The following is a 56,134-nucleotide window of genomic DNA, read 5'->3' as shown; positions in this document are numbered from 1 at the left end:
TGTTGGGTAGGTTTCTCGGTGACGGTCGACATGGTGTGGTTGAAGGGTGGTGCCTGTATAAGAAACGCGGAGAGAGCCGACTCGAGCTGCCGCGATACTAGCATTGTTCGCAGCAGCAGGGGGGTAAGGCAAACCGTGAGTGTACCGCGCCGGCGGTCCGTGTTAAACCGCACTTACTGGCGAAAATATGCCGATTGCGACAAGTGACACCCCCAGCGGGCCGGCTCGTCTCCGAGCCCGGACACACATGCCACTCGTCGAGCGAACCGGGTCCGAGGACGAGCCGGCTCGCTGCTCGCTAGCGGAGCTCCGGCGGCGGTTCGTACAGCTTGGTCAGGTCGATGCCGCCGCGCTGCTCCTCTTCCATCAGCGACATTCGCTTCTCCAGTTGCTCTAACCGGCGTGCCATTTGCGGCAATAGGTCCTCTTTCGGGTCCCGCACTGTGGGGCGGGGTACTTCCGGGTAGCCGAGTTGCCGATGCAGTGAGGCGAACAGGTACAACGGATCCTTGCGGCGATTGGCCAATGCGATGCGGCCCTCGCGGTCGCCAAACAGCGGCTCGGGGCCAGGCTCGACCTCACGGCCGCTCCGCCGGGCACGCTCGGCCGCGTGGGCGCTTTGCACGTACAGCAGGTCGGCGATGTCCACCATGCCCACCTGGCGGCGAATGGTGAGGATCCAGTCGCGCCACCGCTGGTCATACGCGGGATCGTCGGCCACAGCGGCCAGCCCGAAGTCGTAGCCAAGACGATTGCGGCACAGCACCTCGAACTGGTAGAGGAACAGCCCCTGGTGGGTGGGCTCGGCTCCTTCGAATCGTCCCGCGCGGTACAGCGCTTCCTGCGCCAGGATGGCAAGCCCTACGCGCAGATCGAACCGCCCGCGCTCCTTCTCCGCCTCGCTGACAACGAAGCTCTGGAACGGCGTGAAGTAGTGCGTCAGCTTCTGCATGGCCGTGCAGAAGGCCCCCAGGTGGCGTAGCTCCGAAAGCATGAAGTCGATGGCCATCGGCAGCTTGGTCGTGGCGAGCGTCTCCTCGCGAACCGCCGCCAGCACGTCCTGGGCCGGTACGTTCGCGGCTATCCGCTCGCCCAGGGCACTGAAAAAATGCGCCTGCTCGATGTACTCCTCGGGGCCCAGCGGGGCGATGGGATTGTGCGTTTCGGGCATCTGCGTCATGGCCGGCAGTCGGTGCGGGAGTGGTAGAAGGGCCTGTGGCGGCCTATCATCGTATTAGTAGAGCGCCCGCAGGACGTGGCCGCAAGCACTGTCGTTCTATTCGCTCTCGAGCTTCCATTTTACTCCAACCACCTGCAAAAAGTGCCCAGTAAGTTTGCCACCATCGACGAGGCGGTCCAGGCCATTGGCCGGGGCGAAATCATTATCGTTGTCGACGACGAAGACCGTGAGAACGAAGGCGACTTCATCTGCGCCGCGGAAAAAGTCACCCCCGAGCTGGTGAACTTCATGATCACCCATGGCCGCGGGCAGCTCTGCATGCCGATCCTGCCGGAAGTGAGCGAGCGGCTCGATCTGCCACCGATCGTGGAGGACAACACCGCGCCGCTTGGCACCGCCTATACGATTCCGGTGGACCATCGATCGGCCAAGACCGGCATCACCGCCGCCGAGCGAGCGAATACCATTCTGGAGATCTGCAACCCCAAGAGCGTGCCTTCGGATTTTGTGCGCCCGGGACACCTGGCTCCCTTGGTGGCCAAGGAAGGTGGAGTGCTTCGCCGCGCGGGCCACACCGAAGCGGCCGTGGATCTCGCACGGATGGCCGACCTCACCCCGGCCGGTGTGTTGTGCGAGATCTTGAACGAATCGGGCGATCGAGCCAACCGCGACGAGCTCTCCAAGCTGGCCGAAGAGCACAACCTGCCGATCATCTCCATCGAAGACCTGATCGCTCACCGCCGGGTCCGCGAGAAGCTGGTTTATCGCAAAGCCGAAGCGAAGCTGCCCACCCGTTATGGCGATGGCCACGTCATCGCCTACGGCGTGTCTTACGAGCACCAGGAACCCGTGGTCTACGTGATTGGCGACATCAAGAGCGCGGAAGCTCCATTGGTGCGGTTGCACTCGTCGTGCTTTACTGGCGACTTGCTCGAATCGCTCCGCTGCGACTGTGGCGATCAACTACACATGGCGCTCGACATGATCGCCAGCGAAGGGTGCGGCGTGCTGGTTTACTTGCCACAGGAAGGTCGCGGCATTGGTCTGGTCGAAAAAGTAAAAGCCTACGCCCTGCAAGACGAAGGCATGGACACCGTCGAGGCCAACGTGGCGCTTGGATTCAAGGCCGATCCCCGCGACTATGGCGTCGGCATCCAGCTGCTCAAAGACTTGGGCTTGCGCAAGATCCGCCTGCTCACGAACAACCCCAAAAAGACCGACGCGTTCATCTATGGGGGCTTCGACCTGGAAGTGGTCGACCAGATTCCCATCGTCCCGCCCATCACCAAGCACAACGAGCGGTACATGGCGACCAAGCGGGACAAGATGGGGCATCAGTTGCCGAACTGAGTGTTTGGCAACGCTTACAAATGAGAACTCCGTTTGATCAACGCGCTCGGAGCGCGGAGCAAACGGCTACTATCGCCATGCTGCATTTTCATACGAATGTCTTCGCGCGACCGCTGGAGTTGGCTTCCGGACCTGCGGTCGAGCTGCGCGGCAAGCAATTCGCAACCTTTGCCTCTCCAGGTGGCGGGCCGCCGGTGTTTGAGCAGCCTCTCCCGGCGACGTTCGAGGAGATTCAGCAGCGGCTTATGCAGATCCCGCGGATGGATATCGAGCCGGATGGCTACTTCCTGGTGGCCGGCGGAGAGCAAGAAGGCCGGCGGTGGCAGATCGACGGGCATCTGTTCGAGTACGACGGCCGGATGTACCGCGTCGAGATGCACGGCAGTTGCAGCCATGAGCTGCTCGGCGACATGCTCGACTGTTTTGGCACGCGCGACGTGGTGTACCAACTCGTGCACGAAGGCGTGACGCTCTCGGCGGTCGACTTCAAGCACTTCGCCGAATTGCCGCCGGACTAGCGCTCTTGCCAGTCGACGCCTGAGATCTCCGCCAAGGCCAGCATCAGGGAGTGGGTTCCATCCTTGGCGTGACCTTGCGCGGCCGTGGCGCGGTACAGTTGCTCGACCAACGCAACGCCAGGGAGCGCCAGATTCATGCGACGCGACTCTTCCAGGATGATCCGCAGGTCTTTGAGAAAGTGCTCGACATAGAAGCCCGGTTCGAAGTTGCCGGCGATGATCCGCGGGCCGAGGTTCGATAGCGACCAGCTTCCCGCGGCGCCGGAGGCCACCGATTCGAGCACCGTTTCGAGATCGAGACCTGCGCGGTACGCGTACAGCAGCGCTTCGCACACACCAATCATGCTGGCGGCCACCAGCGTTTGGTTCACCATCTTGGTGTGCTGCCCCGCACCCGGTCCGCCCTGGTGGACGTAAGTCTTGCCCATCAGCGACCATAGTGGCTCGAGCGCCGCAACGGTTTCCACGTCGCCGCCGATCATGATCGACAGCGCGGCGTTCCGCGCTCCGACGTCGCCTCCGGAGACTGGTGCGTCGACGCTCGTGACACCTTGTTTGGCGGCTTGCTCGGCGATCTCCACCGCGAGCGACGGTTCGCTGGTGGTCATATCTACCAGCACGCCGCCCGACTGCGAGCCAGCGAGTGCACCATTCTCGCCCAGGATCACACTCCGCACGTCATTGGGCATGCCGACGATGCTGAACACCACGTCGGATTGCTCGGCCACCGCACGTGGCGAGTCGGCCCACTTCGCTCCACGGCCGACCAGGTCGTCCGCTTTGCTCTTGGTGCGATTGAAAACCGTGCAAGCGTAACCGGCATCCAGCAGATGCCCACACATGCTACGGCCCATGACGCCAGTGCCGATCCAACCGATACGAGTTTGTTCTGGAGTGATATTCAAGGTGTTCCCCTTAGTAAGCTTGCTTTGCTCGCCATGCTAATGAATGGTCACTCCATCGCCAAGGCGGCGGCCAGCACGCTCCAGACGTAGTTGGCGACGGTCGGCTCTTGCGACGCCCGCGGCCCGGCGACGTTTAAGCGTCGGGCGTTGTGCTCGGTGATGAATGTGTTGAGCTTCTCGGCGTCCTGGCGGATGGCTTCGGCGGTGCCGGGGCGTGCGTGGGCGTCGCGGGCGAGGTGCAACAGCGGCTTGTCTCGCTCTTGGGCCAGGCGAATCGTAAGCCCAGTGCCGCCGCTGGCCTCTTGGGCGATGGTAAACACCACGGTGGCATCCGTGTCTTCCACGTTCTGGCGGGTTCGCACGTGGTAGCTCCGCGAACTGGTTTCGCGAAGTTGGTATCGCTCGTCGATCGCGCCGTCTTCGGCGCGGCGGCCACGGGGACACCAGCCCTCGTGTGGCAGAAAGTGCTCGATGGCAAAGTCGAGCGCAGCACGATCGGCGCCCGTCTGCCCCCCGGACACCAGCGTGACGACCGACAATGGCGACTCCCGTTCACTCACTGTCGCAAATCGCCTGGAACGCCATTGGGAAACTCCTCTGCAATCACCCGCTGAATGTACTGTACGCGGTTGGCCGGCTTGGGGTGGGTGCTGAGCATTTCGGGCGGGCCGCCACCCGGGCTTGCTTCGTCTAGTACATGCATCACCTCAATCATCGCGCGCGGATCGTAGTCAGCGAGGTACAGCAGTCGCACGCCCCACTTGTCCGATTCCAGTTCGTCCTCGCGGCCGTACTTCATCTGGACCATCTGCGCGACGGACTGCGCCATGCGAACGCTATTGGCGTCGCCCCCGGCGGTGCCGGCAGCGGTGGCTAGCCCGCTGAATAGCCTCTGCTGGGCCATTCGCTTGTTGCCGTGACGCTCGATCACGTGTCCTATCTCATGTCCCAGGACGCCAGCCAGTTGTCCGTCGGATCCAAGCCGGCGGTAGAGTGCCTCGGTGATGAACACCTGGCCGCCGGGCAGGGCGAAAGCGTTCACGGTTCGCCGGTCGGCAAGTAAGTGAAAGTCGAAGTTGTAGGGATTCACGAACTCTTCGCCGGTTGATTTGCGTTCCTGATCGATATACCGTTGCAAGCCAGCGAGAAGTTGGGCGCCAATGTCGTTCACGTGCGCCCGCGCACCGCGATCGGGGCTCAGCCCGCCATGCTGCTGCGCCATCTGTGGCACCGCCTGCAGCCCGAGGGCCTCTTCGTCCTTCTCCTCCGGCATAGCGACGCGTTCGACTTCGCCGGTAATCTGGTTGCGATCGCCAGGGTTGCCGTAGTACGAGATGAGTGCGAAGATCGCCAGCCCCAGCGCGATCAAGAGTCGCATCTTCAGACCATTGTTGCCGCGACTGCGACTGGGGGAGGCCTCCTGTCTTTGCCGGCCGACGCCAAACGGGTCGCGGCCGCTGCGGCTGCGATACGAACCTCGACGCTGCGGCCGAGTTGGAAACGGAAGACGTAGCCGCGCCATGATGGGACCCTCGCCGACGAGCAAATCCGCGGGCGAGTGCTCCGCGGTTTGCACAGTGTAGCACGGGCCGAGAGAATGGGCAAAAGGTTGCGCGAGCGGCCTAGTACTCCACGGTTTCCTTGCCATCGCGCGTGATCATTTTCGGCAGGTTGGCTCTGTCTCGCTCGTTGTCCAAACTCAGCACGCGGGCCGAGCCATCGCAGAATGCGACGAGCACCTCCTGCATCCCCGCCGCCTGAAGCTGCTGTAAAGCTTTCGCCAGATCAACTTCCCAATCGGCAGGCTTGGTCCACGGAACCGCTTGCTCCGGTGGAACCTGGACAATCATCAGCGTGTTCGACGTGCCGTCGGTCATGTCGCGGAGTTCGATGCCAGGTACCAGGTAGATGTCCTGACCAGCGTATTTGTCGGTCTTCTCCACCGCTTTTCCATCTGCGGGTGGAAAGGCACTTTGCGGATGGACCGGAACCACGTAAGTAGTCTTCCCCGCGGCAGCCAGTTCGGGATGCGAATCGTCTTTGTACACGCCCGGCATCTGATCGAGGAGCGTCAAGTTGTGCGGGCTGTCCCACGGTTCGTCGCAATGGAATTGTTCGTACAAGTTGCTGTTTTCAAGATAGGGAAGCAACGCGACGCGCCATGACAGCAGCGGCTTTCCTCGCTTGTCGACGATCGCCGTGGCTGCCGGAAAATGATCGTGGCTCGACTCGAAGTTGAACATCGCCAAAGCCATTTGCTTAAGGTTGTTCAGTCGGGTGCTTCGTCGCGCAGCCTCGCGAGCCGCATGGATCGGCGGCAGAATCACGGCGGCCGTTAGTTCCACGATCTCCGGATCGTCGTGCGAAGCGGTGATCTCGAGCACTGAACCGTTTCGAGTGGGGGTCAGTACACTGGCTGCCCGCTCGACGATCTGCACCGCGGGCCAGCCGGAGTTGCTGGCTTCGTTCTCCTTCACCTTGCGCGCGGCGAGGTTCCAGGCCGCTTGGATCGTCTTCTCCAACGTCTCGGCCGTGTGCTCGCTGGTGGTGTCGGCTGTGACGTGCAGCTTCCACTCAGGTGGACAGGTCACTCGCACTGCAACGTGATTCATCTCGTCGGCCAGCATCTCGCCGGTGATCTTGTTAAATGGCTTGGGCAACGTGGGCCACAGCTCTCGGATCACCCGTCGCGGTTCTTCGCCAGGGGCGACGACCAGGGCAAGTGCCGGCGAGTGCTCTTCTGCGGCTTGATTGGCATCATTGAGTAGCGCGGCAAGCTGCCCGGCCGCCGCGACGGGGCCTGATCGCTCTCGTCCAGCATAACGCTCGACGGTCGGCTTCTGGCCAACCAGCACCAGCGACTCTTGCTGCGAGACGGCCAGATCGGGCCCGCCCGGCATCATGGCCCGCAGGCCTTCGAGCAGCTGGCGAACACGTTGGCCCTGGTCGGGCGATTCGGTCGTGATGGCCACAATGGGTCCGGCCTTGGGATTCAAGTCGCCCGCACCAAGTACTACCACCACTTCTCTTGCGCCGGCCGAACGAAAGCTCTCGATGAACCCAAGTGTCATGGCGAACGCCGGCGAGCCGGTTATCGCATTGCCTTCCTCGCCCAACCGCTTGGCAAGTTCCTGCTGGACGCCGGTTACCCAGCGACCATCCAGCTCCACGGCCGCAGCAACCAGCAGGTCGTCGCCCGCCAATTGTTCCACGGCCGCCTTCACTCGTTCGTTGGCGAAGGAGTGTTGGCACACGACGACACTGAAGACGATCAGCGCGCACTTCAAAGCATGATGACGTAACATTTTCAGTTTCCTTCCGCCTCGGGAGTATCTTGTTCGGTGGCGATCGAGAGTTCGTACCGCGTTTCCATGTGGAAACCATCGGAAACGGGGAGCGTCAACACCGCGGTATCGCCCTCGAGGTGGTACTCAAACGGCTTCCCGGTCGCGATGTTCTTGGGCACGGGCACGCATGTGATGTCGTCGAGTGACTTGGGCCACTTTCCTTCATTCTGCGCGGCGTGCATTCGCAAGGCTTCGATCACCCGCAATGCGTCGAGGTTCCGCTCGGTGCGCACTTCGGCCGCTTGTGCTGCTTGAATGGCTGGCAGGAGCAGCGAGGCAATGGGCAGGATCTCGCGATCGAGCGAAGCGCCCATTGGTCCGCTATCATCGAGCTTTGCGTCCGCTTGTCTTGCGATCTTTCGCCCTGTCTGGAAATCCACGTAAGTCGCCTTCTCAAACTCGTCGGCCTGGACTTGATAAACGCGAGCGTGGTAAATGGCCAGCACTTGTCCAACCGGCATCTGTTCCACACGCTCTGGGTCGAAGCCCCAGGCAACCAGTCGCTCCTTGGCATGCGAGTAGCTTGCCATCCCCAGTCCCACGGCAACCAGCGATTGTGCTTCGGAGGCTTCCTGGCGCATTAACTCTTCCCAACCGAAGCCGGAACTTAGCATGTGCATCCCCTTGGTCATCAGCCAAGTTGTCTCGCGGCGCCACAGGTCGTTCCACGCATCGTACGAACGATCCTTGTGCTCGGGATCGTCGAGCAGCTCGAACATCCGCGGCCCGATAGCCAGTTCCAGTCGCATCGCGTCTCGGAGTGACACCTGAGACCTCGGCAGTTCCGAAAGCGCCCAGTACATGTTGGGCGAGTCGGGAGCGGCGATAAGGTCGAGCATGTTCTCGTTGGTGATTCCACAAATGGCCATGCCCACCAACCCACTGACCAGAATCGGTTGCTCACCAACATCGCGGCCGAGCCGATAGCTCATGCGCATCAAATCGATGGCATCGTCGTAGCGGCCTTCGGCGATCGCCAGTCGGGTTCGCAAGGCCAAAGCACGAGAAACGCTCCGCATCGCCTGGATTTCGGGCAGCAGGAACATGATCACGTCGGGGCCCTTGAGGTCCTCGAAACTCACGCCCCAATCGGTGTCGCGGCAGCGGCTTCCGGGGTCGATGAAACGGACCAGCGAATCGAATCGACCTGCAGCTTCGCGCAGCTTATCGATTGGGACCTCGCTGATGGGGACGGAGTTGCCATACCAGTCATACACTTCATCGGCAAAGTCCTTATGGACTCTCTCCCACGTCTTCTCGACGCCACCTTCGGGAAACGCCCGCATGTAGTTGGCCACCGAGTTACCGGGCACGAGTTCGTGGGGCCTTAGCGTCAGCCGGTACTTGAACGCCGGCACCGGTTCGTCGGCCGGCGTGACGTCCATACGGACGATCTCCAAGTAGTCGCCCGCTATCTTGCCTTCCTCTAGCACGACCTCGGCATGCACGATGCTGCTAGACATCAGGAAGGGAACGACGGCGAGTAACCACGCGACTGTTGTTGATAAACTTCTAGTATTCATACCACCGGTTCCTCTCGGTTAGTGGAAGCTTCGTTCAGATTGTCGTTCGTCTTGTCAGGCGCCGAGCGCTTGGTCCTGCGCGGCGGAGGCAGCAGTTCGTCCATCATTCCTCGCACCGTGCTGGGCCGCGACGGCGCTGCCTCGGTGTTCGACGAACTCGCACTCTCAACCGTCCAGGCGTCGACGCCGCGTTGCAGCACCACCGCCCGCAGCGCCAGGTAGTTCTTGCTGGGGTCGGCCAACAGCAACGGATCGACTGCCGGCAGGTCGGGCGTCTGCGCCACAGCAATGGGTTTTGGTTGTGGCACCTCGGATTTGGCGATGGACTCCTCCGATGGAGCGGTCGGCGGCGCATCGACGAACTGCGGCAACGGTTCCGGCGTGGGACGCTGCCAAAGCGTCACCGCCAGCGCAACTGAAGCGGCGGCCATGAGTGCCGTGGAGGATTGCCACAGGCGAATCGTTTTTCGCGAAGACGCTAAGCCGCGGGCGGCCTGGTATCCTGCGCGGTACATGAGCGCGTCGCGGTCGATCTGCGGCGCGGTGGGCGCGAGACCTGCCAAGGCGCGTTCGATGTCGTCGTTCGTCATTCGGATTTCGTCGTTCCCGGACATGGGACCTCCCACAGCTTGCGTAATCGATCGAGCGCTTCGCGATACTTACGATGCAACGTGCTGGAGGGAACTCGCAGCACTTCGGCCATTTCGTCGAATGTCAAACCGCCCCAGGTCTTCAGCACCACCAAATCTCGCAGCTCCGCTGGCAACGATGCCACCGCGTCGACCAACTCAACCAATTCGCGGTGCATGCGCTGATGCGTCGTTGCGTCGCGGTCGATCTGCGGCGCGGTGGGCGCGAGACCTGCCAAGGCGCCTTCGATGTCGTCGTTCGTCATTCGGATCTCGTCGTTCCCGGACATGGGACCTCCCACAGCATGCGTAACCGATCGAGTGCTTCGCGATACTTACGATGCAACGTGCTGGAGGGAACTCGCAGCACTTCAGCCATTTCTTCGAACGTCAGCCCGCCCCAGGTTTTCAGTACCACCAGCTCTCGCAACTCCGCTGGCAGCGACGCCACTGCGTCGAGCAGCTCGCGTTGGTCGCCTTGGGCGGGGCGTGCTTCGAGTCGCTGTTGCCAGGCGGATTGCTCGCGCTGGTGCCGGCGTCGCTCGCTCCGTGAGTGGTTCACCGCCAGCCGGCGGACCACTGTGTACAGCCACGCGACCGGCCGCTCAGGCGGCGGATCCTCGGCCGCCAGTTTCACCAGGGCCTCTTGCAGGCAGTCATCGGCGGCGCTGGTCCACTGCGCGGCGTACAAGGCCAATGCCGATCCGTGGCAGTCCAGCAGCTCGCCCAGCCACCGCGATCGCGACGGCGCGTCGCCGGCTGAGGCATCTGCTGAATCCTGCATCCGCGTCTCCCGGTGGTGGCCAACTATAGAAGAGACACCGTAGCGTGGGGCTTTATCCCACAAATCCCAAAGACCCAAAGAAAAGTCCAATGCTCTCGGTAGCCGGATTCGCAAGAATTCGGACGCGTTGGTGATACTCCGAATTCTTGCGAATCCGGCTACGAGCAATCGTCATCGGTCATTGCATACGTCATTCGTCATTCACCCCCGGTGTTCTTCCCGCGCCAGGCCGGCGGCGCCGATGAAGCCCGCGTCGCCGCCCAGGCGGGCGAAGTCCATGTGTACTTCCGAGCGGAGGCTCTCGAAAATGCGTACCGACGTTTGCCGGCGGACCTCATCGAGGAATCGCTCGCCCAGCGGATGGCCTTCGCCGCCGAAGGTCATCGCGCCGCCGATCACCACGCTTTCGGGATCCACCGTGTGAATGATCGACGCCAGCCCAATGGCCAGCAGCTTGGCGGTTTCCATCACGATGCTCATCGCCAAATGGTCGCCCGCCTCGGCGGCTTTGGCGATGGCCAGCGGCGTGAGCGACTCGTCGTCCAGTTCGCTGAGCGACGACTTGGCGCCGGTGGTCTCCAGCGCCGCTCGCGCGCGGGCTTCTACCCCGTATGCCCCGCAGTAACCTTCGAGGGTGCCGCGCAGTTTCAGGCTGTTCGGCGGGGCGTCGTCGCGGCAGTCGATCACGATGTGGCCCACCTCGCCGCCAGCGCCGTGGGCGCCGACCAGAAGTCGGCCATCGATAATGATGCCCCCGCCGACGCCGGTGCCGAGCGTCACGAGCACCATGTTCTGCACTTCCGCCCCGGCGCCGCTCCAAAATTCGCCGAAGGCGGCCGCGTTGGCGTCGTTGGCGAACGTCACGGGCAGTCCGGTTGCTTTGCTGAACAAGTCGCGCACCATCGCAAAGTGCCAACCCGGCAAGTTGCCGGGCTTCAGTAGTTGTCCCGTCGCCAAGTTCATTGGGCCGGGCGTAGCGAGTCCTGCGCGGGCGACCGTGTTGGGCTCGAGTCCCAGCTTGGCGAGCATGTCGCCGAGTGTTTCTGCCACCCGCTCTGCAGCCTTCTCGGCGCCGTCCTCCTGCTGGGTGGAAATCTTGTTGAACGCCACCGGCTGACCCGTGTCGTCGACCAGGCCGATCTTGATGTTGGTGCCGCCGACGTCGATGCCGGCGAACAAAGGAAGCGTGGCTTTATCGATTGGCAGCAGCGCAGGTGTGACTGTCATTGATTGCTTAGAGAGCGAGATGTCCGATTTACGAAGGCGAGCCTTCCCCAACTGGGCCAATATAGTCGGCCCTCCTGGGCAGGGGCAATCTGCCGAGAAATGTCGCGTGTGGAGCGAGTACCTCAAAAGTTACCGATTTGATTGATTGACATATCGAGATATGACGATATATTCAAGTAAAGGCAAACCTATGGCATCCACCAAGCGAATGCGACTGACGAACCTCGAAGCCCTCGGCCAAGCCGCCGAGTGCCTGCGGACGCTGGCGCACCCGCACCGATTGCGGATGGTGCAGATGTTGCTGCAGGGCGATTACACGGTGGGCGAGCTGGCCACAGCGTGCGACCTGCCCAGCCACATGGCATCGGAGCACTTGCGGCTGATGCAGCGGTGTGGGCTGCTGACTAGCGAGAAAGATGGTCGGCGGCGATACTACCGCGTGAGCGAGCCTCATCTGGAAGCGATCATGCAATGCATCGAAGAGCGCTTCGGAACCAAGTGAACTGTTAGATGCCTTTTTTCACAAAAATATCGTCATATCGCGATATTTTAACCTTTCCAGGAGGTGCCAATTATGGCTGCTCGAACTATCAGCCCTAGCGAATTCAAAGACGTCGTCTCCGCCGGGAACTTCAAACTCGTCGACGTCCGAACACCGGCCGAGTTTCAAGATACCCACGTCCGCGGCGCCGTGAACGTGCCGCTCGATCGACTTTCGGCCGACGCGGTGCCACAGCCGGCCGAGGGACAGACGCTGTACATCATTTGCCAGAAAGGCGGTCGCGGCTCGAAGGCTTGCGACCAGTTGTCCGCGGCGGGATTGGAGAACGTGGTAAACGTCGAGGGTGGCACCACGGCTTGCGAGCAAGCTGGCGTGCCGGTCGTGCGCGGCAAGAAGGTCATGTCGCTCGAGCGGCAGGTCCGCATCGCCGCCGGTTCGCTGGTGCTGCTGGGTATTGGGCTGTACTTCGTGCATCCGGCGTTCCTGGCTCTTTCGGCTTTCGTGGGCGCCGGATTGGTGTTTGCCGGCCTGACCGACACTTGCGGCATGGGCATGCTGCTCGCGCGGATGCCGTGGAACCAAGTGTGCAGCGACGCGACCTGCGATTCCACCGCGGCCAAGCCGGCCGTGTAACTCAACCCTCATCCAACTTCGGGATACCCCCATGATGATTCTCATTGTCGGCGGCGTGGCGGGCGGTGCGAGCGCGGCGGCTCGGGCGCGAAGGCTATCGAAAGAGGCCGAGATCGTCATGATCGAGCGCGGCAGCCATCCGTCGTTCGCCAACTGCGGCATGCCCTACTACATCGGCGGCACCATCGAGTCGCGTAACAAGCTGCTGGTAAGCCCGATTGAACGACTTCGGAATCGCTACCGGCTGGACGTCCGGGTCCGCGAGTCGGTGGAGTCGATCGATCGAGCCAAGAAGCAAGTTCTTATCAAGCGACTCGACACCGGCGAAGAGTACACCGAAAGCTACGACAAGCTGATTCTCGCGCCGGGCGCTGCGCCATTCAAACCGCCGATTCCCGGCATCGATTTGCCGGGCATCTACACGCTTCGCAACCTGGAAGACGCCGACCAGCTGGCGGCCGCCACCGAGGGCGCTGAGCGAGCGGTGATTATCGGCGGCGGTTTCATCGGCATCGAAATGGCCGAGAACCTCGTGCACCGCGGCTTGGAAACCTCGCTGGTGGAGCTGAGTCCTCAGATCCTGCCGCCTTGGGACGCTGAGATGGTGGCCCCGCTCGAGCAGTTGCTCCGCGACCGCGGTGTGAAACTGCACCTGGGCGACTCGGCCACCGAGTTCCGCCAGGTGGGCGAGGGGCTGGAAGTGGTGATGAACAGCGGCGCGACAATCATGGCGGACTTTGTGGTGCTGTCCATCGGAGTGCGTCCCGAAAACACACTGGCGGTGAAAGCCGAACTGGACGTAGCCGAGCGCGGCGGCATCCAGGTGAATCGCCACCAGCAAACCAGTGACGCGGACATCTACGCGGTGGGCGACGCCATCGAGGTGACCGACGTGGTAAGCGGAACCCCGGTGCAGATTCCGCTGGCCGGGCCTGCCAATCGCCAGGGCCGCATTGCCGCCGATCACATCTTCGGGCGCGCCTCGCAGTATCGCGGCACCCAAGGCACCGCCATCGTTGGCCTCTGGGACCAAGGCGCGGCGATGACTGGCCTAAGTGAAAAAGTGTGCCAGCGGCTGGGCCTCGACTACGAGAAGGTCTACCTGCACCCTGGCGACCACGCTGGTTATTATCCAGGCGCAACCAGCATGGCGATGAAGATTCTGTTCGACCCCACCAGTGGCAAACTGCTCGGCGGGCAAGTAGTCGGCAAGCGGGGCATCGACAAGCGAGTGGACGTGTTGGCCATAGCATTGCAAGCGGGCATGTCCGTGATGGACTTGGAAGAGTCGGAGCTGGCCTACGCGCCGCAGTACGGTTCGGCCAAAGACCCGATCAACATGGCGGGCTTCATCGCATCGGGCGTGGTGCGCGGCGACCACCCGGTAGCGCACTCCACCCAGCTCGTCGCGGACAAACTCCAGGACGTCACGTTGCTCGATGTTCGCACGCCTGAAGAGTTCGCCGCTGGCGCGATTCCCGGCAGCACGAACGTACCGCTCGACGTATTGCGGAACGAGTTAAACTCGATTCCTAAAGACAAGCCGGTGGTTGCCTACTGCAAGGTTGGCCAGCGCGGTTACATGGCAACGCGGATTCTGATGCTCGAAGGTTACGATGTTCGTAACTTGAGTGGTGGGTACACCACTTACACGCAGGTAGCGGCCGCGAGCAAGAAGTAGCAACACAGCAACACGCCATAAAAAAACCGGAGGAACCCAATCGGGTTCCTCCGGCGTTGCCATTCGCTAAATCTTGTGATGTTGGATCAGTGCGGGTGTGCGAACAGCTGGATGGCTCTTGAGGGAGCGAAGGTTCATTCGCTCCACAGAGTAGTCTGTCGGCTGGCTCACAATTCGTCAATTATGGCGCAAGGAAAAAGCCGAAAATTCATAATTCCGCTAGCGGTAACCCGATAACCGTACAACCAACACCAGATATGCGTACTAGCGCTAGCTAGCAGTTTCCGTAACTGCTGTGCTGGCCGAGTGATGTGGCGAACTGCCACCGAGATGCGGTGTGCCGTCGGTGTGCGACTTATCCGCGTTGCTTGCTTCCTGCAGCTCCCCCGGCTCATCTCCCTTGCCCGCCATCAGGGCGAAAAAGCAGGGTACGACGACCGTGCGGACGAAGAAAGTGTCGAGCAGCACACCCAGGGCTAGTGCGAAGCCAATCTCGATCATGCCCCGCAGCGTGCCGGAGGCCATGGCGATGAACGTGCCGGCCATGATGATGCCGCAACTGGTGATGATGCCACCGGTCTGCACCATGGCCCGCCGCAACCCGCGACGCTGGCCCAGCTTGGCTTGCTCCTCGAACACGCGGGTGGTGAGGTAGATGTTGTAGTCCTGCCCCACGGCAATCAGGATCACGAACAGGAAGATTGGTACCTTCCAGTCGAGGCCGTCGAACGTTTCGCCGTAGTACCAGCGGAAGAAGTAGTCGGTCATGCCGATCGTGGCAAAGTACGACAGCAGCACGGTGACGATCAGATACAAGCACACCAGCGGTCGGCGAAGGATCACCATGATCACGGCCAGCACCGCCACCACTACCAGAATCTTGATGGTGGTTTCGTCGGCCCTGGTCACCTGCTCCAGGTCGCGCATGCCCGGCGTGGTGCCGATGTATTCGAAGCGTGCGCCTTTCCAATCCGGCAATCCGCTACGGACTTTCTGCCAGTCGTCCTGCGTGCCGGCGAACCATTCGGGCTTCTGTTCAGGGAAATCCTCGCCAGCGCTAACCTTGGCGAGCCGCTCTTCGATCTCGTCGACAATCGCGCGGGCTTCCCGCGAGAAGGGATCTTTGTCGAGCACCAGGTGCAGCTGCGTTACTTTGCCGTTGTATTTGCCGGTCTCGGAGACGAACGTGCTCTTGGCCAGCGGGCTACCGGACACGGTGAGCTTGGCCAGGTTGTCGACGTTGGTGGGATCGCCGCCGCCTGGCTTGTACAAGCTGCGCACGTCGGTCACGCCCGGCATGTTGTAGATGAACGTGTTGAGGAACGCGATCGAGTAGTTGCTACTGTCGTTCAGGTCGTTCGGGGTGCCGTCGGGCAGTTGAGCCACGATACTCATTGGCGCCGATTCGCCAGGGGGGAAGTATTCGCGGATGAGCTCGGTGCCTTGCTTGCTGGAGCGGTCCTGCGCCAGTTCGTTCATGAAGTCGTGCGTGACCTGCACGCTCAGGCCATTGAGCATGAACGGCGCCGCGATGCCGAAGGCCGCCCACAGGATCAATCCTGGGCGACGCAGCACCTGGCGCGCGACCCAGTCCCAAACGGGCGAGATCTGCTTCATCTGGTCGTCGAACGATAGGTTCGACAACTCCGGTGGAGTCAGGTTCTTGATGCCAAACGGCCAGAACACCACTTTGCCGAACGCCCTCAGCAGCGCAGGGGCAAACGTAATGCATGCCAACAGGGCGATGAACAGGCAAATCGCGATCACCGGACCGGAGTAGATGAACTTGCCGTAGGTGGCGAAGAACATCGTGGCCAGTCCCAGGATGGTCGTAAACGCGCTGGCCGCCAGCGCGTCGCCCACGTTCATCAGGGCCGTGCCGGAGGCTTTGGACAGATCGACTCCCAGGCCGAGTTCCTCTTTGAACCGAGCAATGAGGAACAAGCAGAAATCGGTGCCCGCGCCGAACAGAATCACGACCACGAAGATTTTGGTGGTGGTGAAGATCTTGAAGTCGCTGGTCATCCCAGCGAACGTCACGTCGCCGGGACCGAAGTACTGCGCCATCAGCGCTACAACGTCGCTCGCTACGCTCAGGCTCACACCGATGGTGGCCATCGGAATCAGCACCAACAGCGGCGAGCGGTAGATCATCAGCAGGCACAGCAGCACCAGCACAATGGTGGTCAGTTCGGTGCTCTTTAAGCTCTCGCCGATCGACAGCTGCATGTCGCCGCCGATCATTCCCGAACCGCTGAGGCCAATCTCGAGCCCCTCGGGTCGATTGGGCGAGGTGAGGGCCTCATCCACCAGGCGATTCACCGCCATCAAGATCCACACGTTCTCGGTCGCCATCATGTCGGTCGTCAGACGCCCGACGACCATCACCGCGTGGCCTTCTAGGTTCTTTCCGTCGCGCGCGGCATCGCCGGCTGCGGGGCGTCCTCGTCGACTGTTCTTGAGCATCTGTCCCACCACGGGAGTCAGCTCCGTCCACACCCGCTTCTCGTTGTCTGCCCAAGGGAAGTCTTCGGTGACGTAGTCGACCAGATCGCCCACCGCGCGAATGGGAGTCTTCTCCGGATCGGGCACCGGCAAGTCGTGCGCTTTGCACACCGCTTGGATGAGTTCGTCGGCTTGCTCCTGGGTGAGTCCCAGGTTGGGGGCCCGCCGATCCGTCGGTGCGGCCACCACATCGCTTTCCGCCTCGTCCGTGGCAGGCGGAGCGACGAGAACGGCATTTAGTCGGACCTTGTCTGGAGAGACGCCGTTCTTGTCGAGCCGACTGCGAATGTCGTCGAGCACGTTGAACGTCTCTTGGCCCAGGCGAGCCAAGTGCCCCGCCACATCGATGGCAAACTGACGGTCGGGTTTAGTGAGCGGCTTGTCGGGGCGGGCGAACACCAAAACGATCTGGCTCTTGGCCTTCTCGTCGGGAAACGCATTCTGCAGCAGGGTGATGCCGCGACGGCTGGTCGCCTCGCTGGGCAGATAGTCGAAGTCGCCATCCAGGGCCACTTGGTCCCAGCTAGGTGCTACCACCTTCAAACCGATAGCTAGCGCTCCCCAGAATATGAGGATCGCCAACCAGTAGCGGTTCACCCAGTTACCAAGTAGTGCAAACATCGACGATTCGTCAAAGTTGGAAAACAGGAACGCTCGCAGGGAATGCGCGCAGCACGCCACCCAGCTGCGTCCGAAGTCTATGATATTACCCCGTTTGCGACGAATGTCCTAGTGGATAACCTCATCCGCGACCGGATCAATTCACCGACTCTTGCACGCAGCGGGTACCTAACCCCTACCACAGGCAAACTCGCTTGGATTGCGGGTAAAAGGAGATATGCAGGGTAGCTTTCGCCTGGAAATTCCGCACTTGGTGGGCAGTTTCTCGGAACCCTGGGCTGCCGAGAGCGTACAACTCCTGGAGGGTCTGCCGCGAAGCCCCCGCCTGCCCGACGAACAGAGGCCACACACCAGGGGTGGTGCGTCGCCGCCGCTGGCCGTGGTACAATCGGCCACGGTGGTCGGCCACGGTGGTCGGCCTAAATACCCTCGATCGGCCATCCGCCTCATCTTATCGCGTTTACGGAACACCAAGAGAGATACTCCACGGGGACCATCATGACCGCATTGCGCCGGAGGCATAGGGCCGCAGCACTGCTGCTGGGAGCAGCCCTCGGGCTGCTTGTCCAGCCGACCTCGCTGCTGGCCCAGGAGCAGCGCCCCAACATCATCGTCATCATGTCGGACGATATGGGCTACTCCGACATTGGCTGCTACGGCAGCGAAATCAACACGCCGAATCTCGACCAACTGGCCGACGGCGGGGTGCGGTTTACGCAGTTCTACAACACGGGCCGTTGCTGCCCCACGCGAGCGAGTTTGCTCACCGGCCTCTACCCGCACCAGGCGGGCATGGGGTGGATGACCACCTTCCAGGGCCCCGACGCCTACGCGGGCGACTTGAATCGCCGCTGCGTGACGCTCGCCGAGGTATTGAAGACCGCCGGGTACAATACCTACATGGTGGGCAAGTGGCACGTCACTCCACCGCCCAACCAGGCACAAGTCGACGAAGACAAAGTACCTCGCCACAATTGGCCGCTGTCGCGCGGCTTCGATCGCTTCTACGGCACCATCGCCGGCGCAGGCAGCTTCTACGACCCCGGCACCTTGGTGCGCGACAACCAGTTGATCGCGCCTGAGAGTCCCAAGGACTTCTACTACACCGATGCGTTGAGCGAAAACGCTTCGCAGATGATCCGCGACCACAAGCGGGAGAAGCCGTTCTTCATGTACCTGGCTTACACCGCAGCCCACTGGCCGCTGCACGCCAAGCCGGTGGACATTGCCAAGTACGATGGCAAGTACGACGAAGGTTGGGACAAGCTGCGCGAAACGCGGCTCGCCCGCATCAAGGAGCTGGGCTTGCTGGCCGACGATGTTGCTTTGGCGCCCAACGTGCGCGATTGGTCGGACGAAGAACGTAAGGAGTGGCAGGCCAGTCGCATGGAAGTGTATGCCGCGATGATCGATTCGATGGACCAAGGCATCGGCCGCGTGGTCCGAACGCTGCGCAACACCGGGCAATTCGACAACACCTTGATCCTCTACCTGCAGGACAACGGCGCCTGCCAGGAAGAAGGGCGGAGCAACAAGGCCCGCAAACTGCGCGAGAAGATGGAACCCATCGAGCCCAAGGCCGACGACGCGCTGCAGTTGGCGATCGTGCCCGAGTACACGCGCGACGGCCAGCCGGTGCAATGGGGCCGCGGCGTGGTGCCGGGCCCCGCCAACACGTACATGGAGGTCGGCCGCGAGTGGGCCAACGCCTCGAACACCCCCTTCCGATTGTTCAAGCATTACGTCCACGAGGGCGGCATCGCCACCCCACTGATCGCCCACTGGCCGCGCGGCATCAAGCGGCAAGGCGAGCTGGAACCGCAGCCCGGCCACTTGGTCGACATCATGGCCACGCTGGTTGAAGTGGGGCAGGCCGAGTATCCCAAGAAGTTTCACGAGGGCGACGTCGATATCCTGCCGGTCGAGGGCACCAGTTTGGTCCCTGCGTTTGCTGGCGAGAAGCTTGATCGCAAGACGCCCATCTTTTGGGAGCACGAGGGCAACCGCGCGGTCCGCGATGGCGACTGGAAGCTGGTGGCGCGTGGGGCCAAGGGTCGCTGGCAGCTGTACAACCTTGCCAAGGATCGCAGCGAGCTGAACGACCTGGCCGAAGAAGAGCCCGGCAAGGTCACCGAACTGAGCGGTGCATGGAGCGCCTGGGCGGGGCGAGCCGGTGTGCTTCCGCTCACTCCTTACTGGCCCGAGCCGGAAGAGAGCAGCGCCCAGAAGCAAGGCGCCGCCCCGCGAAAAGACTCGATTGTGCGATAGCGGCCAATCGAGCGCTACCGCCAAGGCAGCCAGTCGAACCAACCCCCTGCGCCTTCCACGCGATTCATCTGCGGCAGTCGGGCGAGTTGCCTGCGGAGCGAGCCGCTGACCGCTGTGCCGCGCACGTCGAGGTATCGCAGGTTGCTCACCGCGGTCACCTTCAGCACGCCCGCATCGCCAACGTTGGTGTTCGCCAGTCGCAACACTTCCAGGTACTTCAAGCCATCGGCCTGATCCGCCAGGGCTAGCAACTCGGCGTCGCCTACCTCGCACCCGGTGAGGTTGATTTCCACCAACCGATCGGCGATGGCGGTGAAGTCCTCGCCGATGGTTTCCTCCAACCAATTCATCTGCTGCACTTCGACTTCGCCACCCCACGACGCTACCAATCGTAAGATTTCGCGTTGGGCGATGTACAATGGCATCTGCACCCCGATCCAAGGCAGCCGCTTCCCGTTGCGCTGGGCGAACGTCAACGCTTCGTCGAATGCTTCCTGCAAGGCCATGAAGTCCTTGGAGTCGCCTCCGTGATCGGGATGCGCCTCTTTGGCTTTTTCGAAGTACGCCTGCTTCACGTCGGCCGGTGTCACCGGCAGCGACAGCCCCAGCCGCTCCAGGAACGCCCGCCGCTTGCGCCCCCGCTTCACTATCTCGGCGTTCCGTTGAATCGTGGCGTCCAGCGCCGCCGAAGCAACAGGTTTTTCGATTTCGTCCGGCATGGTTGCTACCCGCTTGGTGGGAGGAAGCCGCTGGCAATCTGGATGCCCTGGTAGGAATTATACCTTCCCAGGCCAATAGCGGCGCACTCGAGGCGAACAACTCGCAAGACTTCGCTCGCCGCCGGGCGACGGAGCAACCTTTCCCCGCCCGTGGGGCAATTTCCCAACCGCTAAATTCGCTATGATGAATACCTCGACCAAGGCCGAACCGCGAGAAAGGACCACCATGCCCCCAACTCCAGAACCGACGCCCGAACCGACCGAACGTAGCGTCCACGACTACTTGCTCTACTCGCTGAGCCTGCCCGAACGTGCCCTCCGCAGCACCGCAGGCGTGGCTGGTGGTGTGGTTCGCGAGGGAGCCAACCTGCTGGTGCCGCAAGCGTTTCGCAGTTCCAAGAGCTACGAGATCGTGGTGCAGCAAGGGCTCGACTTTCTCACCAGCGACATCGGCGGAGTGAAGCACGAAGGTGGCGAAGACGAAGCTCCCAAAATCGAAGGCTACGTGGCCAAGAAGACCGTCGGCGGCTTTGTCGAAATGGCCAGCCTCGCTACGCTGCACCTCTCCCCTGCCCTGTTGCTCGCGGTGGTCAGCGATGTTGCTTATGGTTCGCAAACTTACCTCAAGGAGTTGGCGGTCGAACTCAAACGCGAAGGCGTGATCGACGAGAACTCGACCATCGACCACGCCAGCGACTTGCTCGCCGCCATCCGCGAGTCGTCGTCGGTCGGCGCCGAAGTGTTCGACACGCCGCCACTGTCGGTCGACGGCATCAGCCAGGCGATCAACGACACCACCGCGTCGGTTCGCAAGATCGACCCCACCAAGGTCCTGCCTGCTGCCGAGATCGATCGCTTGTGGCGCGACATGAACGAGGTCGCCCAGGGCGAAGACGTCACGCTGCTCGAAGTGTCCGGTGCGATGACCCTGCACGCGTTGAACCGCGCCGAAAAAGTCGCCCAAGGCGCGCTGTCGGGCGTGACGATCGCCGGCTCGTTGTTGGATCGCATCGTGGTCGACCATTACCGCAACGCCCTTACCGATATCCATACTCGTGGCTACTACACCACGCTGGCCGACGTGAGCCAGCCATACATCACAGCGGTGTGGGAGAACTTTTCCACCGACCGCAGCACCGTGACCGAGGATCTGCTCAACGGCAAACTCGTCGGCCAGGCCGCCAGCACCGTGGGCCGCTGGTTCGGGTTGGGCAAAGAAGATGTCGAGCAAACCGCCAACGATCCCAAGCCCCCAGCCCCTAGCCCATAACCATCACTCTCCCCACAGCGTCGCGACCACCCTGCGGGTGCTAGCATGGTTGCGGTGTTCCACCAGGTAGATCCCCTGCCAGGTGCCCAGCGCCAAGCGTCCATCTCGCACCGGCACGGTGAGCGACGCTCCCAGCAGCGAACTTTTCACATGAGCCGGCATATCGTCCGGGCCTTCGCAGGTGTGGATGTACGGAAACGACTCCGGCGCAATCGCGTTCATCGAGGCTTCTAAGTCGACCTGCACGTCCGGATCAGCGTTCTCGTTGATCGTCAAACTTGCGGATGTGTGCTGGAGAAACAGGTTGAGCAGCCCCATGCGCAGCTCGCCGATTTCCGGTATCTGCGCTACGATTTCGTGGGTCACCAGATGGAAGCCGCGACGTTTCGCGGCAAACTGCAGGGTATGTTGAGTCCAAGGCATCGATTTTCGGAACCTTTTGCTTTTAGGTGTAATCTCGGGTTGTTAAAATGTGCTTATTTCCCGGGGCGTACGGCCCTCCGTTCGCCCTTGCGAATGTGGTTCAACTGCGGCGGCAATCCACACTTCCTGGGTTGCCTTTTCGCGGCAAAGTCTCCATTTTTCGCCATTCGCTACGCTTTACCAGCTTGAGCGAAAAAAGGCGGGAAAAGTTGGTTTTTGGACCCTTGTAAAAACTTGACTTCCAGATTTCGCCAGTAATAATCGTGCGTTCAAAGTTAACCAGTTCTTCATCCCACGCAGCGGTGTGAGTTCACCTTGGCGGCTGCGACGGGTTAACCTAAAAGCCGGCTCCACCATCCCGCCCCCATAGCTGGCTCCTGTATCGGAATTGTGAGATTTTATCATGCCTGACAACAAACTAGACAATGTGTTCGACGCCATCCTGAAGTACGGTCACGACGAAGACTTCGTGCCCCGCGTCGACGACACGTTTCAGCCCACTGCCGCTCCCGCAGGATCGGCGGAGAAACTGGAGATCCTCGCCGAGCGCGTTCGCCAGGGCCATCCTCTGTGGCACGAAGAAGACCGCTTCGACTACAGCGGCCTGACCGGCGCTGTGCGTCCTCGCGACTAAACCGCCGCGAGCTTGCAACCCACACCAACCGCTGCCTTGTCCACAAGGCAGCGGTTTTTTCATGCGCGGTTGTCAACGTGATTCGTCAATCTCATCGTTTTGTTTGTCCGTTTTGTCCCAACATTCGATCCATTGGCCCAAAACCCCAAACCGTTTTGGGCCACCTCTTTTCAAAAATCCCTTGTTTTCTCGATCCAACTATTCGCGCGGTGCGACAAAACCCTCCGCGTTGTTCCCCGCATGTTCCACACTGGGGCAAAACCGATAGTCGGCGCTCCGGCGAACGAGCGCCTGCATTCCCTCCCCCGGGCGATATGGCGCGGGGAACGCTCCCCAACCAATCACTATCCTCCCGCCAAATCGTTTGGGGGAGGGCTAGGGTGGGGGCCTGTATCATCACCGCATTACCCGCGGCTACCGGCAAGACATCCGCCGTCTGGCGACGGTATCTACAGACCGCCGCACACCCATTAGATCACGCAGGCGCGCGACTTCAACCGCGATTTGTTTACACCGCCGATTTCTGGCAAACACGCGGGATGAAAACCGCCGAGCCCAGTTCCCAGCCTAACTCTCCATCACAATCTCTTCGACCTTCCCGTCTTCGTTGAAGCTGACGCTGATGACGTAATTGGTCACATCACCGGGGAGCGTGAAGTCGAACGTGTCCAATCCTTCGTCGTCGTCTTCGCTCCAATGCGATTGAAACACCAAGAGGTCGAGCACCCTGACCGGCTCGGGGGACGACGACTGCAGATGCTCCTGCCAATAGGCGTCGTCGATTTCAGTCAGGTGATGACTGACGAAGAGCGTCGCTCCGTACTGATCCTCTGCGGTGCCGAAGGCAGTTCGGATGGCGGCCAGAGCGGCTGCTTGGCGTCGTTCGATTTCAGTCATGGCGAAGTCGCTCCAAGAAACATGGATCTGTTGGGGTAAATCCTACCCTACCACGAGTCGGCGTGACACCTTTAACGATCCTCCCACAATTCATCTGTTGCTAGCCAGTCTTTCAAGACACCAACTCGACGTTCGAGGAGGTCGCCAAGCTCGCGTAGATCATGTCCGGCCGTTTCAAAAGTCGTATCAGGAGGTTGGCAACCTTCCACCATATGGGCAGCGTAGCCTTCCCAGTTGTAGACAAGCTCGCGCAACGCAGATCGCGGGTGGCATTCGCCACGTTCCGAAACATAGTCGGTCGGGCAGTCGCCTGCAAATGCCCACCAACCAATCTTCCCCGCTTGCTTCTGCGACTCAATGCACCAGATGCCAAAGTGGGGAGCCATCTCAAACGCAGGCCACTCTCCAATGTTTGGCGCCCGAATTCCCTGTTTCTCTAGATAAGTAGCGATGACGCCTCGTTGCTTGGCGTTCCATTCGCGGAATTCTTCGTCAGTCATGCGTACGTACTACTAGGCCAAGTTGTTTGAGGTGGACCCGCCAAGTATCTCCCTGAACGTGCCCGGCATCCGTTATCATACATCACCATGGCCAATGCAATTATCAGGGACGTCCGTCACATGGAACAAGCGTCGCCAACCATGTTCATCATTGAACTCGACAATGGGGTCGGATTCGTCTGGCGAAGCGAAATGACGTGCCTCGCGCCGGTAGGGGAAGGGCAGAAGGTAGAAGATTTGCGACCCGGCGACGAAGTGCTCTTCAACAAGAAGCCGCGAACAGTCAACTCGATCCGCATCTATCGTTAGCAAATACGGAATTCGATGGCCAAGCGTTTCCACTTTTCGCTCAAGAGCCTGCTGATCGCCATGTGCGTGGCTGCACTTCTGTGTGGCGGCGTAGCGATGCTGTACCAACAAGCACGAAGGGCGCTTGGAGTTGGCCCCCTACCGCAGTTTCGACCAGTGGCCGCGTTCGCTCGTCGCGTTGATTGGCGACGACCAATCGCTCCGAGACGACGTCGTGCCAATTGGTCTGGGGGAGTTCATCGACCATGCGTCGATGTGGCGCATCCAGCCCGGCTCACCGCTCCGCCAGCGGCTGTTCGATGCATACACCCTGGAAGCGACGACTACCAACCACCCCGAGGCCTCCAATTTCTTCGCAAATATTCCCCAGCAGTGGAAACACTGCGTCGAAGCCGACTGCAATTGGTACGCCACCCCCGGCTATGGCAACGGGCGCATCGAAGGCGTTGACTTGTTCTTGATTGCCGAGAATCCGGAGACCGGGGAACTCATTGTCTTGCATGAGTGGTGTTTCTAGGGCCGTGATCGCAACACCCAATCTTCGTAGGCCAGCCACACCTCCTCTGGCCAGTCGACCGGCAAGCGACCAGGAGCACTTAGCTAGCACTAGAAATTAGGTCGACCATAGATAGTGGCTGTCTCACTTACGATTCTAATAGAGGTATTCCCTGCTTCTGTTCTTTTTGAGATAATTTTCGACTCAGTGTGTAAAGTTCCTCGGACGCAATCGCATGAAAAGTCAACGAGTTCTACGAATTCAATTGACCGTCTTGTTGACGTTGTTGGTACCAAGTTCGCGGTTGCTGGCTCAAGAAACGAAGCCGCAGAAGAACGACGGCATGGAGGCTGTTCAATATGCCCTTACACTAGCTTCCCAAGGTAAGCCACTGGCCGCCATTCGCAGCATCGAGAACAGTTCGATAGAGAAAACTTTGGCATCCGACATGCTCGCTACTCTTTACTCGGTTGTCGGGGAGTGGCAAAAGACGCACCAACTCCGCAGCACTGCGCGGAAAAATAATGTTGTAAGCCCGCCCCCTGAGTTTCGACCAAGGCGGGGCATTGATGCTATTGCTGAGCAGGCACAAGGAAAGCGTATAGTAATCATCAACGAGGCTCATGATTCTCCGGAGCACCGACGGTTCATCGCTCGGCTAGCGGAGAAGTTGCGAACCCAGGGCTTCAGATACTACGCGTTTGAGACGTTAAGTGAAGACGCTCAGCAGCTCAAACATCGAACTTATCCCGTGCTTTCAACGGGTTTTTATTCAGTTGAACCTGCATTTGGGCAGCTCATACGCGATGTTCTCGAAATGGGATATACTCCCGTGTCGTACGAAGCAATCAATCTAGGAAACACTACTAGTGGGCACCCTACCGACCCTGTCGCGCAGATAAACAATCGCGAGAAACAGCAATGCGACAATCTGATGGATAAGATTTTCAAAGTAGATGCAGCGGCCAAGCTAGTTTTGCATGTGGGGCACGACCACGTGATGGAGGCAGGAAAAAAAGCGGGGGACGCTGAAATACTGTGGCTGGCAGCCCGCCTAAAGGTGGAGACAGGTCTCGATCCATTGACGATCGACCAGACAACACAGCTACGCCGTTTCCCAGAAACTCAGAGTAGCTCACTTGTTTTCTCCACCGCTGAAGGTCAATGCTATGTTGGTGGCCATTTTTCTGATGCTGTCGACATCCAAGTCTATCATCCACCGATAGTCGGCGAACAAGGTCGCCCTAGTTGGATGTTCGCTGACGAGACACGTGTCGTGCTTGAAATTCCTGAGAATCTAGTTGCCTCGACGGAGAACTTGCTTGTACAAGCGTTTTACGATGGTGAAGAACAGCGAGCAGTTCCCGCTGACCAAGTTGTTTTGCGCAAGGGGCAACCGCGGCCAGTATTGTTGCTTCGTCCCGCCCGCTATCAGATAGCCGTACAAGATGAAGATGGGCATGAGTTGTCACGGACAGAAGTAGTTGTTTCCGAGCGAGACAGGTAGCTTCTCGCCATCAAATGGAATCACACGCCCTACTGAACTACCGGCACCAAGCTAACCGCGCTCGCGAAGACGTTGTACATCGATCGACGGGAGCACATCTCGCACTTGAGCTTGTACGGCCCGTCTCGAATGTCGGACCCACCTTCGCGAATACAGTCGACGTAGCCCTCGCGCCACGCATTTCCCCAGTCGTCGGCGGCGTCGGTGAACTCTAGGCCGCACGCCGGGCAAGCGCACGACTTCACCGCTGCCCTGAATGCGCTTTTGACTTCGGGGCGATCCGCGGACAAGCCGCTATTTCGCAGTGGCTGACGTTGTTGCTTCTGGTGTGACATAACTTGCTTTTGGACAGGCCGCGATTAGCGTACGCAATCGATAATCTGTATACTCTGGGCTGCGATTCTGACGTTGGTGGTGGAAACGCATATCGAGCACGAAACCGATGGCATCGATTTCTTCATTGCCAACTCAATTACAGTATCTGCAGCATTTCCTATCAATCTTGGTTAAGTTGCCGCCAGAAGATTGGGACGATGTGGATCCCTCGCCTCTGATGGACGCGATTCTGGAGCGTATCGAAGGGCTCGATGAGCTAGATGCAGAACACGTTTTGACAGGTGATCGGGACCTGCTGGAGCATTGGCTGGTTACCACTGGCGATGCCACAAATCCTGCGTACTGGATTCTCGGGTTTATGCACTCGCCACCACATTTGCTCGATGAACTGCTAGATTCTTCGGACGTTGGCAACAAAGAGGTGACCATTTCATTCGAGTTGCCGACAGGTTGGAAGGCAACGCACAGTCCTTCGCAACTCGAACTAACATGCGGCGAAGTCTTTGCGATCATCACCGCAGTTGATAAGGTCGATTTAGAATCCCGCCGCATGGAATTCGCGCACTGGTCCGCCCCTCCCCCTCTGAAAATGACGCTCACATCGGAAGACGTAGCTTTTGAAAGTGTAAGGGGCACCAAGCATACAATTCTGGATAGGGGTGTTGCTGCCGGCAAGAACATTGAATATCTACTGAGCGTGCCGGGCGGCTATGCGAACGTAGTTTTGGGGCATACCAAACTAGCCGATTTCGACGAGTCGGCAATGGAAGTGTTATTGCACACGCTGCGAATTGACATGCCCTCGTCGTAGATGTTCCTATACTCGGCTACCAACACGCCCTCTTCCACGCGCCAACTGAGAGTAGGACGGAGTTAACCAAGATACCGGATTGACTTGGCCGGACGTACCCTGCATCTAGCACTCGACCACTGTGGATGCGACAATCCCATTCACCAAACGAGGCTCAGAATATCTTTGTCACGACGAATAGCAAGCCGTGATTGTTAGGACACGAATACAAGTTCCCTGCAAACCCCATTCGCATGCTGCTGGTCTCGGTGCTGAAGTCCTTCTCCTCGATCGTGATATCCGGCAGCACGACGCACGACTTGCACAATCGGCAAGAGACCGCCACATCACCTTGGCAATCGATCAAATCCGCCACGACATAGTCCATTCTGTCCCGTTTGTCCGCAGGAACAATGACACGGTCGTCAGCATTGGTTACCGAATTCATCCACTCCAGCAATTCACGATCACCAACAAATCCAGTTTTCGAAGCACGATCCGTTGCGATTGTCTTCGCAGCTTCAAGTGGGACGCTAATCGAGCCTCGCAACTTCATGCCAAGCTCGTACTTGGTTTCGAAGACGAGGTCTACCATCGCAGACTATCCCCTATGTTCAAAGGCGCGCGTAGTCAATCTTCCCACAAAGACCAGCCAGTATGCGTAAAAAATCCGTGGCGACGAACCTCGCGTGTCAATGAGTCCGTCTATGTCAACCGCCGAACACTATCCTACCGAGCAAACTGCTTCCGCCCCCGCCCATTCCCATTCTGCGGCGCGGTCGCCTTCGGTGGCGAGCCGATTGGTTGGGCGTTGCCGGGGCCTAGGAGTTCGTCCACGCGGCGGCGGAGTTCGGGGTTGATGTCGACTTTCTTGCCGCTTTCGAGGCTGGCCACGGTTCCGTCTTCCAGCACCAGTTGCAGGCGCAACGCCTTGGGGCCGGGGTAGCCGCGGATGATTTCGTTCAGGGTGCCGAGCGTTTCGATTCCGTGGCGTTTTTCGTCCACGCGGACCGAGAGGCCGCTGGTGAAGCGCTCGGCCAGTTGCTCGATGGGCATCAGTTCGTTGATGATCAGGTTCACTTCCTCCGCGCCGGGCCGGCGGTCGACCACCGCGGTGACGCCCACGATGGCGTCGGACACCACGTGGTCGCCGAACTGCGCGAACTGCTCGGGCCACATGATGCAGCGGACGATGCCGTCGAGGTCCTCGAGGTCCCACATCGCGTACTTGCTCGGCATGCCGGGCTTGGGGTTCTTGGTGTGGCTCATCTTGATGGCCGCCAGCATGCCGCCCAGCACCACCTCGGTGCGATGCTCCAGGCTGCTGACCGTCTTGCTGCTGTGCGTGGTATAGGTGCGGAGCGCCTGCTCGAACTCGGCCAGCGGATGGCTCGAGAGATAAAAGCCGAGCACTTCCTTCTCGTAGACCAGCATCTCCTTCTCTTCCCACGCCTTGGCGTCGGGTAGGTCGACGCTGGCGTCGGCTTCTTCGGGCTCGTCAACTTCGTCGAATAGGCCCTTCTGACCGCTCTTACGGTCGGCCAGCACCGAAGCCCCCGACTGCATCGCCCGCTCGACGCCGGCCATCAATCGGGCGCGTTCGGCGCCCATCGAGTCGAACGCACCGGCTTTGATCAGCGTTTCGACGGTCGCCTTGTTACACGACTGGGGATCGACCCGCTCGCAGAAGTCGAACAAGCTGCGGAACGGCCCGTCTTTCTCGCGGGCGGCCACGATCGCCTCGGCCGCTCCGCCGCCGCAACTCTTGATGGCCGACAGGCCGAACAGGATCTTACCTTCGCGCACGGCAAAGTCGTCGAACGACGTGTTCACGTCGGGCGGAACGACTTCGATGTTCATCCGCTTGCAGTCCTCGAGGTGCTCGACCAACGAGTCCTTGCTTTTGAAGTTCCGCCCCGGAATGTCGCCCGACAGCAGCGCCGCCATGAACTGCACCGGGTAATGCGCCTTGAGGTAGGCGGTCATGTAGGCGATCAGGGCGTAGGCCGTGGAGTGCGACTTGTTGAAGCCGTAACCCGCGAACTTCTCGATCATGCCGAACAGCTCTTCGGCCTTCTTCTTGTCGAGGCCCTTTTCTTGCGCGCCGTTGAGGAACTCTTCGCGGAACTTGGCGATGATCGGCAGCTTCTTTTTGCTGATCGCCTTGATGCACTTGTACGATTCACTGAGGCCGATGCCACCCAGGCGGTTGAGGATCCGCATCACCTGTTCTTGGTAGACCATCACGCCGTGCGTCTCTTCCAGCACCTCCTCCATCACGGGGTGCGGATACTCGGCGGGGCGGCGACCGTGCTTCACCTCGATGTACTGGTCGACCATGCCGCCTTCGAGCGGACCGGGGCGGTAGAGCGCGGCCGTGGCGATGATGTCGCGGAAGTTGTCGGGCCGCATCCGCTGCAACAGGTCGCGAATACCGCCCGACTCGAGCTGGAAGATACCCTTCGTCTCGCCACGACAGAGCAGCGCGTACGACTCCTTGTCGTCGAGAGGGAACTTGTAGGGATCGATCCGCTCACTGGTCGACTCTTCGATCAGGTCGATACTGCGGGCGAGGATCGTCAGGTTCCGCAGGCCCAGGAAGTCCATCTTCAAGAGCCCGGCCGCTTCCACGTCGCCCATCGCCCACTGGGTGATGACTTCCGTTTTGCCTTTCACATGCTGCAGCGGCACGTACTCGCTGACTGGCTCCTTGGCGATCACCACCGCGGCGGCGTGCGTGCCGACGTTCCGCGCGAGGCCTTCGATCTTCCGCGCCAGGTCCAATAGCTCGCGAACTTCGGCGTCGCCTTCGTAGGCGGTCTTCAGGTCGTCGGAAGTTTCGAGCGCCTTGTCCAAGCTGATGCCGAGCTGGTCGGGAATCATCGCGGTGATCTGGTCGACGCGGAAAATGGGCATCGACATCGTGCGGCCGACGTCCTTGATGGCCGCCCGCGCGGCCAGCGTGCCGAACGTGCCGATTTGGGCGACGTTGGCCTCGCCGTACTTGTCCTTGACGTACTGGATCACCTCGCCGCGGCGCTGCTTGCAGAAGTCGATATCGATATCAGGGGCTTCCAGGCGGCTTTCGTCGAGGAACCGCTCGAACAGCAGGTCGTACTCCAGCGGGCAGACGTGGCTCATCTTCAGCGCGAAACAAACAATCGACCCGACGCCCGATCCACGTGCCGTGCAGGGGATGTTGCTCTCGACCGCGAAGCGGACGAAGTCCCACACGATCAGGAAGTAATCCGGGAAACCGAGCTTGTTGATCACGCTCAACTCGCGGTCGATGCGGGCCATCACTTCGTCCGACAATTCGCCTGTCGCCGGATCGTCGTTTTGCCAGCGATGCGGCGCATCGGCGTAGCGTTCTTTCAGGCCATCGATCACCAGCTCGCGCAGGTAGGCTTCGCTAGCCTTGATGTCGGGATCCGTGTTGCCGGGAGCGGTGAAGGTGGGGAAGAACCGCTTGCCGAGTTCCAGGTCGATGTCGACCGAGTTGGCGATCGTCTGGCTGCGGCCCAACGCTTCGGCGTGCTGGGGCAAGGCGGCGAACATCTCCTCGGGGCTGCGAAGGAAGAACTCGTCGCCCTCCATCTTCATCCGCCCCGCGTCGGTGCGGAACTTGCCGGTGTTGATGCACAGCAGCACGTCCTGCGCTTCGGCGTCTTCGCGATTCACGTAGTGAGCGTCGCTGGTGGCCACCAGCGGCACGCCGATCTGATTCGCCAGGTGGATGGTCAGCTCCATCGCCATCTTTTGGATGTCGACCCCGTTGTCCTGAATCTCCAGGTAGTACCGCGGGCCGAACACCTTCTGGAACCACTCGGCGACCTCGGTACCGCGCTTCAGCGCGTCGTCGGCCGAGTTGCCCGAGAGCAGGTTGCGGCTCAGCTCGCCGGAGACGCACCCGCTGAGGCAGACGATGCCCTCGCTGTGCGCCGCGAGCAGCTCCTTGTCGATGCGGGGCTTGTGGTAGAAGCCTTCGAGGAAGGCGCTGCTGGCCATCTTCACCAGGTTCTTGAACCCCGTGCGATTCTGCGCCAGCAGCGTCAGGTGGTAGCTGGCCTCCTTGCTGCTCGATGCGCCGCCCTTGTCGAACCGGCTGCCAGGCGCGATGTAGGCCTCGTAGCCGATGATGGGGTTGATCTCGGCGTCTTTGCAGGTGCGATAGAACTCCAGCGCGCCGTACAGGTTGCCATGGTCGGTGAGCGCCAGGCCGTTCATGCCCAGATCTTTGGCGCGATTCACCAGCTTCTTGATCGGGCTGGCTCCATCCAGCAGGCTGTAATGACTATGGCAGTGCAGGTGAACAAACGGAGGCGCATCCATGGCAGACTAATGACCAGTTACGAAGGACCAATGACCAATTGAGAGCAGCGGTCATTCTATCGCGCCGTGGTCAGATTTCCATTGACGCTGAAAACCGGGACATTTGGAGTGAACTGACGCGAAGCCCGATTGGCCATCGGAACTTCCGCCTTGATCATTCACTTCCCGGTTCGCCGATACTGCGGAGATATTCGGCCAGCAGGCCCTGCATGTCGAGCAATTCCTGCCAGCGGACAATGTCGATTTTCACCACGCTGCTCTCTTCGGGAATGTCGACGCCTTCGACCAGCGCGCGGGTGCGGAGGTGCAGGAACTCCAGCAGCTCGGAAAGCTGCGCCGCCTGACCGGGGCCGAGGCCTTCGGGCAGGTCGGGTGGCTTGGGAATGTGGAGCGTGCTGCGCGAATGCGTGCCGCTCCAGTCGGCGTCCGGGTCGCCGCCCACTTCCAGTTGCTTGGCCAGCGGGCTGTTGTCCAGGTCTTCGGTCGGCACGTCGCCGTCGTCGCGAAGTTCCTTCAGCCGCTGCGCGATCTGCTCGCGAGTGCCGTAGCGAAGCACGCTGCGGCCTAGCGAAATGATGTCGCCGAAGCGGAGGATGCGAAGTTGCACCTGCTCGCCGTTGACGCGGGTGCCATTGGTGCTGTCCAGATCGGTCAGGACCAGCATGTCCTGATCCTCCTGGATCTTGATGTGGAAGCGGCTGATCCGTTCGTCGTTCAGCTGTACCGCGTTGCCTTCTTCGCGCCCGATGGTAATCGGCGTTGCAAGGCTCTCGTACCGCCGTCCTCGATCGGCGCCGTCCAGTACGTATAGCGAGATATCGGCCATCGGGGAGGTAGTTGAGGGCGGGGGTTTCGGTTCCGGCGAGATAGCGGGCAGTGCCTCTCGGACCTTCTATTGTAATCAGCGGCTCCGGATGCGTCAGCGGCCTTATTTGGGGACTTTTTTCGGCTTGCCCCAGCGGCCTTTTGTACACGTTCCTCCCCAGAGAGCGAGCGAATTGGCTTGGTTCATTCGTCCACCACAACGACTGTGTCGGCGATTTCGTCGTGCAGACACTTCCGCGACCCGCGGAAGATCATTAGCGGGTCGACCAGTCCCGCGACAACAATGCCGAATACTGGAATCAACAACAACAACGACATTGGCAGGTATCGCCGGACTGTCAAACGGCTAAAGTCCGCGCGACTCCCATCGGTGCGAACGATCTTGATTCCCAACAGCTTTTTACCGACCGTCTGTCCATTGGTCGCCAGCAGATAGCCGTTGACGGCCAGAAACAACCCAAAACCAAGGACCTGTGAAACCAAGTTGAGCAGCAAACCCGGTGACTGAAGCGCCGCTGGATCGACTCCCGCCGATATAAGGACTATTGCCTCAGCGGCCCCGATTGCGAATCCAAGCGGTGCTAAGATGACAACATCAATAAGCGCCGCCCCCAGCCGTGTGCCACGTCCAGCGAGCGGCGACATGTCGGGGGCATCTGGGACGCGTAAGTCGTTGGCTGCCAGCGGCGACGCAAACGGATTCTGTTCATCCATCGACAGAGGCTCCCCCTTTAGAGCAATGAACTATTAGTGCCGGAAGTGTCGGCAGCCGGTGAACACCATCGGCAAACCATGCTTGTTGCAGGCGTCGATCACTTGTTGATCGTTACGCGAGCCGCCTGGCTGGATTACGGCCGTGATGCCCGCCTCGGCGGCGCGGTGGATCGAGTCGTCGAACGGGAAGAACGCGTCGCTGGCCAGCACGCTGCCAGCCACGCGATCGCCCGCCTTGGTGATGGAGATCTCCACCGAGTCGACGCGGCTCATCTGTCCCGCGCCGGCGCCCAGTAGCATTTCGTCCTTGGCCAGCACAATCGCGTTGCTCTTCACGTGGCGGCACACCGCCCAGGCGAAGCGCAGGTCGGCCATCTGCTGGTCGGTGGGCATGGTGTCCGTCGCCACTTTCCACTCGGTCTCGTCGTCCGGCAGGTCGTCGGCGGTCTGCGCCAGGTAACCACCGTCGATGGCTCGCAGTTGCAGGGAAGCCGCGCCGGGCTCGATCTTGCCAATTTTCATCAGCCGCACGTTAGCCTTCCACTTCGGCTTGGTGGTGAGAATCTCCAAGGCCTCCGGCGTGTAGTCCGGCGCGACGATCGCCTCGACGAACTTGCCGGGCTCGGCTAGGCACTCGGCGGCCGCCGCGTCGACCGGCACGTTGAAGCCGAGGATCGACCCGAACGCGCTCACCGGGTCGCCCGCCCACGCTTTTTCCATCGCACTGCCAAGTGTCGCGCCGCTGGCCGCACCGCACGGGTTGTTGTGCTTCAAAACCGCAACGCCTGGCTGAGGCAGCGAGCGGGCCACGCCCAGTGCGGCGTCCAGATCGAGCAGGTTGTTGTACGACAGTTCCTTGCCATTGAGCTGCTCGGCGTTGACCACGCTGTGCGGGCCGGCGTCGGCCGCCTTGTACAGCGCGGCGCACTGGTGGGGGTTCTCGCCATACCGCAGCGGCAGCGCGCGGTGCAGCGTCAGCCGCAGCGACGAGGTGAAGTCGCCCGACTCTTCCAGCTGCCCCGCAAAGTACCCGGCAATCGCCGCGTCGTAGTCGGCCGTGTGGGCAAACGCCGCCGCGGCCAACTGGGTACGCTGCTCCAGCGAGGTGCATCCCTGGCTTTGGATGGCCTCGAGAATTGCCGGGTACTGCGCGGGGCTGGAAGCAACCGTGACGTATTTGTGGTTCTTGGCCGCCGAACGCACCATGCTCGGCCCGCCAATGTCGATCTGCTCAATCGCCTCGGCAAACGTGGTGTCCGGTTTGGCGACAGTTTGGCTGAATGGATAGAGATTAACCACCACCAGTTCGAACCGGGCGATCTGGTGATCGGCCAAAGATTTCTGGTCGCCGGAATGGTCGTGCCGGCATAGAATTCCACCGTGGACCTTGGGGTGAAGTGTTTTCACCCGGCCATCCATCATTTCGGGCGAGCCGGTGTATTCGGCGACGTCGCGAACCGCTAGGCCCGCGTTTTCTAACTCCCGACGGGTCCCGCCGGTGCTATAGAGTTCGACCCCTGCGGCCGCGAGGCCTTTGGCGAAGTCGACCAGACCAGTTTTATCGCTGACGCTCAACAGCGCCCGCTCTATTTTTGACGATTCCATGGCCGGAACCTTTCGGCAAACTGCAGTAAAAGACGCGAGAAAATCGCTCGCAAAACACTAACTCTCTGCCCCCTAGCTTCGTATAATTAAGTGTGGCTGAGAAGAGGCTGTCTCAGGCCCAAGAATAGCGACCCCAGAAGCGTCGAAAGACGTTTAGCATAGTCGCCCCTTTCAATGCGTGGCCAATCGCGAGTTCCCCCCCTCCCTACCGTTGGCCAAATTACGCGAAAGGGGCGGCTTCTTTTTTTGCCCTTCGCCGTCGGGCAATGGTTGCGTCCACCTCCCCAATTGTTGTGGCTTTGCTTTCAAGTCCCTGGCGGTATGGTAGAATCCGCAGTTGGTTCACCCTATGGTCGAACCAACCACCTGACGGGGCAATCGCGGCGGGTGCCTCGCTGGCGGTGTGCGGAACAACTGCCGCGCCACTCTTCCCAAGGCGAATCTCATGCAAGGCAACAATCGATCCACGTTGCTGGTGATTCTGGCCATCGCGGCCATCGCTATTTTTTGGTATCGCGCCAAAGTGTACGAAGAACCACGCACCATCGCGCGACCCAAGTTGGTGGTGCTCACCGGCGGCGACGGGCCCTATTGGCAGTTGATGGTCGAAGGCGCTCGCAGGGCGGCCGATGACGTGAAGGCCGACATCGAACTGCTAATGCCCGAAGGCGACGACAACTTCGAGAAACAGAACGTGATGCTCATGTCTCTCAAAGCCGATGGCGTCGACGGCATCGCCATCAGCCCGTTGGACGCCGAAAAGCAAACTCGGTTCATCAACACGCTGTCCGACGACACGATCGTCGTGACGGTCGACTCCGACGCGCCGCTTTCCGAGCGAACGTGCTACGTAGGCGCCAGCAACCTCGCGGCCGGCAAGAAGTGCGCCCAGCAGGTCGAGGAAGCTCTGCCCGAGGGTGGTAAGGTGGTGGTCTGCCTGGCGAATTTGACAAAGGACAACATGATCGGCCGCAAGGCCGGCATGGAAGAGCGGTTTGCCGAGTCGGCTGCCCAGGACGACCAGGCGCCGAACCACGAAGTGGTCGAGTGGCTGATCGACGATGGCGACCGCGATCGTTGCCGCGAGCAACTCGTCGAGTTTCTCGAAGCGCACGACGACATCGACTGCGTGGTGGGCCTCAACGCATTTCACGGCGGCGAGATGCTGTTCGCCGTCGACAAGGTAGGCTTGGCGGACAAAATGAAGATCGTCGCGTTCGACGCCGAGGAGGCCACGCTTGATGGAGTGGCTAGTGGCAGGATCTACGCCACGATCGCCCAGGATCCTTACCAATACGGCCACGCCGCCGTGCGGCAGTTGGTCGACCTATGCCGCAGCAACGAGGAACAACGCGCCCCGGCTGGAATGCCGAGCACCTATACCGTCGACACCCGGGTGATTAAGCAGGGCGACGTGGAGGAGTTCCGCGAAGAGTTCCTCAAGGATGGTGACAAGGACGACGAGTCATAGCAGCATGCGTGAGGTGTTCATCAGAGCTGTCGGCGGTTGTGACGACATGCCAACTGCCGCGCGCCAGGCCGCAGCAGACGCTCCCTCGGTGGAAGAATCGCTATTCGACTACTCCTACATCGAGTTTCTCGACCAGCAAATCGAGCTCAATGCTCGGGGCGATGAGTGGTCTGAACGTCTTCGTGAACGAAAGTCGGGGCTTCAGCAGTGGTGCAACACACCATTGATTCATGGGAGAATCGAATGCGGTGCAGACGACTACTCCGTTTACGTCGACCCCGATACGCAAACGGTGGTTTGGTGGGAAGAGTACTCCAATGTGCGATAGTCGACATCCTAACCGCTCCGTAGCGAAGTCGATCACGCGAGTAACTGTCATTTCATAGAACGCCAATAGAACCAGGAGCCACCATGGCCCTTCAACCCAGCCTTACCGACCTGGCAATCCACGCGCTGTTTCACGGATTCGGCGAGCTGCTTGCCACGCATCCAGAGGTGGGGCTATTGATGATGTGAGCTGTCCGGTGAGCTAGGCATGAGTTCGTGGCGGCCACGGCCTATTCCGCCCCGCGATCCTGCGCCTCGTCTGACTCCAGGTCCACATTGCCAGCCACTCCGGCGTCGTCGGGGTGGTGTTTGTAGATCCATCGACTGTCGCGGGCGTCAAGATAATCGACCACTCGTTGGTCCGTGGCGCAAATGGCCACGGTGGGAGTCGTTCGATCTTCATCGAGTGATTGCGGGTCGTAGTACAGATATCCCCAGCCTTGCTCGTGGCCTGACCAACCCATTGAAAAGGGACCGAAGGCAACTTTCAGCGACTCGCCACCGGTTTGATAGGGACCAACGAACGACTCCCCCGTCTCGACTGCAGACGAACTTGGATCCAGCACGCCGGAGCCGTCGGTGCGGTAGTACCACTTGTACTTCAGCGACTCCCCTTTGACGCCCTGCTCCAGTGGCACAAAACAGCCGAACACGTCCCCTTTGCGAACCAACACCACGAAGCCATCAGGGATGGGGCGGCTATCGTCAATGCCAAACGAAACACTCTCTTGCTCCGCCTGCATTTTCCGTTGCTGCTCGACAAAGTCCTCCTTGGTCGCTTGCAGTGCGGCGTAGTCGCGGGCGTCGCGGTACGTGACGTACCGCCGCCAGCTGTACTGCGACACGGGGATCAGCACCGCAATCACGGCGACGCAAACCAGCAGCGTCCGCAGCCGGAACCGTAACATCGAACGCATGGCAACCGCTCATGAGTTGGGAGGAACGTCGACCGTGTACGCACCCCACGCAAATCCCACTGGGCATTCGGTAGTGCGACCCGGCGTATCGTTGTCGCCCCAGATTATAACGGCTACCAAGCCAGTTGGGCGGTTAAAACTTGCGATAGACCCTTCCCATGACCAAGCAACTGAACAAAACCAACAGCCCTGCTGTGCCCGGCTCGGGCACGCGGTGGGCGCGCAAGCGGTAGACGAGCATCTCGTACTCGCCGTACTTGCGGCCGTCGCTCAAGCTGGGCACGAAGTCGTGCGTTACTTCGATCACGTACGTACCGGGTGCGGGGATGGTGACGTCCCACAGGAACGCGTCGCTATCCGTTTCGCGTTCGTCGAACGACACCGCCGAGCCGGTAAACCATGGCACCGGAGCCAGGGCCGCGGCCGGATCCAATAACGCCACCATCGCGTCGAACGTGGGCGACAAGCGGAAGTCGAGGATGTCCGACATCACCTCGATGTGCATGATGTCGCCCGCCTCGGCGTAGAACTCGTAGTAGTCCGACTCGACTCCCTCGGTCGTACCATCGGCCACCTCGATGGAAGCCTCTTCCACGATCACCACGTCGGCAAAAAACTCCGCGTCGCCAAACACCGGATCGCCGGGCAGCGGGTTGGGAATCGGGATGGTCTTCAGTTCCAGCGGCTGCGGATCCGTGGCGAGGTTCGCATCGGCCGAGTCGACGTCGAGATCAAGGAACTCTTCGTGCAGCAGTTTTACCGCCGAACGAGGACCGATGAACAAGTCGGGGTCGAGCAGTTTGGCCGCGCTGAAACCGATGGAGGTGGTGAGCGAATTGAACTCTTTGCTGGAGAGCATGGCCGCCGCCGGGCCAGGAAAAACGGGCACGTAGCCGCTGCCCACAAATGTCGACGGCACGCCTGTGCCGATCGGCAAGTACGAATCGTGGTGGCGCGTGCCGAGCAGGTGCAGCGTTTCGTGCGCAGCGATGTTCACGCTGGCGGGAATGATCTCGGTGGTCGAATCGAACGGCGCGGTGAGCGTGGCCGTTTCGAGCAGCTTGGGAATGTGAATCGAAGCGTCGTCGATTTTCTTCTTATTCTGAAAATCCACATCGCCCGCCCCAGCCAAACCAGAGTTGAAGTACACCTTGGAGAACAAACCGGTCGTTGGTTCCACGTCCGTGAACGCAACCGGATACGGAGCAAACTTCTCGTTCAGGATCGTCACGATGGCGTCACGCTCCGCAGGCGTGTACACGTGATCCTTGCCATCGTCCGAGGTGCCATCGGTGAACGTGTCGAAGTCGAGCACCACGAGTTGAAAAGCAACAGACCGCTGACACGGAAGAAACGCCAAGCCACAGATGACCGCCAGACCGCTCGCAAAGAACTTCAGCCGACAAAGCACTGGTGAGTTGCGCATTAGACCCCTCGCATGAAAAGAAAAGACCCCCCAACCGACCTGCACTTCCAGTAGGTTGTGGAGTCCATTCTATCAGCAACCCATAGGGCCTGCCCGCTACGAGTGGCGAAATGCCGCAGAAAACCCAGCGCATTGCCGCAGGTCCATTGTGTAGACTGGTTTGCGTATCCAGTTTGAGGATGGGACTGGAGTGCCAACGCGATACGAACCCACGGGATTCAATCATGAGCGATGACAACAATCCCTTCGAATCACCCCGCGCCGTCTCCGCTGGCGCAGCGCCCGCCGGGGGCGGTGGCACCTACGCTCCGTGCCCCAGTTGCGCTTCCACCTCGGCCAAGTCGGTCAAGTTCACTTGGTGGGGCGGGGTGGTGGGGGCGAAGATGTTTTCGCACGTCAAATGCCTGGCGTGCGGCGCCGGGTACAACGGCAAGACCGGCAAGTCGAACCTCGTGCCGATCATCATCTACCAGGTGGTTGGCCTGCTGATCGCACTGCTCATCATCTTGGCGATGCGTGGATAGCCCGATGGCTGCGTCCTACTTTCGCTGCAGCTTGCTATCGCTTGTTCGAGGCAACCTTGGTCGCGACTCCGTGCGCTCTGTGCGCTCTGTGGTAAAAACTCCACCCGCTCAGCGATTCAGCAGCGCGTCGGTGTCGATCGAGAAGCTCGGGGTGTCTTCCGTTTCGTACTCGAACGGTTCGTTCCAAGGCATCTCGGCCTCCGAGTGGACGTCGACGCGAGTTTCTTCGCGGACTTCGTCCTGCAGCTTGTGCACCAGACTGGCGATGTACGGATCGGACCACGGCAGCAGGTTGCTCGGCTTCAGGCGCGAGCTACGGCTAGTGGCCAGGCGATCGGACGTGAGCCAATCGTTGTCGACGGGAACCTCAACTACGACAGTACGAATGCGACGAGGAGTGTTCATAACGGTGTGCCTTTTTTCTGGGTGACTAGAAGTCGAGGTGAATAGAAAACCGAAAAGTCCGTGGCACCGATTCGCGCAACTTAAAAAGTTGTAGTGGAGGAGGAGTTCAGGATTGCCCACCTGCGAGACTCGGTAGCACTCGGCTAGTCGTCAGTCGACCAAGGCGAGTGCCGGGTGATCAGGGGTTCCTGCCGGCGGTGAGGTTGGCCCGCTGTGGGCCGGCGATTCCTCGATGCGCTCGACATCGTTCCCCAATCGGCCGAAGTGTTGCTTCGACGGGAAACCCTTAATGCACCTGGCGTGCCAATCGCCATGCAGGCACGCCAAAGTTTTTCGTTTTAGCCGCGCACAGCGGTAAAAGGCTACGAATTGACTGTCTTGCACGTGCAATCATCGCGGAGGAGATCTTTGCAACGTTTACAACCACCTCGCAACCGAGCGCCCGATGAGCGAAGGCTGGTAAACTTTGCGGGCGCGCCGTGGGCGTGTCGCTTCTGTCACTCCCAGCGTAGCGGAGTAGCCGCAACACTGGGCTGAGTGCGGGATAGGTCCTTCTACATCGCCTATGCCGCAGGCATTACGTCTCCCAGCGAACGGTTGCGGCTACGCCGCTACCCTGGAGGAGTATTCGTCGGACGCCCCCTTTCAATCAAACAACCGCATCTGCCCGCTAGCATCTTTCGGCGGGCGGAAGTGCGAAGCATCGAGAGGCTCGGTCTTGCTAGCAAAGCCGAGCTTTTTCGCGAACACTCGGAATGTCTGTTCGATCTGCCGCGCCATTTCGCCTTGGCCACGTTGTCGGGTGGCAAAGTCGCTGCGGTAGAGCTTTCCTTCGCGAGTGGTCCGCACCAAGCTGGCCACCTTCTCTTCTCGGTCGGGATAGAACTTCTCCAGCCAGCCAAAGAACACGTCGACCACCGTGGTGGGCAGTCGCAGCAAGACATAACTGGCCGTGGTCGCGCCCGCTTCGCGGGCGGCCTGCAGGATGGACGGGATTTCGCTATCGTTCAGACCCGGGATCACCGGAGCGACCATCACCTGGGTGGGGATGCCCGCGGCTGTGAGTTTCCGAATCGCCGCTAAGCGTGCTTCGGGCGTGCTGGTGCGGGGCTCCATGGTCCGCGCCAGCGAAGTGTCCAGTGTGGTGATGGAAACCGCCACTTGCGCGGCTCGGAAAGGCACAAGCTCCGTAAGCAGATCGATGTCGCGAGTCACCAGGGCGTTCTTGGTCACAATGCCCATCGGTTGCCGGCATTCCACAGCCACTTCCAGGCACCCCCTCGCCAGGTGGTACTCCCGCTCGACCGACTGATAGCAGTCGGTCACGCCCGACATGGCAATCCAGGTTGGCTGCCAACTGGGCCGTGCCAGCCACTTGCGCAGCAACTGCGGTGCGCGGTGCTTGACCATCACCTTGGTCTCGAAATCCAAGCCGGCGCTCAATCCAAAGTACTCGTGCGTCGGTCGGGCGTAGCAGTAACTGCAGCCATGCGCGCAGCCGCGATAGGGATTGATGCTGTAGCGAAACGGGATGTCGGGGCTGTTGTTCTCCGAGACGATCGATTGCGACTCGTCCGGCAGGTAAACCGTGGCCGGCCGCGCGAGTTGCGCCAGCAGTTCTTCATCGCCCTCCAGGTCGTCCCAGTGCGGCTGGCATTCGACGCGCACGTAGGGATTGGCTGGTTGCGACTGTGCGCCGCGTCCTTTGATGGGCAATCGTGGATCCATGCAGAGCGCTTGATTTGATTAGTCCAAAAGATGTGGAATGTACGATCTCGCCTTGCGATTGCTTCGGTCACTGCAGCATTAGCCACATTGGCTTAGCGAATCGGAAGACCTCTTGCTGTCACGGATTGGGGCGACCTTCGATAAGTGTACTAATGGACACATCGCGATGCAATTGGTACTGCAAAAGCCGAGTGACAAATAAATTTTCAGCCGGCGACAAATTCGCCTTGACCCACACCGCGGCGGTCTGTAATCTCCGCACCATCAGTCGCGTGAAGCGGCTGCCGCTTGATCGGCAGCCACCCCCTGACTGGCGGTTCGATGTTGCGGTTAAACGCCAAAGTCGGTAAACCTCACATCGACCCAAGCGATGTAGTTGCTAGAGTCGTTACGTGTCCCGGAAATCCGAATAGACCAAACAAGTGAATAGGCGTAGTCGCAAACCTGCTACGCTGCTAACATAAAACATCTGACACCAACCGAAAGCATTCTCCCCCCACACGCTTTCTCGGTGTCCGCCCCGAGCGCAGGCGAAATTGCGTCCAATCGCTCCCGGAAGAGTTCGCCGTCCTTTGCCCCCCTGGGACGTAGCTTTTCTGGGAGCTTTTTTATGCGCTCTGCCCAAGTTCAAGCGTGGTTGGACTGTCAGCTACCAGCTTGCAGTCTACTGAGAAAACACGAACTGCCTGGCAGCTTGCTTGTCCCGCGTTGAATCGTGCAACTTCTTTCGACTTCGCGTTGGCACGATGCGCGACTCTCGCTACACTACGCCGCCTCAAAGTGCGGACTGGTCGGTCGTGCTGAATGTGTGCGCGACCAAGGGTCAACTCATAGCGGAGTCACTGGCATGCAAGCCGCCCGACATTCGAATCCGACAAACGACGTTCTAGATACTCATACCCAACTACGCGCAGCGCGCGAGGTGTTGCGGATGGAAGCGGTGGCGGTGTGGAAGCTCTCCACCACCATCAACCACGCATTTACCCACGCCATCGAACTGGTCCGCAACTCCAGCGGCAGTGTGATTGTCACCGGTATGGGCAAGGCCGGTTTGGTGGGGCAGAAGATTGCGGCCACGCTCGCTTCGACTGGCACGCGCAGCCACTTCATGCATCCCGCCGAAGCGTTCCATGGCGACCTGGGGCGCGTTGGCCAGGATGACGTCGTACTAATGCTCACCCAAAGCGGCGAAACCGGCGAGGTGGTGCAGTTGCTTCCCTCGCTGCGCGAAATGCGCGTGCCGGTGATCGCGATTACCGCCAGCGGCGAGTCGAAAGTAGGCCGCGCGGCGACCTGCGTACTCGAACTAGGCGACTTGGAGGAAGCCTGCTCACTGGGCCTCGCGCCCAGCACCAGCACCACGGCCATGCTCGCCCTGGGCGACGCGCTGGCGCTGGTGCTCAGCAAGCTGGCGGGTTTTGCGGCCGAGGACTTCGCGCGGTTCCATCCCGGCGGCAGTCTCGGTTTCAAGCTGAGCAAGGTCGATGACCACATGCGCCCGCTCGAGGAGTGTCGCGTGGCCGAGGACACCAAAACCGTTCGCGAGGTGATCGTCAATTGCAGCCGCCCGGGCCGGCGGAGCGGTGCGGTGATGCTGGTCTCGGAGGCCGGCGAGTTGTCGGGCATCTTCACCGATAGCGATCTCGCGCGGTTGGTCGAATGTCGCGAAGAGCAGGCGCTCGATCGTCCTATCCGCGAAGTGATGACCAAGAGCTGCGCCCGCGTTCAACTCGGCGCCCGCACGGAGCTGGCCATCGAGATCCTGGCCGAGCGAAAAATCAGCGAACTGCCGGTCGTCGACCGGGAAGGCTGCCCAGTGGGCATGATCGACGTGACCGACGTGATGAGCAGCACCGGCAAGCAAGACGAGTCGGACGACCAGCGGCCAACGATTCGCGTATTCCCCAACTCGACCTCCGATCCGAAGAGCCAAGGAGAAGTAGCATGATCATTCTGCGACTTGCGGTTATCACCGCAGCCCTTCCGTCGATCGCGGCGTCGGCAGCGTGGGGACAAGCCTACCAATTCGAAGTCGAAGCCAAACTGTACGAGTTGGATGCCGACGAGCAGTTGCCCGAAGAGATCGAATTCTCCACTATCGGCTCATTCGAGCGGACCGAAATCGAATTTGCTGGACAGGAGCCAGCCTATGGCGAGGACCATTGGGGAAAGACCGAGCTGGCGCGAGACAAGACCGACCTGAAAGGTCCACTGGTGTACTACTACGATGTGCACAAAATCGAGGCGATGAAACAGCGCGTCGCCGAGGCTGATGTGGTCGACGAGAAAGCCAGCTTCCCCGTGCCCCGTTCGTCCGACGCCGCTTGTACTTCATTCTGGATGGGCTGTGGAGGGAGGATCCGGATCTCCTCGCCTCCACCGCGAAAGAGCGATGAAGGACTGACAGTGAAAGCGGTGGAGCAGCCGAAAGCTCGAAGTCGCTACGACGACATGCCCTCGGGTGCCAAGACCGAGGAGAACTGTATTGAAGTGAACTACACCGATAGCGAGTTGTTAGGCGTGGTGCCGTAGTTGCGCGGTCCGACGATGTACCCGTTTCCTATTTTTTGCTGCATGTCTCCGTTCTTATGATCCCTCGCCTTCTTCGCAGCGCTGTTGCCTTGGCCACGTTGATTGTGGTGTACCAGGGGTACGTGTTAACCGTGGCGAAGGTCATCGAGCCACCGCCGCCCAAGAAGACCAGCAGCGGCATCACCAAGGTGGACAAAGAGCAGAGCTATCACGCGTTCGATCGCTATCGCGACGTTCTGACGTCGTACTTTCCCGAGGGGCATTGGACGCTGTCTGATCCCCTGCCGCGGGTGTTGCTACGCGACCGGTTGATGCTGGTGCTCAAGGACTACCGCCGCCACGACGATGGCAGTGTCGATCTGGACGAGTTTGCAGCCCTGCTGCTGCCGGCCGACTGGGAGTTTGGCAGCCCTGCGCCCCGCGATACCGTGATCCTCGAAGCGCCCGGCGGAGCCTATTTGAAGTTTGACGAGGACTTCAATCCAGCGCGCGGCAAAATGGGGCGAATCGTCGGCGGCAGGATTCCAGGAAAAGTGACGATTCGCAGCGCCATGCAGGAGCCGGGGCCCGAGGACGATCTGTACATTGTGACGCGGGACCTGATCATCGCGGACGAAACGAAGATCCGTACCGACGCAGCCGTCGAGGCCCGGCTGGGGCCCCACCGGGGCAGCGGGCGCAAGTTGACAATCGAACTGAACCGCGACCCCCATAAGAAGCAGGGCATCGCCATTAACGGTGTCAAGTCTCTGACGATCATGGAGCAAGTCGAGATGGTGTTGGACGCCGGGGAGACGGACTTTTTTGGCAGCGATGAGCCCGAAGACAAAGTTGCCTCGCGCGTGGTTAACCCCAGCCCGCAACCCATTCGACTTACCTCCGCGACGACACCGCTGGCCGAGTCAAACCTGGTGGAGGTGAAGTGCCAAGGGGCACTATTTATCGATGCGTTAGAGTACGTCGCCAACTTGGAGAAGAAGGTCCGCGTCACCCGCCAACGACTCAACGGCCCCTTCGATCAGCTGGACTGTAATTCGTTGTCCATTCAGTTCTCGGAAATGGACACGGATGGTGTGCCGGTTATTAACGACGATCCCGACTTGGCCCGTCGTCAGCGACAAGCAGTGAAATCGATGCAACCGATCCTGATTACCGCCATTGGCAGCCCGGTGCGCATCGACTCGCCGGTCGAACAAGCCCACCTGGAAGCCAATCGAGTACGGATGAACTTGTACTCGCGGAAGATCACGCTGGACGATACTCGCGAAGCGAAGCTGCAGTATGGACTGAGCGAGTGGCGAGGACAGTCCATCAGCTATCAAATGCCGGAGGAGGACTCTCCTCAGTCAATCGGTAAATTGGAGATATTCGGCCAAGGATGGTTGCGAGCCGTGCCCGACGACAAACGACCCGACCGCGTGGTCGACATCTCGTGGCAGGCGGTGCCCAGCCCCGGTGCGAACGGACCAAAATACTTGCCATCGGTGCATCTCACACGTCGCAACGGCCAACCGGTGCTGATGCTGCTGGGCCAGCCAGTGGTCGATGCACATCGATTGGGTAAGATCACGTCCGCGCGCATGGAAGTCGAACTGCGCGAAGTACCTGCCGACGGCCCCGACGGGCCAGCCTTCGAAGTGAGCAAGGACAAGAAGAAATTGGCCGTGATGCCCGAGCGGTTGCTGGCGGCCGGCGACGTGGTGTTTGCTTCGCCCAAGCTCACCGGCCGAACGCATCAACTGGAAGGCCACTTCCGGCCAGGTCGGCCCGCCGCCGAGGGCGAGTTGCGAGAAGCTTCCGATCGGTTGAATCTCGACCGCGCCGACAGCAACGAACCTACACAGCAGTACGATCTGTCCGCCAACCAAATCCATCTCGACCTGTCTCTGGCCGACAAGTCCGCCGAGCCGACTAACGTGGCGTGCGACGGCTCGGTCGTGTTCCGCGAGTTGCAGGCCAAGCCGGGTGAGCAGCCGTTGGAGGTGCGCGGGCAGCGAATGACCGTTCGCGATGTCGACACCGATGCGAAGATCACCGTTACCGGGCGGCGCGATCCACAACTCGGCGGACCCGGCACGGCGACCATCAACGCCCGCGGCATTACCCTCACTGCCGAGCGTTTGGACGCCGATCAGGCGACTGGGCGATTCTGGAGCAACGGCCCTGGCATGGCCACCATGAATGTCGACGGCGAGATGTTCGGCCAGCCAGCCGGAACCACCAGCACTGTGACGCTCACCTGGCAGACGGGCCTCGACGCTGCGGGGCAACGAATCGTGGCCGAGGGCCGCGTGCTGGCCGAGAGCCAGCAAGGTTGGGTGCAATCCGATCGCATCGTCGCGATGCTCACCAAGCCGGTGAGCTTCGAGCGCGACGCGACCAAGAGCAAGATCGAACTGGCCCGCGTTTCACTCGAAGGCAACGTGGTAGGCGACTACACTGGTCGCGACGAGCGCGGACAAATCTCGCATGAGAACTTCCAGATCGAGCAAATCGCCTACGAGCACCTGTCAGGCAACCTTCAAGGCCGCGGCCCTGGTACGCTGCGATCGGTGCGGCTGTCGACGGGCTCGCTCGGCTTCGCCGATCTGGCCGGCGCTCCCTCGCAACGCGCCCACCCAGAACAGCAAAAGGACGACGAGCCACACCTGCGATACTCGCGGCTCGACTTCTCCGATGGTGTCTCGGGCAACGTGAACCAGCGCGTCGTGCGGTTCCATGGCCGGGTGCGAGGCGTCTACGGTCCCGTGAACACCTGGAAGGAGGAACTGCCGCTCTACGCGCCAGGCCGATTGCCATCCGACACGGTCACGCTGGCGTGCGAAACGCTGGAAGTGAACGAAGACCCGCTCACTCGACCCGTGGAGAAGAACAATCTCGGCATGCTCGAAGTGCGGGCCATGACCAACGTCGAGATCGAAGGGCGGTCGGAGAAAAGCGGTATCTTCCAGGCCGAAGCCGTGATGGCCAGCTATAGCCAGGCGAAGGACCTATTCGTCCTCGAAGGCGACGGACGACAAAACGCAATGATTCGCTCCTGGGATCACCAGGGCCGGGAGGGATTCGGCGGCGGCCGCAGACTCGAGTACAATCGCACCACTGGCGAAAGCAGAGGCGTCGACGTCGCACCGATCGAGCTTCGCCAAGGCCCAACGCGTAACAAGTTGCCAGAACAGTCGCCACGCACCGGACCGATTAGATGAGATGGACGAATGACGAAGTACCCAAATACCCAATGACGGTTTCCGGATTGTCATTGGGTATTTGGGTGTTTGGGTATTTCGTCATTTCTGCCGTCGTTCGCCAAGCAGCCACTCGTAGAACATCGGGTTGTCGTACGTTTGGGTCCACGAGTCGTGCGATGCTTCGGGGTAGACAGTCAAACGAGGATGCCCGCCCGCTTCGCGGATTGCGTCGACGCACTTGATGGAGCTTTCGAGCTTCACCACGGGATCCTTTGCACCGTGGAACGCCCACACCGGTACTTCCACCAGCGCAGCCACATCGTTGGTATTGCCACCACCACAGATTGGCGCCACGGCTGCGAATCGTGTCGGCGCCGCGGCGGCTAAACGCCACGAGCCGAAGCCGCCCATGCTCAAGCCGGTGAGATACACGCGGTCGGTGTCGATCTTCAACTCCGTCTCGAGCTTATCCAACAACGCGAGCAGCTGATCGGCTTGCCAGCCGCGCGGGATGTTGGGTTCGTCGTAACTGCATTGCGGCGAAACAACAATGAATGGAAACTGCCGTCCGGCGGCCGCTTGTTTGGGAGGGCCATGCACGGCTACCTTTTTCAACTGCTCGTCGCTGCCATCGCCGCGCTCGCCCGCTCCGTGCAGGAACAGTACCAGTGGCCAAGCCTTATCGCCGGCCTCGTAGTCCTCGGGCACGTACAACAGGAATGGCACTTCCACCTCGCGCGGCGTATCGCCCTCGACGGTCACCATCAGCCGGGCGGCCACTTGCTCGCCGGGCGAGGGCTCCAGGTCGCCGGCAAGCAACACGGGACAACAGACGAGACAAACAACAAGCGCCAATGATCGCGTAAGCATGGGAGTTTCCTGGGGTCGAATTCTAACACTAGAACTTGGCAGCTCTACGGCCTAAAACACTTATACCACGATCACTCTCTCATTACCTCTTGGGCGACACTATGGCGCGTTACTTCATTGGCATCGATGTCGGCGGCACCACCAGCACCGTGGCAATTGGCGACGCCGAACAACGGATACTGCTGGTTTCGGAACAGTTCGAGACCAACTCGGCCCTCGGTCCTGCTCCGCTGGTGGAAGCGGTGATCGAGGCCGTGCTGGGAGGCGTCGAGAGCCTGGGTGGCAACAGCGACCAGATCGAAGTCGCCACGATCGCCACACCCGGCCCTGCGACGCTCGACGGGGTGCTGCTCAAGACGCCCAATCTCAAATCGGAATACTGGGACCGCTTCAACATCCGTCAGGCGCTCGAGGAAGGCTTCCACGCCCGGAGCATCAACATCCCGGTCCGCTACATTGGCGACGGCCAAGCCGCCGCGCTGGGCGAGTACTCGGTGCGCAGCGGCCACGTGCAGTACGACGCGGTGCAGAGCGAGATCGATACCGACGACAAGCTCCGTTCGCTGTTCATGGTGATCGTCGGCACGGGGCTCGGCGGCGGCGAAGTGCGCGACGGCCACGTGGTGCGTGGACTCGAAGGCCGCGCGGGGCACGCGGGGCACCTGTTGCTGCCCGAGTTCGCGTTCCGCTACGACCACGATCGCAAGTTGCAGGTGGGCAACTCGTGCTCCACGGTCGAGTCGGCCGTGTCGCTTACCGGGCTGACGCACCAACTCAGGTACCGTTTGACGCTCGACGAATGGAGCGATCACCCATTCCAACAGCAGGAAGGCACCGTGCGCGACAAGGCCAAACGTCTCCGCGAGATGGCCACCGCTGGCGACGCCTTGGCGCTGCAACTGTTCGACGACCAGGCCCGGGCACTGGGCATTGCCCTACTCGACATCAACTATCTGGGCGACTACGACCTGGTGGTAATCGGCGGCGGCGTGTGCGACCTGGCGCCGGATGTGCGCGAGCGTTACCGCCTGAACGCCGAAGCCGCCTACCGCGCCCACGCCCTGGACGGTTTCCGCAACCTCGACCGCTTCGAGTTCTCCGCCTGCGGCGACGCAGCCCCCGTGATCGGCGCGCTGGCGCACTGCTACGACTGAGTCGAACGACCAGCAGTACTATGGCCGCCCCGGCCGTAGCCACAGCGAATGGCGTTGGGGTCGGAATGACACCAGTGGCGAAGGCCATGCATCAGTGCTACGGCCGAGGCGGCCATAGTACGCAGCTGCGTCGCTAACGCAGCGACCAGGTGGTGATTTGCATCACTAGCGCACCGATGCCCATGAACACGAAGATCCACATGGCGAACCGCCAGGCGTGGTTGAGGATCTGCGGCACTTCTTCGTGGCGCGTGGCCGCGTAAACCAGGCTCACGCTCACCACCAGCGGCAGCGCGTACCACAGGCGTCCGGTCATCGCGGCCAGTGGCAACAGGTTCATGAGGATTGGCATCATCTTCGCGCGGAGCCTCAGTCGCTGGATGGAGGTTTGTCGGGCTTCTTGTCTTTCGACTTTTCGTCAGGCGGAGGCAAAGCTACCAGAGGCCCCCACCGCGCATCGCAAATCGCCAGCACGTTCATCAGCCCGGCGATCATGGTAAACACCGTTCCCAACTCGAACATGTAGTTCCGATCGTGGTTCCACTGCTGCTGCTCAGTCGCGTGATAAACAACATTGCCTGCGTGGTCTTTGGATTGGAAGTACTTGGACTTCAGTTCCGGGTCGAGTTCCTCATTTCTCCCAATGCCATTGAAGTACTTCACTTGGTCAGGCGTGTAAGGCGGGCGCTCGAAGTTGTCGCCAAACAAATCGATCGGCGGTTGGCCACTCTCCACCCGCCAGGTCTGCACGTAGGCCGGCAGGGCGGCGATTCCCACTGGTAGCTGGCAGTAGTAATGCCACCGCCCAGCGTTCTCGAGAGCCTTGGCGAGTGCCTGCCTGTTGACCCCCATCGGAATAGGTGGTTTGGTGCTCGAAGCGTACACCACGCGCCCGCCGCCCAGGTACATGCCATAGGCGAACGTACCCAGGATGGTGATCATGAACAGCAGCCCCTTGCCGGTCCGCCGCTGGTACAAGTGACCCAGCCCGGGCACCAGCCACGCCAGGAAGGCGGCCAACCGAGCGTCGCGCAAATCGACTTCCGGCACTCCGTCGACGGAGGTCGCGTTGATGTTGGGCGTTTTCTCGGCCATTTCGCTCGTTGGGGACAGTAGGGTCGATCGACAGGACGGTTCTTCGCCCGACCAAACTCCTTATTGTGCCCCAAACGGCCTTTTTTGGCCAGATCGGGCGGAATTCACTGCGATTGGCCTGATCGCTCGATCGTCAGTTCTAGACGGTTTTTGTCGTCTGGGGCAATTTCGGCAATCAGCGGAGTGCTGTCTACCTGAGAATAGGCGAGCGGAACCACGCTGTCCTGCCCATGTTCATGGTCTGAGGGCGCCTGCTGTATTTTCTCGGCTGATGGCAAGTGCTGAACGATCAATACTCGATACTTACCGGCCAGAGCGCCGTCCGTTGCCTCAAAGGTGCCGAGTTGGAACTCGCCGAATGAGTTGATCTTCCCGCGCGCCGAGGGTCCAGAAGACTCCGGTACCAGATTCACGACGCCGTATCGGACGGGAGTGCCATCGTCGAACTGAACCACACCACCAGATGGATGAGTTGCAGGGCGAGAATCGCCGCATCCAACCACTGCGCAAGCAACGCCGCCTATCAGCAACTGTTGCCAGCATGCGAACCACCACCTCGGCGAGCGAATCATCGCACGCCCCCAGTGGAATCCGCACTGCTACGCCGCGGAATCGCTTCGCCGCGACTACACATGTTCTGCAGCACAACCACATCGACGAAATTGTCGACCAGTTGCACTGAACCATCCACCATGGCGAATGGACAGACGCCTTGGTGCCAACTGCCAAAGCCGATCACTGGCACCGTGTCGTCTTCGGCGCCGCGAGACAGCGGTACACCAGGGCCGCCGATGCGGGCGAACGCTGGCAGATCTTTGCCGTTGTACATCGGCCCGTTCTCTGGCACTTGCGCCAAGCGATCGGCCGGTACGTGCATCTCGCCAACCAGGGCGGTGTGCGAGGTGCCATCGACCACGTCCTTGATACGCACCTTGTCGAGCCAACCGGCCGGGCGGCCTTCGCGACAGAGTGGACGGCTGGAGATGATCACTCCGGTGCCGTTGCCACCGCGCCAGTAGGCCTCGTCGCCAGCAGAGCCGCCGGTGTAGTCGCCATGATTGGCTGCATAGTCGCCCACGGCACCGCCGGTCAGCTGCACGGTCTCAGTATAGCTGCATCCACAGCCGTAGAAGAATTCTTGCTCGACTATGCTCGAGGGAATCACCGCGTCGCTGGCCGACCGCCGAGTGGGACAAACAAACACGCTGGGTGCAAACTCGCGAAGATCGTCCGAGTGATTCTCAAACGAATCGTACACTTGCCATTCGATTGCCTGCTGCTCTAGGAAGGGGAGTATCCGCGCTAGCCATGAGGGTTGTGTCGTCTCGCAGGTGTTGCCATCCTCGTAGCTGAGTGCTCGTAGTCTCGCTGGTGGAAACGCCGTACTTGCGTCGTGAAACTGGATCGTCGCCAGGCTGATTTGTCTCAGATTGTTCTTGCACTGGGTAAGCCGCGCCGCTTCGCGAGCCGCCTGCACGGCCGGCAGTAACAGGGCGATCAATATCCCGATGATCGCGATGACGACCAGCAGTTCCACGAGCGTGAATCCAGCTGGCCAACGAAAGCGAATATTGCGATTTGCCCTAGGCATGAACATCTCCGCGCAGAGATTTGACAATAAACCAGTTGTTCCAACGCACACCGCGCCGCAGATGCGGATAGTCGCGGCGAAAGTAGAGTTATTCATGGTCCATGATGCTCTTGGCCACGTCAAGGAAAAAACAGCCCCTCCACGGATAAGCATCCGCAGAGGGGCTTAACAAACCTACACAGGGCGATTGCACGCCCGTAGGGCACGCGTTACCTCACGACACGACGCCACTGCCACGACAGTGCGGCTGCTAGCGAGAGTCCCAGCAAAACGGTCGTCGACGGTTCAGGAACAACCGCGAAGTCCATGTGGAACGTACCCGACGATGCCAGGTTGCCCGCCAGATCGACCAGCCGCAACTCAGCCGAGTAGTTTCCAGGCGCGGCATCCGCTTCGGTCCAGAACACCGGCTCGTATGGCAGCGAGTTCACGTCGCCCACCTCCAGCGTTTCGGCGGCTCCTAGTCCAGCGCTTCCCAGGTGCAACCCAGGCGTGATCGACACCACTTCGAGTCCCAACTGCACACCATCCAGCGAGCCTTGGTAGCCCATGGCGCTGCTGTTGTACATGTAGGTCTCCGGTGCATCGGGTGCAAAGCCCGAAAGATCGTGAACGCTGGCGAACGTCAGATCGCTGTAGTGCTCGCCGTTCTCACCGCTCACCAACTTGCCAGCGTACGCGCCGCTGCCAGGCTGCAGGGTGAGTGGAGCTTGCCCCGTATAGGTTTCGGGAAGGCGATTGTTGCCGTTGGTGGTTGTTGGCGTGGCGCTTTCTACGGGACCTTCGTAATAGTAGGTGCCAATCCCATGGAAGTGGTTCGACTCGGGCGTTTCCTCATTAGGATGTGCATAAAGAAACGTGAGTCGGTCCTGATTGGGATTCGGAAGTCCCAAGTAGGTTCCATAGGTGATCTCGCTACGAGTATCGAGGGCCACGTAGTAGTTGAGGAACTCCGCCGAGGCGGTTTGTGCCACAACCATCCAACCAGCAACTAAGCATGCAATGCCAAACTTCTTGGTAGTCACTATATCTATCTCCAAATTGATTATCTAAGTCGAAGTAAATCGAGCGCTCCCAGTAGCCACAACAGCGCATACCGGGAGCGATCACCAGCCAGAAACGTTCTGCCGGCGCAAAAACAAAGGGACTCCATCGTCGATGCGCAGTCACCGCCGCCCGACTTGCCCCCTCTGGGCAATCAGGCTTCGCAGCGACCGTGACAAGAAGGCCACGTTGGAGGGCCGCGTGGCAGACAGTCTTCGCAGACTTGGAGCGGTGTTTGGAGAAGTTGCGGTAGGCGAATTCCCCGCTCGCCTGCGGCAAGTGATATCGCAACGCCGCGATCGTCCGGCCAGTAGCCAACGTTCGCCAGCACGCGGCAAGCGAAGCACTCCGAGCATGGGACTTGTCCACTAGCCGGCCGTGAAGAGACCGACGCGATCGCGCGACTATTCGTTGCCGGAGCGTCCCAGCCGAGGGTCGAAGTGGCCCAGTCCGACAGTTCCTCAAGCGAGCAGAGTTGGCAATGACAACCTAACAGCGCATGCAGGTTTGGCTTGACGCTGCCCAGGGCAGCGGCAATTCCCAGAAGCCAAATCGCTAACTGTTTTTGGTCACGCGTCATTGCGCCATTCGGTAGCGAAACTGAATCGATGCTGCGGCCAAGCCAACCAACAGCAGGGCCACTGTCGCCGGCTCGGGAACCGCTCCCGCTGCGACCATCGCTGCCGGCGCGAGCGACTGGCCGTAGTTTGTTTTCCACACCGCGTAGTCAGCCGCGTCGATCACACCCTCGCTAGCTCCGGTGTTGTCGCCGTTGGCCGACAGGTCGGTGGTCGATCCGAGTGTGTTCCGCCACACGGTGTAGTCGGCCAGATTCACCAGCCCGTCGCCGTTGTAGTCGCCGGCGAGCATCGGCGGCGAAGTGAGCATGTCGATATTGTCGGTGATCCAAGTCTGCGCGGCGATTAGCGCGTCGCTACCCAGCGTGGCAGTTCGCATCGCCAGAAAGATCGGATCGCTCGTTTCCAGACCATCCATCCGTAGCTGCATCGAGAGCAGGTAGACGCCGGCATCGGGGGTCGTGGCGTCGAGCGTCTCTAGCCGGTAGGCCGGGTGTTTGTGGATGGAACCATCGAACGCGGTGGTCTCGATCAGCCCGCCGGCGATCAGTTGGTCGCTGGCGTCGGCCGTGAAGGTTCCGTTGTTGATCACCTTGTACACTTCGTTGTCGGGGCGTACGAAATCGACGTCCTGCTCATCGAGCCCATTCATGTCGTCGTCCAGCCCGTCCCAGTAGAACAAGTTCGACACGGTTTGTTCGACTGTCATCGGCAGGAAGTCGAAGTTCAGGTTGGTTCCGGAGGGTAGCGCACCAACAGTGAGCAACGGATTGTCTTCGTCGAGCGAAAAGAACCCTGGGTCGAGCGCCCGATAGTTCGAGAGCAAGTTGCCTACGAACACTCTTGTAGGAATCGTGAAAGTGTTGCCTTGGAGCTCAGCGAGGCCCGTAACCAGCTTGCCGTCTTGGTGCTGCACCATGATGTCGGCATGCTGCGCCGACGCTGTCGACGCGAGACCGACCGCGAGCGTCAACGCACCAAGGAGTCTAAGCGAGTTTGGATTGCACATAACTGTAAAACGATTGAAGCAAGGTAATCCGTGACCGCCGCGACACTCAGTTCGCAGCGGCCACGGTGCGATTGAAGGCTAACGACGATAGGCCAACAAGCCACCCACGGCAGTTAGCAGTACCAAAACGACCGACGACGGCTCGGGCACGAATTGGCTGGAGACGTACTCTTCGGCCAACTCGACGACATCCTCAAACTCTTCGCCGGCTACCAGCAGCACCCAGGCTGTATCAGAGGGTGCCAAACCATCAAGCTGCACGGAGAGCGGTGCAAGATAGATACCGCCGGCGGGCAGGTCGTCCGAAAGCGGGTCGTCGATGTCCAGGAACGGGTGGTCGTCGATCGAACCATCCATACCGGCGATGCCACCAGTCTGTGTGATTACCAGGTCGGCCGAACTATCGCCAAACATCACTTCGCCGGTCCCGTCCCAATAGAACAAGTCGGAAGTCACGCCGGCGAGCGTAGCTGGAGTGTTCAGCACTGTGGGCGACTCGCCTTCATCCAATGGCAGCGCTCCGGCCGGATTTGTCGCTCCCAGCAGTCCCGGCATACCGCTACCCGCGTTGAACATTCCCGGTTCCGTGGTGGTAAAGAAGTTGTTGCCGGCGATTTCATCGGGCTCCATATCGCCTTCGAACACACGCGTGGTGAGGTTCAGTTCATCGGGCACCTCGGCGCCGCCGATTAGGGTCTGGCTGCCGGTCGCGGGACGACCAACAAAGATATCAAAGTGACCATGCTCTTCTTGGGCCATGGCGGGCAGGGCCAGAGGTAGTGAGAGCAATGCAACAAGAATCGTGTAGCGTTTCATTATCGTGGCTCGTTTCAACTCGAGGATGAATCAATGATGAATAACGACGCGCGCACGCTGGGCGCAAGTCGGACATGCGGCGTCCATGCAGACCGATGCGCGGGCGATCCGCGCAGGCATCGGTGAATCCGCTATCTAGCGGAGCGTTACTGAGGCGGGCGGGCGAAGTTGTGTTCTTCTTCGGCCCACTCGGCAATTTGCGAGGCGGGGATCGCCTCGACGTGGCCATCGGCGTAAAGATAGTTGGCCGCCGTGTGCGAGTGTCGCTCGGTGGCGACCTCGTACTCGATAGCCTTTAGCCGATCTTCGGGTGTCGGATTCTCTTCGGAGAACCATTCCGGCGAGTGTACGTGATCGAACTGAAACTCCACCGCGGTTGTATCGGCCGCCTCGAACATCATGATCGTGGCATGCGTCTCGGGCAGGTCGTAC

General features: G+C 60.5%; 53 protein-coding genes (1 of these 53 running past the window's edge). 19 read left to right on the top strand and 34 right to left on the bottom strand.

All coding sequences use genetic code 11. The annotated features are described in order from the left end of the window. Positions 1-32, bottom strand: partial view of a 2-oxoacid:acceptor oxidoreductase subunit alpha gene (locus tag ACQK2L_RS04790; RefSeq protein ID WP_425395788.1) — the start only. 1,822 nt of this gene lie to the left of the window's left edge; 32 of the gene's 1,854 nt are visible here — the first part of the coding sequence; it begins with the start codon at positions 30-32; the stop codon falls past the left edge of the window. A 266-nt stretch (positions 33-298) separates the two neighbouring features. Continuing rightward, positions 299-1,180 (bottom strand): hypothetical protein, encoded by an 882-nt coding sequence (locus ACQK2L_RS04785; RefSeq protein WP_425395787.1) that lies wholly within the window; start codon positions 1,178-1,180, stop codon positions 299-301. Positions 1,181-1,321: 141 nt separating this feature from the next. Between ACQK2L_RS04785 and ribB the strand changes: the two genes are divergently transcribed. Both ribB and ACQK2L_RS04775 read left to right on the top strand, forming a co-directional pair. After that, positions 1,322-2,530, top strand: coding sequence for a 3,4-dihydroxy-2-butanone-4-phosphate synthase (gene ribB, locus ACQK2L_RS04780; RefSeq protein WP_425395786.1), 1,209 nt, complete (start codon positions 1,322-1,324; stop codon positions 2,528-2,530). Between the two features lie 77 nt (positions 2,531-2,607). Beyond that, entirely contained in the window at positions 2,608-3,048 is a 441-nt protein-coding gene (locus ACQK2L_RS04775; RefSeq protein ID WP_425395785.1) for a hypothetical protein, read from the top strand. Here the strand turns inward: ACQK2L_RS04775 and ACQK2L_RS04770 are convergent. The 9 genes from ACQK2L_RS04770 to ACQK2L_RS04730 all read right to left on the bottom strand — a co-directional run bounded on the left by ACQK2L_RS04770 (position 3,045) and on the right by ACQK2L_RS04730 (position 11,463). Next, positions 3,045-3,953, bottom strand: coding sequence for an NAD(P)-dependent oxidoreductase (locus ACQK2L_RS04770; RefSeq protein WP_425395784.1), 909 nt, complete (start codon positions 3,951-3,953; stop codon positions 3,045-3,047). The genes ACQK2L_RS04775 and ACQK2L_RS04770 overlap by 4 nt on opposite strands. Positions 3,954-4,000: 47 nt before the next feature. Continuing rightward, entirely contained in the window at positions 4,001-4,492 is a 492-nt protein-coding gene (locus ACQK2L_RS04765; protein ID WP_425395783.1) for a putative molybdenum carrier protein, read from the bottom strand. A gap of 17 nt (positions 4,493-4,509) precedes the next feature. Beyond that, positions 4,510-5,475, bottom strand: a complete 966-nt coding sequence (locus ACQK2L_RS04760; RefSeq protein WP_425395782.1) for a M48 family metallopeptidase — start codon at positions 5,473-5,475, stop codon at positions 4,510-4,512. Positions 5,476-5,575: 100 nt separating this feature from the next. Beyond that, a complete protein-coding gene (locus tag ACQK2L_RS04755; RefSeq protein ID WP_425395781.1) occupies positions 5,576-7,258 on the bottom strand; it encodes a DUF1559 domain-containing protein in 1,683 nt (560 codons plus the stop codon). 2 nt (positions 7,259-7,260) lie between these two features. Continuing rightward, entirely contained in the window at positions 7,261-8,823 is a 1,563-nt protein-coding gene (locus tag ACQK2L_RS04750) for a hypothetical protein (protein WP_425395780.1), read from the bottom strand. Beyond that, positions 8,820-9,437: a hypothetical protein gene (locus ACQK2L_RS04745; RefSeq protein ID WP_425395779.1), complete on the bottom strand. Its 618-nt coding sequence runs from the start codon at positions 9,435-9,437 to the stop codon at positions 8,820-8,822. Before ACQK2L_RS04745 ends, ACQK2L_RS04750 begins: the two co-directional genes overlap by 4 nt. Further along, positions 9,410-9,718 (bottom strand): sigma-70 family RNA polymerase sigma factor, encoded by a 309-nt coding sequence (locus ACQK2L_RS04740; RefSeq protein WP_425395778.1) that lies wholly within the window; start codon positions 9,716-9,718, stop codon positions 9,410-9,412. The genes ACQK2L_RS04745 and ACQK2L_RS04740 overlap by 28 nt, the downstream gene beginning before the upstream one ends. Beyond that, a complete protein-coding gene (locus ACQK2L_RS04735; RefSeq protein ID WP_425395777.1) occupies positions 9,715-10,236 on the bottom strand; it encodes an RNA polymerase sigma factor in 522 nt (173 codons plus the stop codon). The genes ACQK2L_RS04740 and ACQK2L_RS04735 overlap by 4 nt, the downstream gene beginning before the upstream one ends. A 201-nt stretch (positions 10,237-10,437) precedes the next feature. Further along, entirely contained in the window at positions 10,438-11,463 is a 1,026-nt protein-coding gene (locus ACQK2L_RS04730; protein WP_425395776.1) for an ROK family protein, read from the bottom strand. A 190-nt stretch (positions 11,464-11,653) separates the two neighbouring features. Between ACQK2L_RS04730 and ACQK2L_RS04725 the strand changes: the two genes are divergently transcribed. The 3 genes from ACQK2L_RS04725 to ACQK2L_RS04715 all read left to right on the top strand — a co-directional run bounded on the left by ACQK2L_RS04725 (position 11,654) and on the right by ACQK2L_RS04715 (position 14,279). Further along, the gene (locus ACQK2L_RS04725; protein WP_425395775.1) at positions 11,654-11,965 is read left to right on the top strand and encodes an ArsR/SmtB family transcription factor; all 312 of its coding nucleotides are present in this window, start codon (positions 11,654-11,656) and stop codon (positions 11,963-11,965) included. 72 nt (positions 11,966-12,037) lie between these two features. After that, positions 12,038-12,598: a rhodanese-like domain-containing protein gene (locus tag ACQK2L_RS04720; RefSeq protein ID WP_425395774.1), complete on the top strand. Its 561-nt coding sequence runs from the start codon at positions 12,038-12,040 to the stop codon at positions 12,596-12,598. Positions 12,599-12,629: 31 nt separating this feature from the next. After that, positions 12,630-14,279 carry an FAD-dependent oxidoreductase gene (locus ACQK2L_RS04715; protein ID WP_425395773.1) on the top strand — a complete coding sequence of 550 codons (1,650 nt, stop codon included), beginning with the start codon at positions 12,630-12,632 and terminating at the stop codon, positions 14,277-14,279. Positions 14,280-14,549: 270 nt separating this feature from the next. Here the strand turns inward: ACQK2L_RS04715 and ACQK2L_RS04710 are convergent, their stop codons facing one another. After that, positions 14,550-17,405 carry an MMPL family transporter gene (locus ACQK2L_RS04710; RefSeq protein WP_425395772.1) on the bottom strand — a complete coding sequence of 952 codons (2,856 nt, stop codon included), beginning with the start codon at positions 17,403-17,405 and terminating at the stop codon, positions 14,550-14,552. Between the two features lie 498 nt (positions 17,406-17,903). On the opposite strand from ACQK2L_RS04710, the gene ACQK2L_RS04705 reads away from it, so the two are divergent. Then, entirely contained in the window at positions 17,904-19,673 is a 1,770-nt protein-coding gene (locus ACQK2L_RS04705; RefSeq protein WP_425395771.1) for an arylsulfatase, read from the top strand. Positions 19,674-19,687: 14 nt separating this feature from the next. Here the strand turns inward: ACQK2L_RS04705 and ACQK2L_RS04700 are convergent, their stop codons facing one another. After that, positions 19,688-20,392, bottom strand: coding sequence for a hypothetical protein (locus ACQK2L_RS04700; protein WP_425395770.1), 705 nt, complete (start codon positions 20,390-20,392; stop codon positions 19,688-19,690). Positions 20,393-20,618: 226 nt separating this feature from the next. Between ACQK2L_RS04700 and ACQK2L_RS04695 the strand changes: the two genes are divergently transcribed. Further along, entirely contained in the window at positions 20,619-21,662 is a 1,044-nt protein-coding gene (locus ACQK2L_RS04695) for a hypothetical protein (RefSeq protein ID WP_425395769.1), read from the top strand. Positions 21,663-21,665: 3 nt separating this feature from the next. Here the strand turns inward: ACQK2L_RS04695 and ACQK2L_RS04690 are convergent, their stop codons facing one another. Continuing rightward, on the bottom strand, positions 21,666-22,085 hold the full coding sequence (locus tag ACQK2L_RS04690) for a secondary thiamine-phosphate synthase enzyme YjbQ (protein WP_425395768.1): 420 nt from the start codon (positions 22,083-22,085) through the stop codon (positions 21,666-21,668). Positions 22,086-22,488: 403 nt separating this feature from the next. Here ACQK2L_RS04690 and ACQK2L_RS04685 point away from each other — a divergent pair, with 403 nt between their 5' ends. Then, positions 22,489-22,719, top strand: coding sequence for a hypothetical protein (locus tag ACQK2L_RS04685; protein WP_425395767.1), 231 nt, complete (start codon positions 22,489-22,491; stop codon positions 22,717-22,719). 567 nt (positions 22,720-23,286) lie between these two features. Here the strand turns inward: ACQK2L_RS04685 and ACQK2L_RS04680 are convergent. After that, the gene (locus ACQK2L_RS04680; protein WP_425395766.1) at positions 23,287-23,616 is read right to left on the bottom strand and encodes a DUF2004 domain-containing protein; all 330 of its coding nucleotides are present in this window, start codon (positions 23,614-23,616) and stop codon (positions 23,287-23,289) included. Positions 23,617-23,687: 71 nt separating this feature from the next. Further along, positions 23,688-24,116 (bottom strand): DUF4826 family protein, encoded by a 429-nt coding sequence (locus ACQK2L_RS04675; protein ID WP_425395765.1) that lies wholly within the window; start codon positions 24,114-24,116, stop codon positions 23,688-23,690. 87 nt (positions 24,117-24,203) lie between these two features. On the opposite strand from ACQK2L_RS04675, the gene ACQK2L_RS04670 reads away from it, so the two are divergent. From ACQK2L_RS04670 to ACQK2L_RS04660, 3 genes are all read left to right on the top strand, one after another. Further along, positions 24,204-24,425: a hypothetical protein gene (locus ACQK2L_RS04670; protein WP_425395764.1), complete on the top strand. Its 222-nt coding sequence runs from the start codon at positions 24,204-24,206 to the stop codon at positions 24,423-24,425. Between the two features lie 124 nt (positions 24,426-24,549). Continuing rightward, positions 24,550-24,942 (top strand): hypothetical protein, encoded by a 393-nt coding sequence (locus ACQK2L_RS04665; RefSeq protein ID WP_425395763.1) that lies wholly within the window; start codon positions 24,550-24,552, stop codon positions 24,940-24,942. A gap of 214 nt (positions 24,943-25,156) precedes the next feature. After that, positions 25,157-26,428, top strand: a complete 1,272-nt coding sequence (locus ACQK2L_RS04660) for a hypothetical protein (RefSeq protein WP_425395762.1) — start codon at positions 25,157-25,159, stop codon at positions 26,426-26,428. Positions 26,429-26,457: 29 nt separating this feature from the next. Here ACQK2L_RS04660 and ACQK2L_RS04655 read toward each other — a convergent pair whose 3' ends face one another. Next, positions 26,458-26,763: a hypothetical protein gene (locus tag ACQK2L_RS04655; protein WP_425395761.1), complete on the bottom strand. Its 306-nt coding sequence runs from the start codon at positions 26,761-26,763 to the stop codon at positions 26,458-26,460. A 107-nt stretch (positions 26,764-26,870) separates the two neighbouring features. On the opposite strand from ACQK2L_RS04655, the gene ACQK2L_RS04650 reads away from it, so the two are divergent. Then, positions 26,871-27,575 (top strand): hypothetical protein, encoded by a 705-nt coding sequence (locus tag ACQK2L_RS04650; protein WP_425395760.1) that lies wholly within the window; start codon positions 26,871-26,873, stop codon positions 27,573-27,575. 154 nt (positions 27,576-27,729) lie between these two features. On the opposite strand, the gene ACQK2L_RS04645 is transcribed toward ACQK2L_RS04650, so the two are convergent. The 5 genes from ACQK2L_RS04645 to purH form a co-directional block, all read right to left on the bottom strand. Further along, a complete protein-coding gene (locus tag ACQK2L_RS04645; RefSeq protein ID WP_425395759.1) occupies positions 27,730-28,149 on the bottom strand; it encodes a hypothetical protein in 420 nt (139 codons plus the stop codon). Positions 28,150-28,283: 134 nt separating this feature from the next. After that, entirely contained in the window at positions 28,284-31,886 is a 3,603-nt protein-coding gene (dnaE, locus tag ACQK2L_RS04640) for a DNA polymerase III subunit alpha (protein WP_425395758.1), read from the bottom strand. Between the two features lie 154 nt (positions 31,887-32,040). Then, the gene (locus ACQK2L_RS04635; protein WP_425395757.1) at positions 32,041-32,712 is read right to left on the bottom strand and encodes an FHA domain-containing protein; all 672 of its coding nucleotides are present in this window, start codon (positions 32,710-32,712) and stop codon (positions 32,041-32,043) included. A 182-nt stretch (positions 32,713-32,894) separates the two neighbouring features. Further along, on the bottom strand, positions 32,895-33,425 hold the full coding sequence (locus ACQK2L_RS04630; RefSeq protein ID WP_425395756.1) for an RDD family protein: 531 nt from the start codon (positions 33,423-33,425) through the stop codon (positions 32,895-32,897). A gap of 33 nt (positions 33,426-33,458) precedes the next feature. Continuing rightward, positions 33,459-35,030, bottom strand: a complete 1,572-nt coding sequence (gene purH, locus ACQK2L_RS04625; RefSeq protein WP_425395755.1) for a bifunctional phosphoribosylaminoimidazolecarboxamide formyltransferase/IMP cyclohydrolase — start codon at positions 35,028-35,030, stop codon at positions 33,459-33,461. Positions 35,031-35,475: 445 nt separating this feature from the next. On the opposite strand from purH, the gene ACQK2L_RS04620 reads away from it, so the two are divergent. Beyond that, positions 35,476-36,501 (top strand): substrate-binding domain-containing protein, encoded by a 1,026-nt coding sequence (locus tag ACQK2L_RS04620; protein ID WP_425395754.1) that lies wholly within the window; start codon positions 35,476-35,478, stop codon positions 36,499-36,501. Positions 36,502-36,505: 4 nt separating this feature from the next. Further along, complete coding sequence (locus tag ACQK2L_RS04615) at positions 36,506-36,829, top strand: hypothetical protein (protein ID WP_425395753.1); 324 nt, start codon at positions 36,506-36,508, stop codon at positions 36,827-36,829. A gap of 229 nt (positions 36,830-37,058) precedes the next feature. Here the strand turns inward: ACQK2L_RS04615 and ACQK2L_RS04610 are convergent, their stop codons facing one another. Together ACQK2L_RS04610 and ACQK2L_RS04605 are read right to left on the bottom strand one after the other, a co-directional pair. Continuing rightward, the gene (locus ACQK2L_RS04610; protein ID WP_425395752.1) at positions 37,059-37,745 is read right to left on the bottom strand and encodes a hypothetical protein; all 687 of its coding nucleotides are present in this window, start codon (positions 37,743-37,745) and stop codon (positions 37,059-37,061) included. Between the two features lie 133 nt (positions 37,746-37,878). Further along, entirely contained in the window at positions 37,879-39,171 is a 1,293-nt protein-coding gene (locus tag ACQK2L_RS04605; RefSeq protein ID WP_425395751.1) for a hypothetical protein, read from the bottom strand. A 224-nt stretch (positions 39,172-39,395) separates the two neighbouring features. Here ACQK2L_RS04605 and ACQK2L_RS04600 point away from each other — a divergent pair, with 224 nt between their 5' ends. Next, the gene (locus ACQK2L_RS04600) at positions 39,396-39,695 is read left to right on the top strand and encodes a hypothetical protein (RefSeq protein ID WP_425395750.1); all 300 of its coding nucleotides are present in this window, start codon (positions 39,396-39,398) and stop codon (positions 39,693-39,695) included. A gap of 108 nt (positions 39,696-39,803) precedes the next feature. On the opposite strand, the gene ACQK2L_RS04595 is transcribed toward ACQK2L_RS04600, so the two are convergent. Together ACQK2L_RS04595 and ACQK2L_RS04590 are read right to left on the bottom strand one after the other, a co-directional pair. Then, positions 39,804-40,100: a hypothetical protein gene (locus ACQK2L_RS04595; RefSeq protein WP_425395749.1), complete on the bottom strand. Its 297-nt coding sequence runs from the start codon at positions 40,098-40,100 to the stop codon at positions 39,804-39,806. 645 nt (positions 40,101-40,745) lie between these two features. Then, a complete protein-coding gene (locus ACQK2L_RS04590; RefSeq protein ID WP_425395748.1) occupies positions 40,746-41,828 on the bottom strand; it encodes a PA0069 family radical SAM protein in 1,083 nt (360 codons plus the stop codon). Between the two features lie 847 nt (positions 41,829-42,675). Between ACQK2L_RS04590 and ACQK2L_RS04585 the strand changes: the two genes are divergently transcribed. Genes ACQK2L_RS04585 through ACQK2L_RS04575 form a run of 3 tightly spaced genes read left to right on the top strand, consistent with a single transcriptional unit; the run spans position 42,676 to position 47,563 of the window. Further along, positions 42,676-43,776 (top strand): KpsF/GutQ family sugar-phosphate isomerase, encoded by a 1,101-nt coding sequence (locus tag ACQK2L_RS04585; RefSeq protein WP_425395747.1) that lies wholly within the window; start codon positions 42,676-42,678, stop codon positions 43,774-43,776. Next, positions 43,773-44,360 carry a hypothetical protein gene (locus ACQK2L_RS04580; protein WP_425395746.1) on the top strand — a complete coding sequence of 196 codons (588 nt, stop codon included), beginning with the start codon at positions 43,773-43,775 and terminating at the stop codon, positions 44,358-44,360. The genes ACQK2L_RS04585 and ACQK2L_RS04580 overlap by 4 nt, the downstream gene beginning before the upstream one ends. 56 nt (positions 44,361-44,416) lie before the next feature. Beyond that, positions 44,417-47,563, top strand: a complete 3,147-nt coding sequence (locus tag ACQK2L_RS04575) for a hypothetical protein (protein ID WP_425395745.1) — start codon at positions 44,417-44,419, stop codon at positions 47,561-47,563. Positions 47,564-47,644: 81 nt separating this feature from the next. Here ACQK2L_RS04575 and ACQK2L_RS04570 read toward each other — a convergent pair whose 3' ends face one another. Continuing rightward, positions 47,645-48,415, bottom strand: a complete 771-nt coding sequence (locus ACQK2L_RS04570; RefSeq protein ID WP_425395744.1) for a dienelactone hydrolase family protein — start codon at positions 48,413-48,415, stop codon at positions 47,645-47,647. 101 nt (positions 48,416-48,516) lie between these two features. Between ACQK2L_RS04570 and ACQK2L_RS04565 the strand changes: the two genes are divergently transcribed. Beyond that, positions 48,517-49,569 carry an ROK family protein gene (locus ACQK2L_RS04565; protein ID WP_425395743.1) on the top strand — a complete coding sequence of 351 codons (1,053 nt, stop codon included), beginning with the start codon at positions 48,517-48,519 and terminating at the stop codon, positions 49,567-49,569. Positions 49,570-49,702: 133 nt separating this feature from the next. Here the strand turns inward: ACQK2L_RS04565 and ACQK2L_RS04560 are convergent, their stop codons facing one another. The 7 genes from ACQK2L_RS04560 to ACQK2L_RS04530 form a co-directional block, all read right to left on the bottom strand. Then, positions 49,703-49,924: a hypothetical protein gene (locus tag ACQK2L_RS04560; protein WP_425395742.1), complete on the bottom strand. Its 222-nt coding sequence runs from the start codon at positions 49,922-49,924 to the stop codon at positions 49,703-49,705. A gap of 14 nt (positions 49,925-49,938) precedes the next feature. Continuing rightward, entirely contained in the window at positions 49,939-50,664 is a 726-nt protein-coding gene (locus ACQK2L_RS04555; protein WP_425395741.1) for a DUF6677 family protein, read from the bottom strand. A gap of 104 nt (positions 50,665-50,768) precedes the next feature. After that, a complete protein-coding gene (locus ACQK2L_RS04550) occupies positions 50,769-51,077 on the bottom strand; it encodes a hypothetical protein (RefSeq protein WP_425395740.1) in 309 nt (102 codons plus the stop codon). Positions 51,078-51,232: 155 nt separating this feature from the next. Further along, on the bottom strand, positions 51,233-52,255 hold the full coding sequence (locus ACQK2L_RS04545) for a DUF1559 domain-containing protein (RefSeq protein WP_425395739.1): 1,023 nt from the start codon (positions 52,253-52,255) through the stop codon (positions 51,233-51,235). 209 nt (positions 52,256-52,464) lie between these two features. Next, positions 52,465-53,280 (bottom strand): all3515 family Zur-repressed PEP-CTERM protein, encoded by an 816-nt coding sequence (locus tag ACQK2L_RS04540; protein WP_425395738.1) that lies wholly within the window; start codon positions 53,278-53,280, stop codon positions 52,465-52,467. A 595-nt stretch (positions 53,281-53,875) separates the two neighbouring features. Next, positions 53,876-54,886, bottom strand: a complete 1,011-nt coding sequence (locus ACQK2L_RS04535) for a PEP-CTERM sorting domain-containing protein (protein ID WP_425395737.1) — start codon at positions 54,884-54,886, stop codon at positions 53,876-53,878. Positions 54,887-54,964: 78 nt separating this feature from the next. Next, positions 54,965-55,702 (bottom strand): PEP-CTERM sorting domain-containing protein, encoded by a 738-nt coding sequence (locus ACQK2L_RS04530; RefSeq protein WP_425395736.1) that lies wholly within the window; start codon positions 55,700-55,702, stop codon positions 54,965-54,967. Positions 55,703-56,134 lie beyond the last annotated feature (432 nt).

The organism is Aeoliella sp., assembly GCF_965227375.1.
Classification (GTDB): domain Bacteria; phylum Planctomycetota; class Planctomycetia; order Pirellulales; family Lacipirellulaceae; genus Aeoliella.
Note: the sequence above shows the minus strand (reverse complement) of the source record. Positions and strands in the feature narration are given on the sequence as shown.

What these genes read in the sequence shown, in the direction of transcription:
- ACQK2L_RS04685 (WP_425395767.1), top strand. Translation starts at nt 22,489, where the DNA reads ATGCCTGACAACAAACTAGACAATGTGTTCGACGCCATCCTGAAGTAC.
- ACQK2L_RS04740 (WP_425395778.1), bottom strand. Translation starts at nt 9,718, where the DNA reads ATGACGAACGACGACATCGAAGGCGCCTTGGCAGGTCTCGCGCCCACC.
- ACQK2L_RS04630 (WP_425395756.1), bottom strand. Translation starts at nt 33,425, where the DNA reads ATGGATGAACAGAATCCGTTTGCGTCGCCGCTGGCAGCCAACGACTTA.
- ACQK2L_RS04710 (WP_425395772.1), bottom strand. Translation starts at nt 17,405, where the DNA reads ATGTTTGCACTACTTGGTAACTGGGTGAACCGCTACTGGTTGGCGATC.
- ACQK2L_RS04700 (WP_425395770.1), bottom strand. Translation starts at nt 20,392, where the DNA reads ATGCCGGACGAAATCGAAAAACCTGTTGCTTCGGCGGCGCTGGACGCC.
- ACQK2L_RS04600 (WP_425395750.1), top strand. Translation starts at nt 39,396, where the DNA reads ATGAGCGATGACAACAATCCCTTCGAATCACCCCGCGCCGTCTCCGCT.
- ACQK2L_RS04535 (WP_425395737.1), bottom strand. Translation starts at nt 54,886, where the DNA reads ATGTGCAATCCAAACTCGCTTAGACTCCTTGGTGCGTTGACGCTCGCG.
- ACQK2L_RS04755 (WP_425395781.1), bottom strand. Translation starts at nt 7,258, where the DNA reads ATGTTACGTCATCATGCTTTGAAGTGCGCGCTGATCGTCTTCAGTGTC.
- ACQK2L_RS04725 (WP_425395775.1), top strand. Translation starts at nt 11,654, where the DNA reads ATGGCATCCACCAAGCGAATGCGACTGACGAACCTCGAAGCCCTCGGC.
- ACQK2L_RS04570 (WP_425395744.1), bottom strand. Translation starts at nt 48,415, where the DNA reads ATGCTTACGCGATCATTGGCGCTTGTTGTTTGTCTCGTCTGTTGTCCC.
- ACQK2L_RS04575 (WP_425395745.1), top strand. Translation starts at nt 44,417, where the DNA reads ATGATCCCTCGCCTTCTTCGCAGCGCTGTTGCCTTGGCCACGTTGATT.
- ACQK2L_RS04595 (WP_425395749.1), bottom strand. Translation starts at nt 40,100, where the DNA reads ATGAACACTCCTCGTCGCATTCGTACTGTCGTAGTTGAGGTTCCCGTC.
- ACQK2L_RS04705 (WP_425395771.1), top strand. Translation starts at nt 17,904, where the DNA reads ATGACCGCATTGCGCCGGAGGCATAGGGCCGCAGCACTGCTGCTGGGA.
- ACQK2L_RS04785 (WP_425395787.1), bottom strand. Translation starts at nt 1,180, where the DNA reads ATGACGCAGATGCCCGAAACGCACAATCCCATCGCCCCGCTGGGCCCC.
- ACQK2L_RS04615 (WP_425395753.1), top strand. Translation starts at nt 36,506, where the DNA reads ATGCGTGAGGTGTTCATCAGAGCTGTCGGCGGTTGTGACGACATGCCA.
- ACQK2L_RS04555 (WP_425395741.1), bottom strand. Translation starts at nt 50,664, where the DNA reads ATGGCCGAGAAAACGCCCAACATCAACGCGACCTCCGTCGACGGAGTG.
- ACQK2L_RS04750 (WP_425395780.1), bottom strand. Translation starts at nt 8,823, where the DNA reads ATGAATACTAGAAGTTTATCAACAACAGTCGCGTGGTTACTCGCCGTC.
- ACQK2L_RS04605 (WP_425395751.1), bottom strand. Translation starts at nt 39,171, where the DNA reads ATGCGCAACTCACCAGTGCTTTGTCGGCTGAAGTTCTTTGCGAGCGGT.
- ACQK2L_RS04560 (WP_425395742.1), bottom strand. Translation starts at nt 49,924, where the DNA reads ATGATGCCAATCCTCATGAACCTGTTGCCACTGGCCGCGATGACCGGA.
- ACQK2L_RS04590 (WP_425395748.1), bottom strand. Translation starts at nt 41,828, where the DNA reads ATGGATCCACGATTGCCCATCAAAGGACGCGGCGCACAGTCGCAACCA.
- ACQK2L_RS04620 (WP_425395754.1), top strand. Translation starts at nt 35,476, where the DNA reads ATGCAAGGCAACAATCGATCCACGTTGCTGGTGATTCTGGCCATCGCG.
- ACQK2L_RS04735 (WP_425395777.1), bottom strand. Translation starts at nt 10,236, where the DNA reads ATGCAGGATTCAGCAGATGCCTCAGCCGGCGACGCGCCGTCGCGATCG.
- dnaE (WP_425395758.1), bottom strand. Translation starts at nt 31,886, where the DNA reads ATGGATGCGCCTCCGTTTGTTCACCTGCACTGCCATAGTCATTACAGC.
- ACQK2L_RS04530 (WP_425395736.1), bottom strand. Translation starts at nt 55,702, where the DNA reads ATGAAACGCTACACGATTCTTGTTGCATTGCTCTCACTACCTCTGGCC.
- ACQK2L_RS04690 (WP_425395768.1), bottom strand. Translation starts at nt 22,085, where the DNA reads ATGCCTTGGACTCAACATACCCTGCAGTTTGCCGCGAAACGTCGCGGC.
- ACQK2L_RS04720 (WP_425395774.1), top strand. Translation starts at nt 12,038, where the DNA reads ATGGCTGCTCGAACTATCAGCCCTAGCGAATTCAAAGACGTCGTCTCC.
- ACQK2L_RS04745 (WP_425395779.1), bottom strand. Translation starts at nt 9,437, where the DNA reads ATGTCCGGGAACGACGAAATCCGAATGACGAACGACGACATCGAACGC.
- ACQK2L_RS04585 (WP_425395747.1), top strand. Translation starts at nt 42,676, where the DNA reads ATGCAAGCCGCCCGACATTCGAATCCGACAAACGACGTTCTAGATACT.
- ACQK2L_RS04670 (WP_425395764.1), top strand. Translation starts at nt 24,204, where the DNA reads ATGGCCAATGCAATTATCAGGGACGTCCGTCACATGGAACAAGCGTCG.
- purH (WP_425395755.1), bottom strand. Translation starts at nt 35,030, where the DNA reads ATGGAATCGTCAAAAATAGAGCGGGCGCTGTTGAGCGTCAGCGATAAA.
- ACQK2L_RS04635 (WP_425395757.1), bottom strand. Translation starts at nt 32,712, where the DNA reads ATGGCCGATATCTCGCTATACGTACTGGACGGCGCCGATCGAGGACGG.
- ACQK2L_RS04695 (WP_425395769.1), top strand. Translation starts at nt 20,619, where the DNA reads ATGCCCCCAACTCCAGAACCGACGCCCGAACCGACCGAACGTAGCGTC.
- ACQK2L_RS04580 (WP_425395746.1), top strand. Translation starts at nt 43,773, where the DNA reads ATGATCATTCTGCGACTTGCGGTTATCACCGCAGCCCTTCCGTCGATC.
- ACQK2L_RS04660 (WP_425395762.1), top strand. Translation starts at nt 25,157, where the DNA reads ATGAAAAGTCAACGAGTTCTACGAATTCAATTGACCGTCTTGTTGACG.
- ACQK2L_RS04680 (WP_425395766.1), bottom strand. Translation starts at nt 23,616, where the DNA reads ATGACTGAAATCGAACGACGCCAAGCAGCCGCTCTGGCCGCCATCCGA.
- ACQK2L_RS04760 (WP_425395782.1), bottom strand. Translation starts at nt 5,475, where the DNA reads ATGGCGCGGCTACGTCTTCCGTTTCCAACTCGGCCGCAGCGTCGAGGT.
- ACQK2L_RS04730 (WP_425395776.1), bottom strand. Translation starts at nt 11,463, where the DNA reads ATGACAGTCACACCTGCGCTGCTGCCAATCGATAAAGCCACGCTTCCT.
- ACQK2L_RS04775 (WP_425395785.1), top strand. Translation starts at nt 2,608, where the DNA reads ATGCTGCATTTTCATACGAATGTCTTCGCGCGACCGCTGGAGTTGGCT.
- ACQK2L_RS04650 (WP_425395760.1), top strand. Translation starts at nt 26,871, where the DNA reads ATGGCATCGATTTCTTCATTGCCAACTCAATTACAGTATCTGCAGCAT.
- ACQK2L_RS04675 (WP_425395765.1), bottom strand. Translation starts at nt 24,116, where the DNA reads ATGACTGACGAAGAATTCCGCGAATGGAACGCCAAGCAACGAGGCGTC.
- ACQK2L_RS04715 (WP_425395773.1), top strand. Translation starts at nt 12,630, where the DNA reads ATGATGATTCTCATTGTCGGCGGCGTGGCGGGCGGTGCGAGCGCGGCG.
- ACQK2L_RS04655 (WP_425395761.1), bottom strand. Translation starts at nt 26,763, where the DNA reads ATGTCACACCAGAAGCAACAACGTCAGCCACTGCGAAATAGCGGCTTG.
- ACQK2L_RS04645 (WP_425395759.1), bottom strand. Translation starts at nt 28,149, where the DNA reads ATGGTAGACCTCGTCTTCGAAACCAAGTACGAGCTTGGCATGAAGTTG.
- ACQK2L_RS04545 (WP_425395739.1), bottom strand. Translation starts at nt 52,255, where the DNA reads ATGCCTAGGGCAAATCGCAATATTCGCTTTCGTTGGCCAGCTGGATTC.
- ACQK2L_RS04565 (WP_425395743.1), top strand. Translation starts at nt 48,517, where the DNA reads ATGGCGCGTTACTTCATTGGCATCGATGTCGGCGGCACCACCAGCACC.
- ACQK2L_RS04610 (WP_425395752.1), bottom strand. Translation starts at nt 37,745, where the DNA reads ATGCGTTCGATGTTACGGTTCCGGCTGCGGACGCTGCTGGTTTGCGTC.